Below are 56999 nucleotides of genomic sequence, written 5' to 3' on the forward strand. Positions count from 1 at the left end.
GGTGTGCCACGTCTCTGCCCTCTCCAGTGCGTCGTCCTCGCGCAGGCCCTGCGCCATGGTGTCGAGGAGGTCCGCCGATTCCCGCGCGAGCTGGTGCAGCCGGACGCGGACGCTGCGCAGATGGACCGGTGGCAGGACGAGAGCGTTGACCGTGATGCCGACGACGGCGCCGATCAGTGTCTCCAGCAGGCGGTGACCGACGGTGGAAGTGCTGGACATGCCGGAGGTGATCACGAAGAGAGCCGTGCTCGCGCCGAGGATGCCCTGGCTCCCGAACCGGCGGTAATTGCCGAGCAGCGTCATGAACGGCAGAGTGAGCAGCATGGCGGCCATGGTCCGGTCGTGCGTGATCGTCATGGCGACGGAGGCCCACACGGTGCCGAGGGCGATGACCGCGCACTGCTGGGTGCCGGTCCGCAGCGACTGGTAGACGGTGCCACTGACCAGGGCGACCGCCGTCCAGGGCGCCAGGAACGCCATGGGGGCCTGGAGCCACCATCCGGTCAGTGCCCAGGCGACGATCGCCGCCGCTGCCGCTTTGAGGGACTGGACGAGGGTGTCCCGTTCGGGCCCGGACTCTTCGAGCGCGTTGTGGAGGGACCGTCGGACCGCAGCCCACTCCCGTCCCGCCCACCGGCCGGCAGCCTGCCAACGTACGTCCCGTGCCAAACCATTCACTCCCCACCAGGGCGGCCCCGCCCACGAAGACCCTCGCCGTCCTTCCGTCTCGTTGCCCTGCGGAGTGAGGATATGCGCCATGAGCAGTGCACATGCGTGCAAAAGTGGCGCACTGCAGAGGGGCGCATCCTCGTAGGGCTGGGAGTCGAGCCATGGCCTCCCGTCTCCGGATCGGCGTCGGCTCTCCGGTGCGAGGAGCCCTGGCTCGAAGGGCGGGCGTTGCGGTGGGTCACGGGGCCGGACCGCGGGACTCCGTCTACTGCTTGGCGCTGGGGACGCCGAGCGGCTCATCCGGAGCCTTCTTCTTCGCCTTCTCCATCTGTTCGCCGAGTTCGGTGAGGCGGTTACGTCCCATGGCCTTGCGAACGTCGGGGAACCACTCCTTCTCCTCTTCCTCGACGTGGTGGCGCACGTTCTCCATGAGGACACTCATCTTGGCTTCGAACCGCTCATCGGTCGGATCGAGCCCCTTGAGCTCGGAGAGCATCCACAGCACGACGTGGTGCTCCTCCACGCTCTCCAGGACATGGTCCTTGGTGTCGGGGGCGGCCTCCCTGGCGGCCGGATAGAAGATCTTCTCCTCGATCCAGGTGTGAGTGGTGAGCTCGTCGATCACCCGGTCGGCGATCCTGCGCTTCTCGGCGTGGGCGTTGTCACCTGCCTTCTCGAACTGCCTGAACAGCTTCTCCACTGTCTTGTGGTCTTCCTTGAGCAGCACGATCCCGTCCACCAGGTCCTCCTCGGTGTCGACGTCCCGGGTGGCGCGGCCGGCCACCCGGGACGCCCCCTACCCGGTACGGGAGGGCATGCCTTCCCTCCCGGCGGGGATTGGCCCGCATCAGCGAACCTTCTGGGCTGTTCGCCGACCCCCATGCGTGCGAGGGGGGCGCGGCAGCCGCATCGGCGCTTTTGATGCCGGGGCGGGACGAGGGCGCATACACGCGGTGCGATACCCGACCGGGTGACCACCGGACAGCGGCTCCCCCGAATGCTTGCGAGAGTGAGTACGCCGGCACGGGCCGGGTACGGGGGCCCGGAGCCGCCCACCGAGATCTGGAGGACCGATGGCCGTACGACACCGACTGATCAGGAGCAGCGTAGAAGATGTCTGGGCGGTCCTCGCGGACGGCAGTCGATACGGCGACTGGGTGGTGGGAACGTCGGAGTCGCAGCCCGACGAGGGAGCGTGGCCGCAGGTGGGCTCCACCATCACGTACAAGGTCCGCCTGGGACGGTGGACCGCGACGGGGAACACCATCGTCCGCCGCTGTGAGGCCCCGCACATGCTGGAGCTGGAGGCCGACAGCGGCTGGCTCGGCACTGCCCGCATCGCCCTGGAGATCCGGCCGTGGGGCGAGGACGCCCTGGTGACCATCGATGAACATCCTCTGCGCGGACCGGCCGGGAAGCTCCACAACACAGCGGCGGACGCGCTGATCCAGCTGCGCCACCGCAGCGTGCTCGCCCGATTGGCGGACACCGTCGAGAACGCCCCGAAGAGCGTGCACCGGAAGGCCTGACCGCGGACCACGGCAGTGGCGCGGCGCGCACAGGACGACGGCGGACCGGGTGGACCCGGAACGGCGAGGACACGTGGAGGTACGGATGCCGGACGCTGTCGTGATCGGCGCGGGGCCCAACGGCCTCGTCGCAGCGAACCTTCTCGCCGCCGCGGGATGGAGCGTGGAGGTACTGGAGGCGCAGCCGGAGCCGGGTGGTGCGGTCCGCAGCGACCGCGGCGTCCATCCGGACTACGTGAGCGACCTCTTCAGCGCCTTCTACCCGCTGGCAGCCGCCTCGCCGGTTCTCGGCGGGCTGGAGCTCCAGAAGGACGGGCTCACCTGGAGTCGCGCCCCGCGGGTGCTGGCCCATCCGCTGCCCGACGGCCGGTGCGCCGTCCTGGAACGAGGGGCGCAGGAGACAGCGGCGGGGCTGGACACGTTCGCAGCGGGCGACGGGGCCGCCTGGCTTGATCTGTGCGGCACGTGGGACCGCCTGGGCCCCGACATCCTGAACGCTCTCTTCACGCCCTTTCCGCCGGTACGCTCCGCCGTCCGGCTCGCCGCCAGGCTCCGGGCGTCCGGCGGTCTTCGGCTGGCACGGACGATGGTGCTCCCTGTGCGCCGGTTGGGGGAGGAGGAGTTCCGCGGCGAGGCGGCCGGGCTCCTGCTCGCCGGCAACGCGCTGCACGCGGATCTCGGCCCGGAAGCAGCCGGCAGCGGAGGCTACGGATGGCTCATGTCCATGCTCGCGCAGACCTACGGCTTTCCGGTGCCGGTAGGGGGAGCCGGGGCGCTCACGGCGGCCCTGGTGCGCCGGCTGGAACGGCACGGCGGCGTCGTCCGCTGCGGAGAGCGCGTGCGCGAGATCGTCGTACGCGGTGGACGCGCCGTCGGCGTACGCACCGCAGGGGGTGAGGCCGTACCCGCCTCCCGTGCCGTGCTCGCCGACGTGTCGGCTCCGGCGCTCTACGGCGAACTGGTCGACGCCCAGCACCTCCCCGGCCGGCTGCTGAGCGACCTGCGGCGGTTCCAGTGGGACTTCGCGACATTCAAGGTCGACTGGGCCCTGAGCGGGCCGGTGCCCTGGACCGCCGGGGAGGCGTCCACGGCGGGGACGGTTCACCTGGCCGAGGGGGTCGACGGTCTCACCCGGTTCGCCGCGCAGATCGCGACGGGCCAGGTGCCCGACCGGCCCTTCCTCCTCTTCGGGCAGATGACCACCGCGGACGCCACGCGCTCACCGGCCGGTACGGAGTCCGCGTGGGCCTATACCCACGTCCCGCACCGCATCAAGGGGGACGCGGGCGCGGACAGTCTGACGGGACGATGGGACCGGCGCGAGCAGGAGGCCATGGCCGACCGCATGGAGAGCGAAGTCGAGCGCTGGGCGCCGGGCTTCCGCTCCCGCATCGTCTCCCGCCGTCTTCTCGCACCGCCCACCATCGAGTCCATGGACGCCAACCTGCCCGGCGGCGCGATCAACGGCGGCACCGCGGCCGCCCACCAACAACTCGTGTTCCGCCCGACCCCGGGCACCGGGCGACCCGAGACGCCGGTGAAGGGCCTCTACCTCGCCTCGGCCTCCGCGCACCCCGGCGGCGGCGTCCATGGAGCCCCGGGTGCCAACGCCGCCCGCGCCGCGCTGCGCGGCAGGAACGCGTTCCGACTGCATGCGCCCAGCCTGCCGTGGGCCGTTCGCGCGGGCCGGGACATGTGAGGCGAATCCGCCCCGAAGGTCCGGGCGTACCAGGTTCTCCGTCAGGCCGGTCGATCGGAGCGCTTCGAACCTCGACGGCGGGCCGAGCCGTGGGGCGGCCGTGTCCGGAAACGGACAGGACCACGGCGACCTCGGTGGCCCGGCCCGGAGTGGACGACAGGGCCCCGCAGACGCGTCAGGATTGCGACGGGCCCTTCGTCTCCGCGGCGCGTCCGCCGGCCCCCAGCATTCCCGTAGCTGTGAACTGTGAGCGCGTCAGCCCTCGGCGCGCCGTGCGGGCGACGAGGCCAGGCAGGCCGGCGCGCACGACCTGGGCACCCCGGAGCCACGCCGGGACGTACACGGAAGGTGCCCTTCGCTCCACGGCGGTGACCACACGCCGGGCCACGTACTCCGCGGGGCGGCTCCCACGGACGGGTGGAGGCAGCTGCGCCCGCAGCTCCCGCATCACGGGGTACCGGTCGGCGTCGCGGATCATGTCGGTGTCGATCCAGTTCAAATAGGCGATTCCCACGCTGACTCCGCGCGGGAGGAGTTCTGCGCGCAGGGACTGGGAAAAGGATTCCGCGCCCGCTTTGGAAGCGCAGTACGCGCTCATCATCGGCACGGCACCGATGGCCGCCAGCGAGGCGATCTGCAGATAGTGGCCGCGGGTCTCGAGCAGGTGTGGCAGGAATGAGCGAGCGGTGACCGCGCTGCCCACGAGGTTGACCTCGATCACGCGTCGCCATGTATCCGCGTCCGAGCCGATGAACGGCCCCGCCTCGGCCACTCCTGCGTTGGCGACGACGATCGAGACGGGCCCCAGACGGCGGCCGACCTCGTCCGCGACGCGGGACATCCCGGCCTCGTCGGTGGTGTCCACGTGCCAGTGGTGGGATGCCGTAGGGAGTTCGCCGACCGTCCGGGCGAGAGCTTCCTCCTCCAGGCCGAGCAGTGCCACTCGGACGCCCCGGGCCGCCAACTCCTGGGCGAGGGCCTTTCCGAGGCCGCGTGCGGCTCCCGTCACCACGGCCGTGCGGCCGCTCAGAACCGGCTTCCGGACAGTCACGAGGCTCCTACGGGTGCGAGTCGAAGTGGGCCCCCGGCGGGGAGGCGGCCGGAACTCGGCCGCCTCGGCCGGGGCGACGGGCGCCCAGCGTCCTGCGCTCCGGTACGAGCTCCGCGGCGTCGGCGAGGTCGCTGCGGGCCGGGGCGACGGCATCCTCGGGAACGGCTGCCCGGGGAGCGCCTTTCCCACGGGGCCATGATCTCACTGTAGGGAAAGCGTGCCTGTTGTCGACCGCAGGCGCGGTGAGGCGCCCGCGTGTTGTCGACCGCGCGCGGTGCGGTGAGGTGCCCGCGTGTCCGCGCCGTGGCCGTCGCGGAATGGTCTCGCGAGCGCGAGCGCGTCCTGTGACACGGCTGCGTCCTTGACTGCCGTATCCGATCGGCCCGGCTCGGTAGCATGCGACGCATGGCCATCAGACTTGAGAACGTCGGCATCGCCGTTCGAGATCTCGAAGCAGCGATCGCCTTCTTCACCGACCTCGGTCTCACGGTCCTCGGCCGCGACACGGTCAGTGGCGAGTGGACCGACACGGCCGTCGGACTCGACGGCAATCACGCCAGAATCGCGATGCTCCAGACCCCGGACGGGAACGGTCGCCTCGAGCTCTTCGAGTACATCCACCCCGAAGCGATCGAGTCGGAGCCCACTCGACCCAATGAGATCGGCATGCATCGCGTCGCCTTCTCGGTCGACGACATCGATGAAGCCCTCGAGGTGGCCGCTCGGCACGGATGCCGTCCGCTCCGCGGTGTGGCGACCTACGGCGACGTCTACAAGCTCACGTACGTCCGCGGTCCCAGCGGCATCCTGGTGATGCTCGCCGAGGAGCTGAAGAAGAGCTGACGGCCGATCGGGTCAGCGGGCGCCTCGCGTCCGCATGGGGCGGGCTCTCCGACTGCTGATCAAGGAGCCGGGGAGGCCGCACATGCCGTCGGCCCGGGCGGACGGGTTCGGCGATCACACGGGGCACCAAGCTCGTGTCCGTCCGTTCCGGACGACGCCGCCCGTCCCTGCTGCCCCACCGGAACCGGACGGATCACGGTCATGGACCGGGGCCCCGACGCGCCACCACCGACATGCTCGAGCTCGACGGATGACATGCCGGGCTGATTGCCGGGCAGCCGGTGCACGGAGAAGCGTGTTCCGTGAGGCGAGGAGAACCGTCATGCTGCTGGCACATCCCGTGGTGCTGTGGGGACTGGTCAGGGAGTACGAGGCGCTGCAGGTGCTGCATGGCGAGGCCGGCGGCGCGGAGGCGCGTCAGCGTATGGACGATCTGGCCTACTCGTTGTGCCTGTCCACGGGGACGCAGGACGTCGATGCGGCGCTGATCGCCGCTCGTTACCAGTTGCCGGGGGCGCGGACCGAGGACGACTCCATACTGTCCGGCTGAGCTTCCAGGTCCCGCAGGCGTGGCCCGGAGACCGACCGCACGACGCGCGACCCGGCAGGCGGCATAACGGCGCGGTCCGGGGGGAGTCGTCGGACATGACGAACGAACAGCGCAGCGAGCAGAGGTCTCCGCGCGGGACCGTTCCGACGGGTCACGTGCGAACGGAACAGGAGGAGGGCGCTCGGCCCGGGACGGCGGGGCCGGACGCCCAGGTCGAGCGCGACGCACCGGACGCGCCGACCGAGATGGGCAGGAAGTCGTGGTGGGCGGTCCTCAAACGGACAGCGAAGGAATTCAGACAGGACGAGCTGACCGACCGGGCGGCGGGGCTCACGTACTACGGCATCCTGTCGCTCTTCCCGGCACTTCTGGTGGTGGTCTCACTCCTGGGTCTCTCGGGTGAATCGACCACGCAGAAGGTGCTGGACAACGTCGAGAAGCTGACCCCGGGTGCTGCCAAGGACGTCATGACGAGCGCGATCACCCAGCTCGAGGGCAGTGGCGGCACCGGCTCGGTCCTGGCGGTCGTCGGCCTGTTGGGCGCGCTGTGGGTGGCTTCGGGCTACGTGGCGGCCTTCATGCGCACGGCGAACTCCGTCTACGATCTGCCCGAGGGCCGGCCGCTGTGGAAGGTCCTGCCCGTCCGTGTCGGGCTCACTCTGGTACTCATGATCCTGGCCTGTGCCAGCGCCCTCATGGTGGTGCTGACCGGAGGGATCGCCCGTCAGCTCGGCGCGGTGGTGGGCATCGGCGACACCGCGCTCACCGTGTGGTCGATCGCCAAGTGGCCCGCCCTCGTGATCTGTGTGGCCCTCATGCTGGCGATCCTGTACTGGGCGGCCCCGAACGCCAAGGGGCGAGGCTTCACCTTCGGCTCCCTGGGCAGCCTGCTCGCCCTGGTCATCTGGGTCGTGGCGTCGGCGGGCTTCGCGTTCTATGTCGCCAACTTCGGCTCGTACAACAAGACGTACGGTGCACTGGCCGGCGTCATCGTCTTCCTGGTCTGGCTGTGGATCACCAATCTGGCGATCCTGCTGGGCCTGGAGTTCGACGCCGAAATGGCCCGTGAACGCGCCATCCTCGGCGGACACCCCCCGTTCGAGGAGCCCTACGTCGAGCCGCGGGACACCCGTGCGTGGTCGGACGAGGACCGCCGGTCCATGGGCGAGACGGGCCCCTCCAGCGAATTGCGAGAGGACTGAGGGGCCGGGTCCACAGGGTCGGCCGGAGGCGGAGCAGCGCCTTCACGGCCGGCGTTCGGTACCGGCCAGGGCCCGGTCGAGCGCGGCGACACCCAGGCCGGCCAGAGCGATCTGGATGAGGCACTCGATCCAGTCGATGCCTCGGGTGTCGCCCACCCCGAGGACGGACGCCAGCAGCGAGCCGAGGAGAGCGGCGGCGGTGCCGACAACGAGCGTCCACAGCACGCCGATGTGCTGATGGCCGGGCAGGGAGAGGCGTCCCAGCAGCCCGACCGCCGTACCGATGATCAGAGCGCTGACGAGTCCTGAGATTTCCATGGCTGACTCCTTCGCGGTCGACGTACCCGCTTCGCGTACCCCGCGGAGCGCCCCGGACCCCCTCGACGGGCCGGGACCTCGCCTTCCTGCGTCGACGCCGTAGGGGCGGGCCCCTCAGGAAACCGTCGACGCCATCCATTCATCAGTTCGTGCATACGTCCGGATTGCAGGGGCAGGCGAGCGGAAGCCCCGAACAACGGAGGGCCGATCAGTGAGCGGACTTCCCCGGCGACAGGTGGAGGATGGGTACCGAAAGGGATACCGATAAGGAGAACGACGAAAAGCGCGTCGACGCTCCCACCGCCATGCGACAAGCCTCGGCGCAGCTGACGGAAATGCTCCGGTGCGAGCCAGGAGTTGTTTCCGCAGTAAAGGCGAACGATGAAGGCTGGTCGGCGGACGTGGAAGTGGTCGAGCTGGAACGAGTCCCGGACACCATGAGCGTGATGGCGTCCTACCGAGTCCAACTCGACGCGCAGGGACGGCTCATGTCCTACGAGCGGCTGCGCCGCTACGCGAGGGGCCAGATCGACCGTCGCTGAGATCGCACCGTCATTCGAGACGAAGATCACCGAAAGGAGTTCCCCATGACACTCGTTCAGCAGAGCAATGCGACGTCCGGTGGGAGTGGGGGCTCGGGAAATCTGTACGACGTTCTCGAGCTCATACTCGACCGAGGCCTGGTCATCGACGCATTCGTCCGCGTCTCCCTGGTGGGCATCGAAATCCTGAAAATCGATGTCCGGGTGGTGGTGGCCAGTGTCGACACCTACCTGCGGTTTGCCGAGGCGTGCAACCGTCTCGATCTGGAATCCGGCCGCAAGGCGCCGAGTCAGCTCACCGACCTGGTCGGCGACATGACGGAGAACGGCGCCAAGGGCAAGTCGAAGGGCGCCCTGACCGGGGCCGTCGAGGCTTTCAGCGAGTCGTTGACGGGCAAGCGCGACGAGCCCGAGGAGGAGCCTCGTAAGCGCCCGGCCCGCAAGTCCACGTCCAGCCGTCAGACTCAGCGAAGCGAGGGGTAACGGTGCCCACCTACATCTACGCCATCACCCGTGCCGACCACCCGTTGCCGCTGAACGCCCTGTACGGCGTCGGCGATCCTCCCTCGGCCCTGCGCACCCTGCGAACCGACCGACTGGCCGCCGTGGTCAGTGATGCGCCTCCCGGACTTCGCGCCAAACGCCGCGATGTGATGGCCCATCAGACCGTGCTCGAAGCCCTGATGGCGGGTGGAGCGACCCTGCCGATGCGCTTCGGTCTGATGGGACCGGGCGACGACGAGGTCATCGCGGCCCTGGACCGCGAGGCCGACGCGTACGAGGGACGGCTGGCGGAACTGGACGGCCGGGTGGAGTACAACCTCAAGGCCGGCCGGGACGAGGAAGATCTCCTGCGGGAGATCATGACCGAGGACGAGGGGATACGGCAGCTCAATGAGCGCACGCGTGCGCAGGGCAGCCACGACGACCGGGTAGCCCTGGGAGAGCTGGTGGCCCGCGAGGTGGACGCCCGCCACCGGAGGGAGGCCGAGGACGTGGCCGGCCGGCTGGCGCAGACCGCCACCCGGGCCTCGCACGCGGAGCCGGGCCCCCAGCAGTTCCTCAACCTGTCCTTCCTCGTACCCCGGTCGGAGACCGACGCCTTCGTGGCAGCGGTCCAGCGCGAGGCGGAGCAGCGGGGCGACGCGTACTCGTTCACCCTGACCGGTCCGCTGCCGCCGTACAGCTTCGTCTGACCGCCGGGGCCCGCCGGCTCCCGGGAGCGGAGGTGAACTGCCGCCATGGGTCTCATCAGCAGCATCCTGACCCTGCCGTTGGCTCCCGTACGGGGAACGGCCTGGGTTCTGGACCAGGTCGTCCACGCCGCCGAGGAGGAGTACTACAACCCCGAACCGGTGCGTGGTCGGCTCGCCCAGCTGGAGCAGGACCTGAACAACGGCCTCATCGATGCCGAGGAGTTCGACCGGCGCGAGGACGAGCTGCTGGACCGGCTCGACGAGATCGAGGAGTACCGGAACAGCGCTCGGCACACGACCTGACCATCAGTCACACACATATGACCCGGGGGAGATCCGAGGTGCAACCCAGATGACGAAGAACGTCAAGATAGGCGCGGCTCTGGTGGGTGGATACCTGCTGGGGCGTACGAAGAAGGCGAAACTCGCCGTGGGGTTCGGGATGTTCCTGCTCGGCAAGAGGATCGATTTCGACCCCCGGCAGATCGGCAGAATGCTCGCCGACTCCCCGGTGCTGGGCTCGCTCAACGACCAGGTGCGCAAGGAGCTGGTGGACGCCACCAGGACAGCGGCGACCAAGGCCGTCACCCAACGGGCCGGCAGCCTGGCCGACTCGCTGCAACAGCGCACCCAGGCCCTGGGGGCCGGGGGCGTCGTCGACGAAGAGCCCGACGACGAGGTCGACGACGAGGCCCCGACGGACCAGGACGAGGACCAGGAATCGGGCGAGGGCGAGAAGCGCAAGCCCGCCCCCCGCAAGTCCGCGGCGAACGACTCGAAGGCCGCCTCGAGGACCGCCTCGAAGAGCCGGTCCTCCTCGGGCACCAGCCGGTCCGGGAGCGCGGGCAAGACCTCCGCCCCTGCGCGCAAGCGCACCGGAGCCGCCCGTAAGACCGCGGCGTCCGGCGCCCGCAAGGCCCGGGGAGGCGGCAATGCCTGACTCCGCACTCGGCAGTATCAAGAACGACGTGGCCAAGAGCCCTGCGACCGACCGGCTCAAGGACGAGCTGCAGAACTACGTGCGGGCTCGCGCCGAACACGCGGTGACGCAGCTCGGCCACCGCCTGGGCGAGTCGGTGGCCAAGCTCGCCGAGCCGGGCAGCGGGGGCGGCGCCCTCAAGAGCCTCGCCAAGGGCGGACAGGCCTTCGGCGAAGGCAAGTCGCCCGGCCAGGCCGCCTTGACCGCGGGCGCCTCCCACCTCAAGGACACCGTGAAGAGCAAGGTCAAGGGATTGTTCGGCAAGGGACGCAAATCCGGCGGTGGCAAGTCGAAGAGTGTCACCGTCGTCGAGGACATCGACGTCGGCGTTCCGGTCCGCGAGGCGTACGACCAGTGGACCCAGTTCCAGGAGTTCAGCTCGTTCGCCAAGGGCGTCGTGAGTGTGGAGAAGGCGGACGACACCACCAGCAACTGGAAGGTGAAGGTCGCCAAGTCCACCCGCAGTTGGAAGGCGAACGTCACCGAGCAGGTACCCGACGAGCGCATCACCTGGACGACCGAGGGCGCCAAGGGAACCGTCAAGGGTGTGGTCACCTTCCACGCCATCACCGACGACCTCACCCGTGTCCTGCTGGTCCTCGAGTACTTCCCCAAGGGCCTGTTCGAGAAGACCGGCAACATCTGGCGCGCCCAGGGCCGCCGTGCCCGGCTCGACCTCAAGCTCTACCGCAAGTTCATCATGATGCGCGGCGAGGCCACCGACGGCTGGCGCGGTGAGATCCGCGACGGAGAGGTCGTCGTCAGCCACGAGGACGCGCTCGACGAGGAAGAGGCGCAGAACAGCGAAGGCGCCGGAACCGACGACGAGTACTCCCACGAGGGGACGAGCGAGGACGACCCGTCCGAGGGCGAGCAGGTTCACGACGACGTCGATCCCGAGTACGACGCGGAGCCGCAGGACGAGGAACTCGCCGACGAGAAGCCGGCGGACGAGGCGGACGAGCCGGTGGACGAGGACGAGGAGCCGGAGGACGAGTGGGAGGAGCCGGAGGAGGACGAGGAGGCGGAGGAGCTCGCGGACGAGGAGGACGAGCCCGCTGACGAGGACGTCGCCGACGCCGAGGAGCAGGACGAGGAGGCGGAGGAGGAGCCCCGCCCCGCCCGCCGCTCCCGACGCCGGACGGCCGGCGCCGGCCGCTGACCTGACCCGCACCAACACCCATCGAAAGGCGTGAGACACCGTGTCCGATTCACTCGCCGGCCGACTGCCGGCCCCGCCCAGGGGGGCAGCTCCGGCGTACGGGCAGCAGGGCTCGTCGGCCAACCTCGCCGACATCCTGGAACGGGTGCTGGACAAGGGCATCGTCATCGCCGGTGACATCCAGATCAATCTGCTCGACATCGAGCTGCTCACCATCAAACTGCGCCTGCTCGTCGCCTCCGTCGACAAGGCCAAGGAGATGGGCATCGACTGGTGGGAGCACGATCCCTCGCTCTCGTCGAGGGCTCGCCCCGCGCGCGAGGCCGAGGCCCGCCCGGGGGGCGACGCCCTGGCCGAGGAGAACGAGCAACTGCGTGCCGAACTGGCCCGTCTGCGGTCGGCGGCCGGGCTCACGGAGTCCGCGGACGCCGGGGGCCCGGCGGCTCGGGCCGAACGGGAGGAGGAACGATGAGCGCCCGACCGAACGCATCAGCCGGCCCGAGCGACGCGGAGATGACGTACGTCTACGCAGTCGGCCGCGACGACCCCGCCTTGCACGTGCTGGCCTCCCGGCTGCCCGGCGTGGACGGGCGGCCCCTGCGCCCGGTCAGCGGGGGAGGGCTGTGCGCGCTCGTCTCCGCCGTGCCCGCGGACACGTTCAGCGAGCAGGGCCTCACCGCGCAGATGGAGGACCTGGACCGGCTCGAGGCGGTCGCCCGCGCCCATCACGCCGTGGTGGACGCCGCGTTCGCCGAGACCTCGGTCCTGCCGATGCGGCTGGCCACGGTCTACCGGGACGACACCAGGGCGGCCGACATGCTGGTTCGGCAACGCGGCGAGTTCCAGGAGCTGTTGGCCCGGCTGGAGGGGCACGTCGAGTTGGGGGTGAAGGTCTACGCCGACCCCCGCACAGCGGCGACGCCGGCGCCGGCCACCGTGCCGTCCGCGGGGGCCGGCGCGGGTCGCGCCTATCTGCGGCAGCGGCAGGCGCAGCAGCGCAACAGCCAGGACGCCTACAGGGCGGCGTCCGATGTGGCCGCCCGTGCCGCGCAGCTGGCGGAGAGGCTGTCCGCCTCGCGGGCGGTCCACCGCCCGCAGCAGGGGCAGCTCGCCTCCCGGGCCGGGGTGAACGTGGCCAACGAGGCCTATCTCGTACCTCGGGAGCACACGGAGCAGCTGCGCCGGGAGCTCGCAGCGCTGGCCGACGTCGCCCCCGGTGTCTCGATCGAGGTGACCGGGCCGTGGGCGCCCTACTCGTTCGCCACGGCTGTGGTGGCGGAGGGCGCGGGCGGCGGTGGTGCGGGGTGAGCACGGACATCATCGGCGGCGTCCTCGGCGAGACCGAGCCCCGCGGAGGTCCGCCCGTCGCACTGATCGACCTGCTGGACCGCCTGTTGAACGGCGGCGCGGTCCTCACGGGCGACCTCGTCCTGTCCATCGCGGACGTGGATCTCGTCCACATCAATCTCCGAGCGGTGATCCGCTCGATCACCGGTGAGGAGCCGGCGCCGTGGTGAGCCCGCGGGCCGGTTCCGCACCCGGACGAAAGCACCAGGGCGAGGAGGTGGGCATGATGACCGGCGACGAGTGCGCACGGGACGTGGCGGGCCCGTCCGCCCTGAGGGTCGAGGATGTAGCGCGCTCCGCGGCGCAGGCGTTCGGTCTCGGCCTCGCGCAGCCGGACGACAGTGGCCCCTCGGCTGCGTCCCAGCGGCTGCACACCGACCCGGACACCGTGGAGCGGGATCTCATCAAGCTCGTGCTCACCATCGTCGAGCTGCTCCGTCAGCTGATGGAGCGCACCGCGATCCACCGCGTCGACCAGGGCGACCTGAGTGAGCCTCAGGAGGAGCGCATCGGGATGACGTTGATGATCCTGCACGAGCGTATGACTGAGCTGTGTGATCGCTACGACCTGACGATGGACGACCTCAATCTCGACCTGGGGCCGCTCGGCTCCCTGCTTCCGCAGAGCGGCGCCTGAGCCGTCCGGTCCCAGGTTTCATCGCATCAACCAAGGCAAGGAGGAGGCCATGACCGCAGAAAACAAGGACACCAAGAATTCCACCCCGAGCAAGGGCCGGACCACCGCCCCTCGCAAGTCCGCCGCCTCGGCCCGTAAGGCGGCAGACACCACCACGGCGGCCGCCGGCAAGCAGGCCACCGCGACTGCCGACAGGGCGCAGTCGGAGGCCGAGGGCGCGAAGAACTCGGCAACGGACAGCGTCCGGGCGGCCGGAGAATCCACCCGGCGCGTCGGGCGGGCCGCGGCCGCCGGTCTGCAGAGCGGGCAGCAGGCCGTGACGGCCAACGCCGCCAAGGCGGCGGGCGTGGCCACCGCGGCCTGGGCCGTCGTCAAGCACAGGAAGGCGATTGCCGCCGGAGCCGCGGCCGGGGTCGCCAGCGTTGCCGGAGCGGCCTTCGCCATCGGGCGCTCGACGGCCAAGCCACCGACGGGCCCGCTGACCCGGCTGGCACGCGGCAGGATTTGATTCCGGGAAGGCGAACGCGGAGGCCCGCGAGGGCCCTGGGCGTTCGGCCCGGGCGGGGCCGGAGACTCCTCTCCGGCCCCGCCCCCATGTCCGGAGCGGGGGTCCTCCCGGGAGGACGGAGCTTGGCTGGTGAGGCGGGCCGCGCCGGTGCCATCGGATCGGCCGGGTCCGTCGATGGGGCACATCGGGCCGCGCTCTCCGGCGGAGGCCAGCCGGCATGGGGAGCGCCTGCCGGCAGGGGAACGCGAGCCGGTGGTCGGGGACCTTCTGGCGGAACGACGGTCCCTCGTTAGGAGGTGGGTGATCGTTTTCGCGGTCGGCGCGTGGCATCGATGACGACATGATCATGAAGCTCATGCACCTGCACCTGCTCCCGCACGAGGCAGAGGCATACCCCCGCACGCCCTTCACCGGAGGTGGCCCCTCGTGGTCCTCGTCATCGTCGTCGCAGTCATCGCCCTGCTCGCCGGCCTCGCGGCCAACCGCTGGCTGCGGCCGAGACTGCTCAGCGAGGACGACGACACGGGTATGGCTGTCAAGGATCTCGTCGGGCCCCTGCTGACCCTGACCGTTCTTCTGCTTGCCTTCGTGCTGGTCACCGCCAACGGTTCGTACGGCAAGGCCGAGGTGGCCTCACGGGGAGAGGCCCGGGCACTGGACCAGCTCGTGGAGACCGCCGAGTACGCCCCGGAGGCGCAGCGGGCGCGGATCCAGGCCGATGCGATCTGCTACGCCCGCGCCGTACGTGCCAAGGAGTGGCCGGCCATGTCCGACGGCCACGGCTCATCGGCGCCCAGCGTCTGGTCCACGGACTTTCGCAGGACGTTCCGCGCGTTGGAGGGCGAGCCGGTCTTCGGCATGCTGATCGCCGCTGACAACAAGCGCTCCGACGAGCGCGAGGAACGCCTCACCCAGGCGAGCGCGAGCATTCCCGGCACCATCTTCTGGTTCCTGCTCGCCACTCTCGTCATCACCGTCATGGCCCTCGGTATCTGCCTGCCGCGAAGGAACAACCGGGGGCAGCTGATCACCCTGACGGTGATCACCGCACTTCTGACGACGATGCTGATCATCATCCGGGATGTCGACCGGCCGTTCGGCGGCATCATCGACGTGAAGCCGACAGCGATCTCCGAGGTGCAGCGGCAGGCCACGCGCGACTTCCTCGCCCACCACCCGGCCGGCCAGATCCCCTGCGACGACCAGGGCAGGCGCCGCGCGGTCTGACCCGCCGGGGCGGTGAAGGAGGCGGGCCGCCACTGCCGAGGGAGACCGGACGGGTCACCACTCCCCGTCGCGCCGCTCGGCCCCCTCCGTGCTCTCGCGCAGTACGAGCCGGTGTGCCACGACGCGGTCCTGCGGGGACACCGACCGGGGGCGGCCCCTGTCGTCCGGCCCGGGCTCCGGGCGCGTGGCCTCGTCGATGCGGCGCAGGAGCAGGTCCACCGCGACCCTGGCGATCGCCTCCTTGTCCGGTGCGACCGTGCTCAGGGACGGCACGCTGAACCGGCCGCCCTCCACGTCGTCGAAGCCGATGACGGCCACGTCCTCGGGCACCCGGGCGCCATAGGCGTGCAGCGCCCTCAACGCCCCCAGCGCAAGCTGGTCGTTGAGGCACAGCAGCGCATCCGGCCGGGCCCCCTCGTCCAGTACCCGGCGCACGGCGGCCGCCCCGTCGCTCATGTGGAACGCCTCGACGGGCAGCAGGGACGCCGGGTCGTAGGCGATGTCTGCCCCGGCCAGCGCGATGCGGTAGCCGCGGGTGCGGGCCTGGGCGGTGCCGACGCGCCCGTCGTCCCGCCCGCCGACGGTGAGGATGCGCCGGCGTCCCAGCGCGAGCAGGTGCTCGGTGGCCTCGCGGGCCGCGCGTTCGTTGTCGATCGCCACATGGTCGGCGCCGTCGGTCAGCAGTTCGCCCAGCAGGACGGTCGGCGGGGGTCCGGCGTGTGCGTGCAGGTCCTCCGGCGCGAGGGCCAGAGGGCTGAGGATGACGCCGTCCACGAAGTCCGAACCGAAACCGGCCAGCGCCGCCTTCTCCTTCTCACGGTCCGCGCCGGACTGGTGGATCAGCACGGTGAGGGAGCGCCTCTCGGCCTCCCGGACGACGTGGCGGGCCAGTTCCGCGAAGTACGGCACGTCCAGTTCCGGCACCACCAGGGCGATGATGCCCGTCCGTCCACTGCGCAGGTGCCGTCCGGCGAGGTTGATGCGGTAACCGAGGTGGTCGATCGCCTCCTGCACCACCCGCCGGGTCCGCTCGGACACATGGACGTAGTCGTTGAGCACGTTGGACACCGTCTTCTCCGACACCCCCGCGTGCCGTGCGACGTCCTTGATCCTCGGCCGTGCCACCCGCGACCTCCCCCTCCTCGGTACGCGCCGAGTCTATGTGGCGACTTCCGCGCGCCCTGGAGGGAGCCGGAGCAGTGGACGCGGGGGAGCAACCCGCACGGGTAACGGCGCAGCTCTTTACAGCCAATGTACATCGATGTAAAAACAGGTCACCGCCCCGGGAGATCCGGCGCGGATCACCTGATGTGCGCGGGCGGCCGACGGCTGCCGTGCCGATGGCCCATGCCGTCGGCCGGGCACGTCGTCCGGCCGACGAAAGGTCAGTGATGAACTCTGCACCCCCTGCCCGCGGGCTGCCCGGAGCCTGGGACCCGGCACGTTCGCCGGGCATCGGCCGCCGCCGTCTGCTGCGTTACGGGGCAGCCGGAGCGGCGGCGCTGCTGGCCGCGGGCCCGCTGACCGGCTGCGCCTCGCCCGCCCGCGCCGGTGAGGCCTCCGCGCTGAAGGTCTGGGACCTCTTCCAGGGCGGCGACGGCTTGCTCATGGACGAGATGATCGCGGCCGTCTCCCGGGGTGCCGACGGATTCGACGTGGACCGCACGATCCTGGACTGGGGCCCGTCGTACTACACCAAGCTCGCCATGTCGGCGGCCGGCGGCCGGGCCTCGGACGTGGCCGTGCTGCATCTGTCACGTCTGGCCGGATACGCCCCCGGCGGCCTGCTCGACCCCGTCGACCTGGAACTCCTCGCCGAATTCGGCGTATCGGAGAAGGACTTCGCCCCCGCCGTGTGGAAGCGCGCCCAGCACCAGGGAACGGTCTACGCGATCCCACTGGACGTCCACCCCTTCATCGTCTTCTACGACAAGGACGTGGCCGGCAGGGCCGGTCTGCTCGACCCCTCCGGCGACCTGGCGCCGATGGGCTCGCCGGAGGCGTTCCTGGACGCCGGAAAGAAGCTCGCCGAGGTCACCGGCAAGTCCGGCATCCTCTTCGGACACGTCACGGACACCGCCCAGAGCTGGCGTCAGTTCGCGGCGCTGTACGCCCAGACCGGCGCCTCCTTCACGCTGCCCGACGGCGGCCCGCCGAAGATCGACATCGAGGCCGCGGTGAAGGTCGTGACCTTCATGCAGCAGCTCTTCGACGGTCGCACCAACCCCGGCAACCTCGACTACAACGGCGCGATGGCCGCGTTCATGGACGGCCGCGGCGGCATGATCATGGCGGGGGAGTGGGAGCTCCCGACGTTCCGGAAGTCCGGTATCGAGCACCTGGGCGCGGCCCCCTTCCCGCAGGTCTTCGACCGGCCGGCCGTCTACGCCGACTCGCACAGCTTCGTCCTGCCGCACCAGGACGACCCCGACCCGGCCCGGCGCCGCGAGGCCCACCGGTACATCGCCGAGATCGTCAAGCAGAGCCTGACCTGGGCGAGCGCCGGGCACATCCCGGCGTACCTGCCGGTGCAGTCCCGCCCCGAGTACGCGGAGCTCGATCCCCAGTCCTCGTACGCGGCCGCGGGCGAGATCGCCGTACTCGACCCGCCGAACTGGTTCGCCGGAGCCGGTGGCAACTTCCAGAACCGCATGTGCCAGCCGCTCCAGTCGGCGCTGCTCGGCAACACCTCCGCCGAGAAGGCGGTACGGCAGATGGTCCGGGAAGCGGACACCCTGCTGCGCCAGCCCAATCCGGTCGCCTGACGACAGCCGAAGGAGCCGCATCGTGACCACCACCGCGCCCGCCGGAGCCCCGGCGCCACCGCAACTCTGCGAAACCCTGCCCGCGCCCCGGCGCAGGCGCTCCCTCACAGCAGGCGGAGGACTGTTCGTCCTTCCGTTCCTGGTGTTCTTCGGACTCTTCCTGGTCTGGCCCATCGTCCAAGGCCTCTGGATGAGCCTCACCGACACCTCCCTCACCCTCCACGACCCCGAGTTCGTGGGCTTCGCCAACTACGCCGAGGTGTTCAGGGATCCGGACGTCTGGAGCAGCCTCGGCAACACCGCCTTCTTCACCCTGATCTCCTGCGTCCCCCTCGTCCTGGTGGCCCTCGCCATGGCGCTGCTCGTGCACAGCGGGCTCGCCGGTCAATGGGCCTGGCGGCTAGCGTACTTCGCCCCGTACCTGCTGCCCGTCACGGTGGTCACCCTCATCTGGACGTGGCTCTACCAGCCCGACATCGGCCTCGGCAACCAACTGCTGACGTCCCTGGGGATGGAGCCCGTCGGCTGGCTCTCCGACGAATCGGTGGCGATGTGGTCCGTCGCGGCCCTCACCGTCTGGTGGACGGTCGGCTTCAACTTCCTGCTCTACCTCGCCGCCCTGCAGTCCCTGCCCGTCACCTACGACGAGGCCGCCGCGCTCGACGGCGCCGGTGCCTGGCGGCGGCTGTGGTCCGTCACCCTGCCGCAGCTGCGCCACACCACCGTCCTGGTCGCCATGCTCCAAGTCCTCGCCTCCCTCAAGGTGTTCGACCAGATCTACATCCTCACCAAGGGCGGGCCCAACAGCTCCACCCGCCCGATCCTGGAGTACGTCTACGACGTCGGGTTCACCGGATACCGGCTGGGCTACGCCTCGGCGGTCAGTTACGTCTTCTTCGCGATCGTCATCGTCGTCTCCGTCGTGCAGCTCCGATTCTTCCGTCAGGAGGGCTGACCGTGTCCGCGATCTCCACCCCCGCCCGCCGTCCGCGCCGGCCGCACCGCGAGGAGTCCGGTTCACCTCTGCTGCTCGGCCACGGACGGCTGCCCCGGGTGCTCGCCACCACCGCGCTGACCGTCCTCGCCGTCGTCTGGCTGCTGCCCTTCCTCTGGGCGGTCGCCACGTCGGTGCAGAGCGAGCAGGACGTGATGAAGTCGGGCCTGTCCCCCTTCAAGGGAGCCTTCACCCTCTCCGCCTACCGGCAGATCCTGGAGCGGGGCAACGTTTCGACCTGGGCCTTCAACAGCGTGCTGACAGCCGCCCTGGTCACCGTGCTCACCGTCGCCGTCTCCACCCTCGCCGCGTACGGGTTCTCCCGGGGCACCTTCCGCGGGAGGCGCGCCCTCCTCGCCGTCACCGTCGCCGCGATCATGGTCCCGCCGCAACTGCTCATCGTCCCGCTCTTCGAGCAGATGACGATGTTCCACCTGGTCGACACCTACGCGGCGGTCATCCTGCCGCAGGTCGTCGCCCCCATGATGGTCTTCATCCTCAAGCGCTTCTTCGACGGGATCCCCCGCGAACTGGAGGACGCCGCCCGTATCGACGGCGCCTCCGAACTCCGGGTCTTCCGGTCGATCGTGCTCCCGCTGTCCCGCCCGATCGTGTCCGCTGTCGCGATCTTCGTCTTCATCGGGGCATGGAACAACTTCATGTGGCCCTTCGTCGTCACCAACGACCCGGACCTCATGACGCTCCCGGTGGGCCTCGCCACCGTCAAGGACGCCTACGGCGTCCAGTACGCCCAGTCCATGGCGTCCGCCCTCCTGGCGGCGCTCCCGCTGATCGTGATGTTCCTCGTCTTCCAGCGGCGCATCGTCAACTCCGTGGCGACGACGGGCCTCGGCGGCAGCTGACCCCACCGACCCCCTGCCCGCGCGCCGGCCGCCCGGCCGGCCGCCCACACCATCCGACTGGAGCCCCTGTGCACACCCCCTCCGTCCCCCGTCCGGAGTACCCGCGACCGCAGTTCGTGCGTCGCGACTGGCTCAACCTCAACGGGACCTGGCAGTTCGAGACCGACCAGGGGGACAGCGGTCTCGAACGAGGACTCCTGGACCGTGACCTCACCGGCGAGATCCTCGTTCCCTTCGCCCCCGAGTCCGAACTGTCGGGCGTCGGCGACACCGACTTCCTGGAAGCCGTCTGGTACCGGCGGCGGTTCACCCCGCCCGTGGAGTGGGCGGGCCGCCGGGTACTGCTGCACTTCGGCGCAGTCGACCACGACACCACCGTCTGGGTCGACGGCATCGAGGTGGTACGCCACCGGGGCGGCTTCACCCCCTTCACCGCCGACCTCGGCGACCTCGCCCCGGCCGGCCGGGAGGTGGAGATCACCGTCCGCGCCCGTGACCCGAAAGCCGGCCCCCAGGCCCGGGGCAAGCAGGCGATCCAGTACGCCAATCACGACTGCAACTACACCCGCACCACAGGTATCTGGCAGACCGTCTGGGCCGAACCGGTCCCCGATGCCCACCTCCGCCGTCCCCGCATCACCCCCGACCTGGCCGGCGCCGCCTTCTCCCTGGAACTGCCCCTGTCGTCCAACCGCCCCGGCCACCGGGTGCGCGCCGTCCTCAGCGACGGCGCGGGCGAGGTCTGCCGCGCCGAGACGCGCGCGGACCTGGATCTGGCCCCCCGTCTGCACCTGGCCCTCCCACAGGACCGGCGCCGCGAATGGAGCCCCGAGGACCCCTTCCTGTACGGCCTTCGGCTCGAACTCCTCGATGGAGCAGGCGATGTGACCGACACCGTCGAAAGCTACGCAGGCCTGCGCGCCGTCTCCGTCCGGGGCAGGACCGTGCTCCTCAACGGCCGCCCCCGCTTCCAGCGCCTCGTCCTCGACCAGGGCTGGTACCCGGACGGCCTGATGACCGCTCCGTCCGACGAGGCCCTGGTCCGTGACATCGAACTCGCCATGGAGGCCGGGTTCAACGGAGCCCGACTGCACCAGAAGGTCTTCGAGGAGCGCTTCCTCCACCATGCCGACCGGCTCGGATACCTGGTCTGGGGCGAGTTCGGCGACTGGGGCTGTGAGACCGGCGGGTCCTCGGGCGACAACCAGCGGCCCGACGCCTCGTTCGTCGCCCAGTGGCTCGAAGCAGTGGAACGCGACTACTCACACCCCTCGATCGTCGGCTGGTGCCCGCTGAACGAGACCTATCAGAAACTCCACGACCGCATCACCCAGCTCGACGACGTGACCCGCGCGATGTTCCTCGCCACCAAGGCCATGGACACCTCCCGCCCGGTGATCGATGCCTCCGGCTACTCCCACCGGGTCCTGGAGACCGACGTCTACGACTCGCACACCTACGAGCAGGACCCCGCCGCGTTCCGGGAGCTCGTGTCCGGCCTCGCCAAGGGGGAGCCCTTCGTCAACGCCCACGAGAGCGGGGCCGCGTACTCGCAGCCGTACAGGGGCCAGCCCTATTTCGTCAGCGAGTTCGGCGGGATCTGGTGGGATCCGGAGGCCGCCGCGGGGGAGTCCGGCAGCGACCGTACCGTCTCCTGGGGCTACGGCGACCGGGTGCGGACCGAGGACGAGTTCCACGAGCGCTTCGCCGGCCTCACCGGCGTGCTGCTGGAGGACCCGGAGATGTTCGGCTACTGCTACACCCAGCTGACCGACGTCTTCCAGGAGCAGAACGGCGTCTACCGCTTCGACCGGAGCACGAAGCTGGACATCGCCCGCGTCCGGGAGGCGCAGTTGCGGCCGGCCGCGATCGAGGAGCCGCGGGACGGCTGACGGGGACGAAAGCGCGGTGCCCGCCCCACCGGGGCGGGCACCGCGGTACCTCAGACCCGTTCGAGCCGCCAGAGCTGCGGCTGTTGGCCGTTGCAGGTCCACTGCCGGACGTCGGCCCCGGCCGTCCGGGACCCCTGGGCGACGTCCAGGCACTGCCCGGCGGACTTCACCACCAAGCGGTAGTAGCCTCGTCCGGCGTTCTCCAGCCGCCAGTCCTGCGCCGCCTGGGCATTGCAGTACCACTGGCGTACGTTCGCGCCGGGCGTGGCGGAGCCGTTCTCCACGTCCAGGCAGTGACCGCTGTTGCGCCCGGTGAGCGTGAAGTCGCCCCCTCCGCGCGCCCGCAGGGTCCACTGCTGCGGACCCAGACCGTTGCAGGTCCACTGCTGGACGTTGCCGCCCGCGGCACGGGAGTCACCGGCCACGTCCAGGCAGTGGCCACTGTTGGCGTTCACCAGCCGGTACAGCGCCCCGTCCACGGCTCCGGCCGCGTCACCGCTGCCGGTGAGCGGGCCGGTGGCCACGTACGGGCGGCAGACGGCGCCGTCCCAGTCGGTCGCGATCTGAAGCACCGTGCGGCCGTCGGCGGAGGGCAGCAGCGGGGAGCTGTAGTTCGGGCAGTAGGTCGCGGTCGGTGCCGGGACCCGCACGGGGGCCTCGATCTCGTACCACGGGCCCGTGCCGTTCTCCGTGTTGGCGAGGAGGGTGCGCCCGCTGTCCGCAGCGGGTGTGCCGTCGCGGTTGAGGAGTTGCTGGCCGACCAGCAGGATCCGGCCGTTCGGACCGCCGCCGGGCGCGGGGGCCCAGGCGATGGTGGGAGCGGCGCGGAAGTACTTGCCGTCCACGGTCTCCGGCCGGAACCCGAGTGAGGCGGGGTCGCCCCAGTCCCATCCGTCCGGAGACGTGCGGTAGTGCACGACGCACTGATACTGCCCGCCCGGATTGCAGATCTCGTAGCTCATGAAGTACGTGCCGTTCGGCAGCGTGCGCACCACGGGCATGCCCGGCCGGTCCGGTTCCCAGCCGCCGGCCACCGTGTTGCGGCGGTCCTGCCAGTGGATCCCGTCGTAGCTGCGGGCGGCGGCCAACTTCTGACTGTGGGCCGCATCCGTCTCGTCGGCGTAATGACAGACGAGGGCGCCGTCGGCGGCCACGGAGAACTCCGGCTCCCACAGCCCGCCCGTCCCGGTCGCGGCGGCGCAGGAGGACAGGTAGGACCAGGTGCGGCCCACGTCGCCGCTTCGCCAGATGCGCAGGGCCATACGCCGGTTCGGCTCGTCCTGCCCGGCCGATGCGGCCCACAGCAGCGTACCGGGGGGCATGGCCCCCACCTGGCGGGGAAGCTCGAACAAGGTCGAGCAGCACAGCCCCTGCCCGGCCGCCGACTCCGGGTCGGCGACCCGCCCCACCTGCCGGAACGTCGCCCCGGCGTCCGTGCTCTCGTGGATGGCACCGATGCCGTTGTTGCCGTCGAAGGTCACCACGCTTGCGAGGACCCGGCCGTTGGCGGCTCCGTTGTGCTCCAGCCGGACGGCCCGGGGATAGAGGCCGGTCCCGGTGCCCAGGGGCGTGCCGGTGGCCGCGGCGAGAGCACGGGAAGACCGGGCGTCCGGGGCGGAGGACGCGACGGCGGACGACGGTGCGGCCGTGGACGCTGCGAGCGACAGGCCCAGCACGACCGCCAGGACCGGCAGCACAGCACGTGCCGCCCCGCGGATGCGGTGACCGGCGGTCGTGGGGGAGGGCCGCGATGGGCGGCCGGCGGACGAGCGCCGGTTCCCGGAGCGGGGTGGTCGGTGCGAGGAGAGCACGGGAGTTCCTTCCTTGGGGACACGGAGGCGTGGCAGGCGGCCGGGATGCGGACCTCGTCCGTCGACGCTTCGGATTTGCTCAAGGGCGGGCACTACGGGCGGGAGTGGTCCATGCGGGCCTGCGAACGTGCTGACGGCGTCACAGTAGGGCCGCATGTACATCGATGTAAACAAGGAGGTGTCCCCTGTTGTCCCATCCGATCCGGGCAGTTGTCGACCTCGCCTGCCGACCGACCGCCGTCCTCCTGCTCTCCACCAGAAAGTCGCGGGCGATGGACGGAAAAGCGGAAGAACCCGACCGGTTCGGTCGGGTTCAGCTCGCCTGAGGCCGGGCGGCCCGCCGCTGGTGCGGGCTGCCCGGCCGTACCGCGTGAACGGGGGAGGTGACTACCGGACGTCGTAGGCGCGCGTGATGGTCTGGGTGACCGCGTTGCCGTTGGCGTCGGTGAAGGTGGCCTTCGTCGTGACCTGCTTGCCGGCGGCGCCGGAGTGGTCGAGGACCGCCGTCCACCTGCCGTTTCGCTGCTGGGTCGGCGCCTGGATCCAGGTGGCGCCGCCGTCGTAGGAGTAGGACAGCGAGGCGGCCTCGACCGCGCCCGGGGCATACCCGGCATGGCCCTCGACCGCCAGGCCGACCTTGATGCCGCTCTGCGCCGGCACGGTGTTCATGCCGTCGACCGGCACGTCGTACACCGGGAAGAGGATCGGCAGACCGCGCGAGTAGACGTCGGGCTCCCGGTGGGAGCGGAAGCTCCAGGTGGTGCCGACCGCGGTGGAGCGCAGCCAGTTCCGGTCCGAGGACGGGATCTTCTCGAGGTACTGGGTGAGCTCGTACGCGGAGTCCTCGTCCGGCACCTCGAACACGTCGTACGGATAGGCGCTGGTGGCGATCTGCTGACCGTCGCGCTTCAGTACCAGTTTGCCGAGGTCGCCGAACGACGCGCCGTAGGACCAGTGGTCGCCGGATCCGTCGTTCCAGAGCGCGGTCTGGATGCCGATCAGGTCGCCCTGCCGTTCTGCGGCCAGCATCGGCTTGCCGTCGGCGTCGCGAGGAGCGGCCGGGTGCAGAGGGCCGGCGTACCACTCCTCGGCGCCCCGCTGCCCGGTCCGGTAGGTGCGCAAGTGGTCAACCAGGAACGCGGCGAACGGGAAGCTGGTCATCGCGCTGTGGGACCACGCGTCCGGACCGGTCGTGTAGTAGGCGGTGCGGGTGGCGGGTACGTGGACCTGGCCGAACGGGCTGACGGGGACATAGGAGCCGACGCTCCCGGCGGGGCGGAGGAACATGGCGTCCGTGTAGTCGCCCTCCTTGCCCAGGGCCTTCCACGTCTCGGTGACCTGGGCCAGCCTGGAGTCCTTCGGCCGGTAGACCTGGTCGGAGTGGAGCGGACCCCGGGTCGGGAAGGACAGGTTGTAGATGTACGGCGATCCGTCCTCGGAGCCGGTCGCACGCCAGGTGGGCCGGAACTCGAAGTCGCCGTTCTCGGCCCGTCCGTCGACATCTGCGTAGAACTTCTGCACGCCACTGCCGGCCATGATCGATCCGGAGATCTGCCAGGTGTCGTCCCATGAGCGGGTGTAGCTGAACGTGGTGCTGTCCACCGACGAGGGCCGGTCGGTGCTGAAGCTCAGCCGGTGGGCCTTGCGGGCGTCGAGGACGACGGTGGTGTCACGGGTGATCCGAAGCTGCGGCTGCGCCAGGTAGCTGACCGATTCGGGTGCGTTGTCCGCGTCGTACGTCCCCACGAAGCTGCTGAGGGAGTAGTCGCCCGGGCGTACGCCGTAGGTCTGGTCGGCCGCACCCGCATTGCTGCGCCGCTCGCCCTTGTCGGTGTCGAGGCTCACGAGGTCCAGGGAGGAGGGGCCCGCCGCGGGCTTGCCGTTGCGGTCGATGAGCTTGACCCGGAGCGTGACCGTCTCCGGCTGGACATAGAGCGTGACGGGCACGGAGACGTGCGCACCGCCGCCGGTGGCCATGATCCGGCCGGTGACCGCACCGTACTGGCCGTCCTTCAGGCGAGCGGTGGGGTCGACGCGCAGCGGCACCTGAGCGGTGGCCCCCGCGGGCACTCTCACCTTGTTCTGCTCCAGCTCGACGATGCCGGAGCGGACCTCGCTGCCGTCGTTGCCGTGCACGCCGTCGACCTTCAGGCTCAGGGTGAGGTCGCTGCCGCTGGTGTTGGTGAAGGGCACGTTCACCGTGGTGCGGTCCGAGGCATCCTGCGGCCAGTTGTAGCTGCCGGCCTGGACGGCAGGTGCGGCGAGAACCTTCTGGTTCACCGCGCCGAACACGTCGAGGACCCCGCCGCCGGTCTGATCGGCGCCCGCTACCTTGCCGCCGGTGCGGGCGGAGGAGACCAGAGCGGCCTTGATCTGCTGCGCGGTCCAGTCCGGGTGCGCCTGGCGGACGACGGCAGCGGCGCCCGCGACATGCGGGGTGGCCATGGAGGTGCCCGACATCGACTGGTACGCGTAGACGCCGCGGCCCCCCGCGTTGGCTGCCGAGATGTCGACGCCCGGGGCGGACAGCTCGGGCTTGAGGGTGTGGGTGACAGCCACGGGACCGCGGCTGGAGAACGACGCGGTGGTGTCGTCCCGGTCCACGGCGCCGACGGTCAGCACGCCGGGCACGCAGCCGGGCGAGGAGACGGTCTCGGAGCTCGAGCCGGCGTTGCCGGCGGCGATGACGAACAGGGTGTGCGTGTTGCGCGCGAGCTGCTCGGTCGCCTGGGCCATCGGATCGCCGCAGTCGCCGATCGTGGGGTTGCCCAGGCTCATGGACACGACGTCGGCCTTCTGGTCGACGGCCCACTGCATACCCGCGATGATCCAGGAGTCCAGGCCGTAGCCCTGGTCGTTGAGGACCTTGCCGACGAGCAGGGACGTACCGGGCGCGACGCCCTTCTTGCGGCCGTCACTGGCCGCTCCGGACCCGCCGACCGTGGAGGCGGTGTGAGTGCCGTGGCCCACCCGGTCGTCGGTGTCGTCGGAGTCCGTGAAGTTCTCGGACGCGGCGACCCGGTCCACGAGGTCCGGGTGCCCGGCGTCCACGCCCGTGTCCAGCACGGCGACCTTCGTGTCCTTGCCGTCATAGCCGGCTGCCCAGGCCTCCGGGGCGTGCACCTGGGCGGTGGACCGGTCCAGTGTGGTCTCCACCCTGCCGTCCAGCCACAGCTTCTTCAGCGCGGACGCGGAACGCGAGCGCGGGTCGGTGATGTCCTGCCAGAAGGCGGCTGCTGTCTCCTTGCCCGCCTTCAGCGCGACGCCGTCCACCGCGGGAAGACTCAGGCCCCGCTCGGAACCGCGAGGAGCCGCCGGCGCGCTCCTGGCGACGTCCACACTCTCGCGGTACGTGGCGATGAGCGGCAGCGAGTCGGTGTGCGCGTCGTCGTATCCCTGGCGGATGAGCGCCGAGACGTTGAACAACTGCTCGTCGACCTTGCCCTCGGCTATCGCCGACGAGGCGGACTCGGGGTAGACGTAGAGGTCCTTGCCCAGCTGACGGGTCTGGATCAGCGGCTGCGTGCCGTCCTCGCGGGGCAGCACCACCGCGGAGCTGCGACCCGCGGAGTCCGTGGCCACCTGCACCTTGTCGCCGGTGACGAGCGTGACCGTGACCTGCTTGCCGCCCGCCGCAGCGGCCCCGCTGCCGATGACGGGTCGCTTCCCCGGGGCACCGTCAGCCGGCGCATCCACCGCCCCGGAAGGCGTGACCCCGGTGACAGCCAGGGCGGCGGCGGTTGCCGCTCCCAAGGCTATGCGCGTTATGGAGCGCATGAATCTCCCCACTTCATAGCGTGAACATGGCGTGCTGACGCCGCAGCCTGGCAGACAAGCGGAGGGCATGGTGACGCCCCGCGTGGCGGGTTGCCCGCATGTCGGTTTTCCGTCACGCGGACCCCCCTGTGCGTTCACTGCCCGGAGAACGGCACGCCCCGCCGACGAGCGGGAGCTCACGGGACCAGGCGGTCACCCCCGCCGCTGATCACCGGCCGGCGGAGGCGGACCGCCCCCAGAACCCGGAGGAAGAAGTCAGAGCCAACCCGCACGTGCGGCGTGCCAGCCGAGCTGGAGGCGCGAATCCGCTCCGGCGAGATCCATCAGGCGGCGCGTCCGTCGCTCCACGGTGCGTATGGACACGCTGAGTTGGGAGGCCACCCGCCGGTCGGAGATCCCTGCGAGCAGCAGAGCGAGGACCTCCAGTTCCCCTTCGGTGGGCTGCTGGTCGGCGACCGGCTCCGCGTGTACGCCCGTGGTGTCGGCGTACACGTGCCGGGCCTGAGCCCACTCCTTCTCGAAGAGATGCACCAGGGCGGCAAGCAGGCCGCTCCCATGCACCACGATGGCGCTCGGCTCGCCGCCGGAGTCCGCCATGTCCAGGGGAACCATGGCACGCTCCCGGTCCGACACGAGCAGCTTCAGCGGCAGCGAGTCGACCAGACGAAGCTTGAGGCCGGCTCGGATGGCCGACCTCACCTCCCTGGCCACGTCGGGACCGTCGAGGTAGCTCTTGGCGGCCACGACGCGGAAGTCGACGCCGCGCTCCAACGCGAAACTCTCCGACACGTCCGCATCATCGCGCGGGACCGCGATGGGCTCCCCGACGAGGAAGGCGAGCAGTTCGCGCTGCGCCCCGCGCTGCAGCTGGTGGAATCGGTGGGCGACCTGCTCCGCACCGACGACCACCTCCACGACGCTGCCGGCAGGGTGCGCCGCGGTACTGCGGTACTGCTCCGTCAGCATGGAGAACGCGGTCTCGGCCCGGTGCAGTGCGCTGCGCTGCTCGACGAGGAAGGGGGCCAGGGCCACGGACGGCGGTGTGAGCCGGTAACGAGCGGGCCGGGCGCCGGTCCCGTCGCCGGCGGCGTCAGGCTTCGCGTCCCCGGCTTCCTCGGCGACTGCCACCATGCCCCGCGCCGTCAGGTCGAGCAGGACGCGGGTCGCCTCGGCCGCATCGAGCCCCGTCTGCCGGACGAGGTCCTGCGCCGAGGCTGTCGGGCGGGCCAGCAGCGCGGTGTACACGGCCTCTTCGACGGGCCCCAGCCCCAATGCCTGCAGCATCCACTTCCCCTTCAGGCGGCCACGTCCCCTTCACCGGGCGGGCCGCACGTTCATCGGCCCGGCGCAGCCGGGCCACCGCGCTGGTGAGACCGTACGGCGGGGCGTGGCGGGCTCACGGTCGGGTCTGCCTAACGTACGGAGATGCACCAGCGACCCGGGAGGCCCTGTGCTCCGTAACCGTCCGACGAGGCGCACAGACGCCCTTGACGCCATCGAGCCACCGCCCAGGGCCGACGTAGTGATCGGCGTGGTCTCGGTGACCGTCCTGGTGATGCTCCTCGGCGCCCTGTCCGATTCCCCGGTATGGCTTCTCGGGCTCCTCGTCTTCCTGCCGGGGACGGCGTCCGCACTGTGCACCGTACGCCAGACGGCCTTCGTCGCGGTCTGGACCATGCTTGTGGTGATCGTCACCGTGCTGGTACGCCCGGGTGACGGGATCTCGTGGCTCGACCGAATCCTCATGGTGCTGCTGACCTTCGCCCTGGGAGCGGCCTCCGTCTACGCCTGCCACCGGCGTACCCGCCGCGAACACGAGATGCTCCGGCTGCGCTCCACAGCCGCGGCCATGCAACGTCACATCCTGCGCCCGATGCCACTGCTCACCGACGACGTCCTGGTCGACGGCCTGTACGAGCCGGTGCAGGAGGACCGGCTCGTCGGCGGTGACATCTACGACGTCGTCGTCTCTCCGTGGGGGACCCGGGTCCTGATCGGTGACGTCCAGGGCAAGGGTCTGGCGGCGGTCGGTGCCGCGTTCGCCGTCATCGGCGCGTTCCGTGAGGCGGCCCACCGGGAGCCGACCCTGACCGCGCTGGTCGACGCCCTCGACGCGTCCGTCGTACGGCACAACTCCTACGCGGCGCAGACCGGCGACGACGAACGGTTCGTCACGGCGCTCATCCTCAACGTCGACGCGCACGCCGAGGTCCAGGCCATCAACTGCGGTCATGTCCCCCTGCAGTTGCTGCACAACGCCACGGTCGTCACCCCCGTCTTCGGCTCCGGCGTCCCCCTTGGTCTCGCCGAACTCTCCGCCGAGCCCGCGACCGTCGACTGGTTCACCTTCCCGCCCGGCGCGACGCTGCTGCTGACCACGGACGGACTCACCGAGACCCGCGCCGCCGACGGCACGTTCTACCCCGTCACCGAGCGGCTCAGTGAGCGCGTGACCCTCTCGCCCACCGAACTGCCGCAAGCCCTGTACGACGACGCACGATCGTTCGCCGGAGAGGGAAGCCATCACGACGACGTCGCGATCCTTTCCGTCCGGCGCTCCCCGTTCCGCTGACTCCCGCGGCCGGGGAGGAAGGCGGCCCCAGGACAGGCAACGGCGCGATGCCCGAGGGGCACCGCGCCGGAGCGTGTGGGTACGCGGGACGCCGGGGTCAGCCCACGCCGCAGCTGCCGACCGACGGGGCCGGGCTGCTGGGCCCGCTGACGGTGAACCCGAACGACGCCGACTGGCCCGCACCCAGGGTGCGGTTGTGGCTGACCGGGGTCACGGTCAGAACGTTTCCGCTCCTGCTGGAGGTGCCGTTCCAGAGGGAGGTGACCGTCTGGCCGGCGGCCAGCGTCACCGGCACCTTCCAGTCCGTGACACCGCCGCTGCCGGCCTTGATGGTCACCTCACCGTTGAAGCCGTTGTTCCATGCGCTGGTGGTGCGGTAGGTGGCGGTGCAGGCGCCTGTCCCCGGAGGGGGAGTGGTAGGCGGAGTGGTGGGCGTGGTCCCGCCGCCACCCAGGCTGACGCTGGAGCTGCCGGTGCTCTGGTAGCCCTCCGTGGCCATGATCATGTAGTAGTTGAACGCCCCCATCGGCATCCCGGCCGCTTGCCAGGCGTCGAAGTGCGCGCCGGTGTTGATGGTGCCGCTGCTGCGCTTGCTCTGCCGGATGCTCCAGTACTGCTGGAAGGTCTTGGTGCCTTCCACGGAGGGCTGGTTGGTCCGGGTCGACTCGTAGATGTCGTACGTACCGCCGCCGTCGGTGACGGTGCCGCGCTTCGTGCCGGCGGAGCCGGGGTTGTACGGGCCGAAGTTCTCCACGATGTAGTACTCGACCAGCGGGTTGGCGGTCCACCCGTACAGCGCCAGGTAGCCGTTGCTGCCCGGGTTGAACGAACCGGAGTAGGTGACCTCCCGGCGGCTGCCGTTGCTCCAGCCGAGACCGCCGACCCAGTTGTTGGCGTTGCTCCACTGGCTGCTGTACGAGCCGGCGGTGTCCGACAGCGTCATGCTGACGGAGCCGGGGGTGTCGGTCCAGAAGGAGTAGTAGTAGCCGTTGTGCGTACCGGTCGCGTTGCTGGTGAGGACCGTTGCGGCGCGCGCCGTGCCGGGCAGCAGCAGCCCTGTCGTCCCTGCCGCCACCAGCGCCCCGGCCCCGCCGAGAATGAGTTTCCTGCGACTGACCTGACGTGGGTCGGAGTTGTGGGCAGTGTCGCTCATGCGTTGTTTCCTCCTCGCGAATAGCGCGGTCTGTGACCAAAAGACACGCCGAGCGCACGTCGGCGTCCATCGATGAGGTGACACAGCCCGGTCGTGCGCATTGCTGCACGGCCGGGAGCGACACAACAGTCGGGCCTGGCAAGGGAGTTGTCAACGATTTCCGCAACCTTTCCGAAATTCGAGCGCCACCATGGATTGTTGCCTCGCAGGTCAATGAGGCTTTACGTGGAGAAGTGAGAACGGGAGGCTGAGAAGTTCTCGATCGAGCGCTGTCGAAACTTTCGGAGGATCGAAAACTTTCGAATTACTTTCGGTGGGATGTGAGACGGCCGGCGTGCGGACCGTCGGCCGCCGGGTGGGGCGGGGGACTTCCGGAGAATTCGCGGGAACGGTCGCGTCGGGCCATTCATGCTCGATCCGTCGTGACCGGTCCGTTCCTGCGACCTGGTCCCTCACGTGCCGGCCGGTGCGCACGTTGCCGTTCGCGCTCGGGGCCTGCCGGGTGCTCCTGGTCGAGGCGGAGACCGTCCGGGCTCCGTCGGCTGCGGGGCGAGGGTCGCCAGGACCGTGGTGGTGTCATGGGTGAGGGGGATGCGGTCTCCGAGGGGGCCGGTCAGCAGCTCCACGGCTTCCCGTGCGACGGAGGCCGCCACGTGCGTGCCGGTGGAGGTTCCGGCCCACGGTCGTTCTCCGTCCGGGGTGATGGCGGGGGTCATGGCCGGACGGGTGGCGTCCTGGGCGGCTCATCGGCGCTGAATCGCTGTAGCGACCCGCCGGACAAGGAGCTGGTCGAAGCAGGTTGGTCCGTCGACAAATACCTGGACATCGAGCGCCGTGATCGGGGACGCTTCGCGCGATGACTAGAATCGACGACACCCCACCCGCATGGGACGAGCGCACCCAGCTCACCACGTTTCTCGACTACGCACGTGACACCGCCCGCGCCAAGTGCGACGGAGTGTCCGCGGAGAACGCACGCAAGGCGCTCCTGCCGGGGTCACCGCTGATGACCATGAGCGGAGTGATCAACCACCTCCGCTGGGTCGAGTACTACTGGTTCCAGGTGGTCTTCCTCGGCGAGGAGGACCGGGCCCCCATGACGGATGAGGACCCGGACCGCGAGATGCGTATCGCCGTCGACTTCCCGCTCACGCAGTTGCTCGACGAGTACGCCGAACAGAGCGCCCGCTACCGCGAACTGGTCGCCGGGAACGACCTGGACAAGCAGGCCGAGGGGACCATCCGCAACGGCCTCCGCGTCGACCTTCGCTGGATCCTCCTCCACCTCACCGAGGAGACGGCCCGCCACAACGGCCACCTGGACATCCTGCGCGAGATGCTCGACGGCACGACCGGCGATTAGATCCGGCGGAGCTCACGGGCGAGGCCGGATCGAGGCGACGGCGCCGTGGAGGATGTAGCCGCGCCTGTCGTCCTCCAATCGCCGTGAGGTCGGACGCTCTGTGGACCGGCCACACGACGTTCAGACGATCGGCGTGGAGAGGCTGCCGATTCCGTCGATCGTCACCGTGACCACGTCCCCAGCCGTCAGATATACCTGAGGTGTGCGAGCGCGTCCCACTCCACCAGGCGTTCCGGTGAGAATCAGGTCGCCCGGGTGGAGCGGCAGGATGGTGGAAACATAGGCGACCAGGTGAGCGGGCGTGAACAGGAGGTCCGCGATCCCGTGCTCCTGGACGGGTGAGCCGTTGACCGTGGTGCGCAGGACGCGGTTGCGGGATCGAATTCATCCGGCGTGACCAGAAACGGTCCCACCGGGGTCGAGCGCGCCCAGATCTTGCCCTGCAGCCACTGCGTCGTGCGGTACTGCCAACCCCGCATCGAGATGTCGTTGGCGACCGTGAATCCTGCGATGCAGTCACCCGCTTCGTTCTCGCTCACCTTGTACGCGGTCCGTCCGACGACGACGCCCAGTTCGCCCTCCCAGTCCATCGCGGGATCCTCCGGAACGGCTGCCACGGAGTCGGTGGGGCCGGTCAGGGTATCGGCGAACTTCGCGAAGAGGGGGGGTATGCCGGAAGGCCTCTGCCCATCTCTTCGATGTGGCTCGTGTAGTTGAGGCCGGCGCACAGTACCTTCGACGGCCGGGGGACGACCGTGTCCAGCTCGGCCCCGGCCAGGTGGTGGCGGCTGCCGGTGGCATTCCTTGCGATCTCCCGCCAGTCCTCGTTCGCGAGCAGAGTGCCTACGTCGGCATGGCCCGGGATCTCGGTGAGTGTCTCACCGTCCAGGCGGGCTGCGACCGTTCCGCCTCCGCCTCGGATGCGCAGGGTTGCCAGCTTCATTTCTCTCTTCTCTCTTGATCCTTGATCACTGCGCCTGTCCCTCGGCGGAGTCAGGCGTCCGCGACGGCCGGCTCGGGGACGACCAGGTCGAAGAACCCCCAGTGCGAGCCGGCGGGCAGCGTGCCGGACAGCATGCGTCCGCACTTCTGCGTCACTATGTGCGAGGAGCCCCGGTGCTGGCTTCCGGCGTGGCTGTCACGGAAGAAGCGCTGCAGCCTGGGCGGTTGGACTTTCCCGTACGACCTGTTGGAGGTTCACCGCGAAGCCGTGCGAAATCCTTCCCCGCGCCACCCGGCTTGATTAGCTTCCCGGCTGTACGACAGAACTCGGGAGGCTCATCTTGGCCACGGACATTTCACGGCGACGGCTCTTCGCGCTCGGCGGGGGTGCGCTCGGCGCCGCGGCGGCGGGGTCGCTGCTGCCGCCTTCGCTGCAGGCCGCGATAGCCGCGCAACCGGCACATTCGGCGGGGCCCGGAGGGCGTGACGGGCTCGGAGCCATCAAGCATGTGGTGATCCTGATGCAGGAGAACCGTTCCTTCGACCACTATTTCGGGACGCTCCGAGGCGTACGCGGCTTCGGTGACCGCAACGCCGTCGAGCTGCCCTCGGGCAAGCCGGTCTTCGAGCAGCCCGCACCGCTGGGCACCGCCGTTCTGCCGTTCCCGGTGCGCGGCGCCGCCGAGACGCAGAAGAAGGACCTCCAGTACATCGGCGCGCTCGACCACTCCTGGAGTGGCGGCGGCAAGGCGTGGGCCGGCGGGTGGATGAACGGCTGGGTATCCGCGAAGACGGCCGCCACCATGGCGTACTACGACCGCCGTGACATCCCGCTGCACTACGAGCTGGCCGACACCTTCACGGTCTGCGACGCCTACCACTCCTCCATCCATTCCTCGACCAGCCCCAACCGCAACCATCTGTGGAGCGGGAAGACCGGCAACGAGCCGAACGGCAGGCGGGCCGTCGGCAACGACGCGTACGACGAGGGCACCCACCCCGGATACGACTGGGGCACCTACGCGGAGCGGCTGGAGAAGGCCGGACACAGCTGGCGCACGTACACCGAGTGGGAGAACTTCACCGACAACCAGATCGAGTTCTTCGCCACGTTCAAGGCCATCGCCCGCAAGGCGCTGGTGAAGACCGGCGGGCACACGTACATGGAGTCGTTCTACTCCGCCGTGCGGGACGCGGACACAGCCGAGCGGGAGCGGCTGTTCGGCCTGCTGGAGGAGGGCGTCGCCACCCTGGACAAGTCCGAACGCCGCCTCTTCGAGCGGGCGTTGCGCCGGGTGGAGACCGGAACGCTGGCCGACGAGTTCGCCAAGGACGTGGAGGCGGGCACGCTGCCGGAGGTCTCCTATCTGGTGCCCTCCGCCGTCGACTCGGAGCACCCGAGCGTCTCCTCGCCGATCCACAGCGCGACGATCGTCTACAAGGTCCTGGATGCGCTGGGCAGGCATCCCGACGTCTGGCGGCACACCGCCGTCATCATCAACTACGACGAGAACGACGGCTTCTTCGACCACGTGCCGCCGCCGGTGGCCTCGCCCGAGGTGGCCGAGGAGCAGTGGGAGGGCAAGCCCACCGGTCTCGGCATCCGGGTGCCGATGCTCGTCGTGTCGCCATGGACCATCGGTGGCTACGTCTGCTCCGAGGTCTTCGACCACACCTCCGTGATCCGCTTCCTGGAGCGCTGGACCGGAGTGAAGGAACCGAACATCGGGGACTGGCGGCGCACCGTCACCGGTGACCTGACCTCCGCCTTCGACTTCTCGCGAGGACATCGCCGACCCGAGGTGGAGCAGCCGGGTGCCATTCCGCCGTTCAGCGGTCGCTGGTCGCCGAGGCCGCCGCTCGTGCAGCACATGCCCGTGCAGGAGCCGGGGGCGCGCCCGGCCCGTGCGCTGCCGTACCAGCCGGACGCGCAGGCCACGGTGGGGGACGGCGCGGTGCGGGTGGCCCTCAGCAACACGGGGCGCTCGTCGGCGCACTTCGCGCTGTATCCGTATGCGGGCGAGTTCCCGGTGCCGCAGCACCGGGACGTGAAGGGCACGGCGCAGTGGACGGTGCCCGTCACCGGTGCGGCCTACCGGTTCACGGTGACGGGGCCGAACGGCTTCCGCCGCGAGTTCGCCGGGTCCGCGAAGGACGGTGCCCCGGCCGAGGTCGAGTCGCGGGTCGACGCCCGTGAGCGCGATCTGCATCTCACGCTGCGCAACACGGGGCGGACGACGCTCACCTTCAGCGTGCGGCCACGGGGTTACGTCGACGAGGCGGACCTGCGCGACTGGGCCAGGACCGTCAAGGTCAAGCCCGGACGCAGCCGCACCTTGGTGCACTCGGCGGCCGACGCGCACGGCTGGTACGACCTGGATGTCACCGTCGACGGGGACGACGCCTTCCGGCGCCGGTTGATGGGGCACATCGAGAACGGCCGGGCGAGCGTCTCGGGCTGACCCGGGCCCGGTCGGCGGGCGCCCCTCGCCACCGGCGGCCCGCCGTTCCGGCATCAGACCGACGAACCGGTCGCGGCATAGCCTCACGGGTGCCTTCGCCCCGCGAACTCGCGCGTCCGCCTGGACGAAGATCCGGTCGACCAGCCCGCGTGAACGGCTGGACCGGGAGACCGAAAACGAAGCTCCGACGTCGTCCAGGTCCCGGACACTGGCGCCGTCGCCCGGTTCGTCACCGCCGTCCTCGCCGAGCGCCACGACGCATGGATCGCCTTGCCCCTGCTCCACCGAGAGCATGGACAGCCTCTGTGGCCCCGGGGCGGGTACTCCACCGGGGCCCGAGCTGGGCGGGATCACTCAGTTCGCGAGAGGCGCCGAGACGCCGAGTGGGGGGTCAGCGTGGGAACACCTGGACCTCCGCCAGGGCGAGTTCGTCGGTACCGGCCAACTGGACGCGCAGGTAGCGCCCGGTGCGGCCCTGGAGATCGATGGCCGTCGGACGACCCGCCTGCGCGGCCTGGTGGGACGACCACACGCCGGGTTCGTCCAGGGTCCCGGCGAGGTCGCCCGAGGTGAACGGCCGGTCCGAGACGATCACGTAGTAGTCCTTCAGACGCGACTGGCAGCAGTCGGCCCGGTTGTGGATCGCGACCTGGTCCAACGGTTGCGACTGGGCGAGGTCCACCTGCCACCACGGCTGTGCTTCGGCCTTGGTGTCGGAGAAGTTCGAGACGTTCCCATCGGCCGCGTTGCCTGCCGGGTAGGTCGCCGTTCCGCTTCCGACCCAGTTGGAGGACTGCTCCGCCTGCTTGTCCCTGGCCACGTTGACGGGCGGGACGGTCGCCCCCGCACTGCCCCGCGCGGTCGTCACCGTCACCTTCGACGGCGTCGCGCCGGCGGGGGCGGTGGCGACGAGGAAGCCGGAGGAGAGGACGGTCACCCGGGACGCCGGGGTACTTCCGAAGGCGACCTCGGTCCCGGTGTCGTAACCGGACCCGGCCACCAGGACGTCGACCGGCTCGGGGCCGGGGCTCCGCGTGGGGCTGTGCAGGTAGTCGATCGTGGGCCGCACGTTTGTCGCGAGGTGCCGGTACCGCTCCGTCAGGCCGACCTCGGCCAGGATCTTCGGCGGCAGGTCGGCGGCCCCCGGCTGGTCCGGGATCTCGTGGTTCCCCTCGGCCCGGGTGTCGATGGGCTCCGGCGGCGAGCAGTGGTACTCGCCCGTGGCGTCGGACGAGTAGTTGCCGGTGAAGTCGAGATGGCCGGTCGTCTGGCAGCCACCCTGGCCGATGGAGCCGCCCCATTCGACGTTGCCGCGCCAGTCGATCCACTGGGCGCCGGCGTCGTCGTACCAGGTGAAGTTGGAGTTGCCCTGGTCGTAGGCCACGTTGCCCTCGACCCTGAGCCCGTGGGCGATGCTCGCCTCCCGGTCGACGGTGCCGTCCGCCATGGTGTGCGTCCGGCCCTGGTGGCCTTCGACGTACACCGCGCCGCCGTCCTTGAGCACCTGCATGAAGCGGTGGATGAGGTTGTGACTGATGGTGTTGTCGTTGTTGATGTTGGTGGAGTTCTCCGGGTGCGCGGCATTGTCGACGTGGCCCTGGACCACGCCGGCCGTGATCCCGGTATAGGGCAGGTCACGCAGCTCGTTGTGGGTGACGAGGGTGTTCTGCGTGAAGAAGAGCGTGATGGCCGCGGCACTCGGGTAGTCCACGCCGATGTGGTGGATCAGGTTGTTCGCGAGGGTGTTGTGCGTGGAGATCTCGCGGTCGTCGGCGCCCACGTCCTCGGGGTGCGGGTCGGTGGTGTTCCCGAGGATGACGGCGTTGCCGGCGATGTCGGTGAAGGTGTTGCCCTCCACGTTGTTGTGACTGCTGCCGTACTCCAGAACCAGTCCCGCGGCGCCGAGGTGGCTGAAGGTGTTGCCTTCGAAGGCGATGTCGCGTGCCGCGGTGAACTGCACATTGCCTGGCTCGCGGCTCCAGGAACCGAAGGGGCAGGTGCCGGGCGGTGTGCCGAACGTGCAGGTGGCCTGCGGGTGCGCCGGGTCGTCACCGGTGATGCGCAGGTTGTCCTGCACGTCCGCGAAACCCGCAGGGCTGCTGGGGTCCAGCCAGGTGGCGTACGAGAACTGCAGACCGGAGAACGTGATGTTGCGCACCGGACGGTTCAAGGTCCCGGACCCGGTCACCAGCGAGGTCAGGCGCGGCACTTCGACGTCGAGCCCGTCCATGTCCTGCCCCGCGACGGGGACGTAATACAGGACGTTCTGCTCCCGGTCCAGGTACCACTGACCCGGGTGCAGGAGCGGATACGCGTTCTCGATTCGGGTGGGGGCGCGGCCCGCGGACATGGCGGGCAGCGATCCCGACGCCTGGTTGAACTTGGGCCGGCTGGTGACGTTGCCCCAACAGGCCTGCTGCATCGCGACCTTCGCGGCATCGACCGATTCGATACGGCACCGTGATTCGGTCCAGGGACCGTTGCCTCCGGTGTAGACGAACTCCACACCCCTCATCGCGGCCGCGCCGATCCGGTTCTTCAGCTGCTCGCCCCAGTCGGCGGGCGTCGTGGCGTAGCCACCGGGTGCGGCCGTGAACGCGAGCTTCTGCTCGGCCGGGGTGGACTGCGCGATCGGCGCGCGCACCCCGTCGACGTACACCTGCCGGGTGTCGACGCCTTCCGGTACGGGGGCCGACCAGATCCCGGCGCCCGCGTCGTGCAGCTTCCAGTCGGTCATCCGGACCGCGCCGCTGAGTACCGGATGCGCTCCGGGAGCCGCGGTCCAGGTGACGCGGCTGCCGGCCGAGCCGGAGTCCTCGGAGGTGAAGTCCAGGGCCTTTCGCAGCCGGTACGTCCCGTCGGCGAGCCGCACCGTGATGTCCCTGGCCCTGTCGTCGGCCTTCCGTCCCGCCAGCAGACTCCGGACCCGCTGGTGTGCTGTCTCGATGGAGCACGGCCGGGCCACGGCGCAGGCCGGGCCGGTCCCCTCGGGCGAGGCGTAGACCATCTTCGGCGGTGGCGCTGACGTGCCCTGGGCTGAGGCGTCCGGTGAGCCCGCGATCAGTACGGCAAGGGCGCTCAGCGCCGTTCTCGTGCGGTTGAGCATCAGGATCCCTCCTCCTCGGTGGCGATGGCGAAGACGTGGATCATCGGCGCCTTGGCCTGCAGATACCGGGGTCCGGCAGGGAGGCTGACCGATGCGAGCTGTTTGTCGGCGTCGGCGTCGACGCCGACCGTGTAGAGCCGGGCGACGCGCGAACTCTGCGTCCTTCCCTGGCCGTTGACCCGCCCGCCGTCGGCTGCGACGACTGTCCCGGCCGGCGGGGTGGCCGCTCCCCAGTCGGGCACGGTGATCCTGGACGTGCTGCTCGTGCCGTCGGTGTACGTGAGGGTGATGTCGCCGGTCAATCCGCCGGCCGGGGCGTAGGTCCCGGTGACCAGCAGCCCGACGCGTGAGGTCGTGCCGGAGAGCGGCACGGTCTGGCCGTGGGCGATTGCGTTGTCCTCGGTGCCGTCGAGTCGGCCGGGCAGGGCGAAGGAGAATCCGCCCGACCGGAGCTGTCCCCCCGCCGTGACACCGGCTGCGGCAAGCCCGCCCGCCGAGTAGCTGGACAGGGCCCCGTCGATGTTCCCGGGCTGCGGATTGCCGTCATCGGTGACCGCGATGTTGTCGAACGCCTGGTGCAGCGAGCGCAGGGGCACCTCGCTGACCGCGGTGGCGCGTATGAGGCCCTGGTCGCCCCGGGGGACGGCCGTGGCGGTCAGTCGGTAGCTGCCCGGATCGACGTCCGCGGCCGGGTGGACCTGGAAGCGCACCGTACGGCTCTTTCCGGCGGGTACGGCGAGGGTCCGGGCGGACGGCATGCCCGACAGGGCCGTGTTGGCGAGCAGTTGGTGGGAGCCGAGGCGCACCTCGACCGCCGGGAGTACCCGGCCGGTGGGGTTGGTGATCACCGCGGTGACGGTGTTGTCGTGGCCGGGACGGAGCGTCGCCGGTGCCTCCACCGCGAGCCGGACCGGTCCGGGCGTGCCCAGGAACTGCACCTCGGCCGTTACGGGCTTTGCCGAGGGGGCGCCCACGAACCGCAGCCACCGATACCTTCCGGAGCCGTCGATCGGCAGCGTGAGCCAGTCACGGGTGGGGGTCCATTCCACGGTCGCCAGGGTGTGGCAGCCGCTGTCCGGGCTGTCGGTGCAGCCCTGCACCTTGCTGCCCACCAGCGAGGCCAGATCGGCCGTGGAATTGCTGCGCGGGAGTATGCGCGCCGCGACCGGCTGGACGGCACCACCGGCACCACCGGTTCCATCGGCACCGTCGGCTCCGAGGTCGAGCCCGACGCTTGCGCCCGCGGTGGTCGCGGCGTACGCGGTCGTGGGGTCGCCGTCGAAGGCGGCCTCGACTCCCGCAGGGCCGACGGGGGTCCCGGTGACGGGGCGCGCGTCGGGGTCGGCGGCCTCGGGAACGCCGGGGGCGGTGCCGATGGAGTCCGCGTAGGCCTCGTAGTCCAGGTGGTTCGCCATCCGGGGGCTTCCCCACGCGGTGGAGGCGAGCAGCTGCAACGGCCGACGCAGGTAATAGAGCATGTACGCGTCGGGCATGGTGTACGCGCGGTCACCCCACTGGGCCAGTTCCATACCGAGGACGCGGTCGGAGCGGGGCGGGGCGTAGCTGCTGTAGAGGGCGTTGCCGTCGGGGATGTACGTCCCGTTGCCGCTGCCCGGGGCGTACGAGGGAACGACGTAGAGCCGGGAGTGCTCGTCGCTGACGACGACGTCGTAGCCCTGGTCGATGAAGGTCTGTTCGTCTCCGAGCCAGGCCTGGATGCGGATGGCCTTGTCGACGGTCACCGAGCCGCTGCCACCCGCCTGGGGCCACCAGCCCCAGATCTGCATGCGCTTGCCGAGGCCGGCGAGGAGGTCGTTGAGGTGGTTCTCGTAGGCGAGGAAGACGTCCTCGGTCTTCTGGTACCCACGTGCCGCCGCGAACTCGCCCAGTTCGGGGCACTGCTGCTGCAGGGCGGTCTGCGGTGTCTCGTCACCGCCGAGATGGATGACGGGGGAGTCGAACTGCTTGACGATCTCCTTGACCAGCCCGTCCAGCCAGGCGACGTTGTCCGGCTGGGTGATGTCGACGGTGAAACCGGGGTCGATGCGGCCCGGGCTGATCATCGTGTTCATCGAGGGACACGCCCAGCGGAGGGCCGGCCGGTAGCGCGCCATCGCCGTCGCGTGCCCGGGAATGTCCAACTCGGGCAGGACGGTGACGTGGTACCGCGTCGCGTAGTCCTGGATCTCCCGCAGGTCGGCGGGCGTGTACGACTCGGCGGCCGCTAGGCCGGGATAGCCGGGCAGGTCCAGGCGGAAGAACTCCGCGTCGGTGAAGTGCCAGTGCAGGGTGTTCAGCCGCATCCAGGCCTGTTGGCGGATGAGCTGCTTGATGGACGCCATCGACCAGTACTTCCGGGCGGTGTCGATCATCAGGCCGCGTTCACGTCGGGCCGGCGCGTTCTCGCTCGTACCCACCGGGACGGACGCGTGGTCCGAAGCGGTCTTGAGGATCTGCTCGACCGCCTGCTCCGCGTAGAACGTACCGACCGGCCCGGCGCCATGGAGCGTGACCGCGTTCTTGGTGACGTCGAGCCGAAACCCTTCACCCGCGCCATCAACCGCGCCGGCACTGCCCGTCGTCACGAAGATGTCGCCTGGGTGCGGAGCGTCCCCCCGGACCACCGGCAGCTTGGCGCCGCCGAGTTCGGCCACGTCGGCGGCGAAGGTGCGGGCGTCGGCCAGGAGCGCGGTGGACCGGTCCCGGTCGACGACTATCCGGGACGAGTTCTTGAGGGTGAAGTGCCCGTCGCCGGCCACCCACTTCTGCAGGGGAGGCAGGACCGCAGGTGAGCCCTGCGCCTCCATGGTTCTCGCGGGAGCCGCGGAAGCGGGTACCCCGAGGGTCCCTGCCGCGGCTGCCGCGGCAGCCAGTGCTGCCAGCCAGTACCTGAAGATTCGAACCACCTGCCACCTCTGTGTGTCGATGGTGTAGACCACTTGGTGGCGCCGGACGCTACTCCTGGGGGAGGGGCCGCGCCAGGCTTCGAGCAAGGTCGATCTCGATATCAACCCGATGATTTTTGCCTTCAAGAGTGGGATAGCGGGGCGTTATCGAGTAAATCGCCCTGGCCATGACTAGTAGAGGTGGGATCTAAGTGGGGCCGTCGGCAGGTGCTTGCCGTGCGGTGTCCGGCTCGGCTCACGCTCGTCGTCATCGTGAGAGGCCCACCCCCGCACCCGATCCTGGTCACGATCCGCGCCTCGGGCTGAGCACCCGCACGGCCCTGCCGCTCGCCTCCGCCTCACTGCGGCCGGGCGAGGCGGACGCCTGCCTCGTCGAGAGCAGCCGCTCACTCGCCTCGGTGGCTGAGGACGAATCGAGGGAAGACGGAACCGTAAAGGGCGGCTGCCGACTTCATCCATCGCGGCGCGGACGTCACGCAGCCGGTTGGTGCCACATCTGCAACGGTGCTCAGAGCGTGTTGACGACGTCCGGGAATGGGCAGGTGGAGCCGGGACGGGTGGCCTCGTGAACCATGCGCCGAGGGCGTTTCAGGCTGGCGACGGCTCGATAGGTCCGGTAGGTGACGGCCGCCGGCAGCACCGCACCCGGTCCGCCGGCGGCGGGCAGCCCGCACCGCGGGCCTCTGCAGCACGCTCTATCCGCGTCCGCATCCGGTGATTGCGTAGGTGGCCCAGGAGAGTTCGGTGATCAGTTCCGATACACCTGAATCACGCTGTGGCGGACTCTGCCGCGATCAGGCCGGCCATCCCGAGCAGCGCGACGCCGGTGGCACGGTCCAGTCGACGATGGGCCTGGCGGCTCATTTGCGCTGCCCTGATCACAGTGCCCGCAGCGGCGAAAACTCCGGCTGCGACTGCTTCCGCGACGAGATACAAGGCGCCGAGGACGGCGAGTTGGGCAGTGAGGGAGCCGTGTCCGGCAACGACGAACTGTGGCACGAATGCGGTGAACACCAGCACGGCCTTCGGGTTGCTGATCGCGACGAGGAACTCCTTGCGAGCCAGCGCGGTCAGGGTCGGCCTCACCTGCTCCGAGGCCTTCGCGATGGCGTCGTCCGGGTCGCCGCCCCGCCGGAAGCTGGCCCACAGGACGGTGATGCCCAAGTAGGCGAGGTAGACGACGCCGGCCCACTTGATCAGCGTCAGCGCCCACACCGACGCCGACAGCAGCGGCCCCAGGCCGGCCACGACCGCGACGACGAGGATGGCGAACGCGATGAGCCGTCCGCAGACTCCGACCATCGAAGCGCCGAAGCCTCGCACCATGGCGTGCCGCAGGGCCAACAGGTTGTTCGCTCCGGGAGTCAGCGCCACCAGCAGTGCCACCGCGAGAAACCCCATGATCCACACTGTTGTCGTCCTTCCTGTGGTGAAGTGCCGCTGGAGCCCCTCGGGAAGTTGTCATCCGGCCGAATCAGCCTCATGGCACCCATGGCTTCGATTCTGCAATCGGGCTCACGGGTAACCGGGTGGCCGCCGTCATCAGCTGATCAGCTGAAGCCGCACCGCTCGGCAACTCGCCTGCCCATGCTGTGATTTCACCGGGGCAGTCTAGTTCCTCGACATCTTCCGCATCCACCAGGACGACACCGGCGTCTGCGCAGAAGTAACCAGCGAACAACTGGGGCATTGACGCTCATCGTGCCCCTCGGCTCACCCATCTCTGGATCGTCAATACCCGGTCTGCTCTGTGCGGCACCTGCTGCCCGGCCCGGGCCCTCTCAGCCCTGACCTTGCCCGGTTCGAAGGTGACTACCTCACTGTCGAGCACCCGAAAATCTCTGTCGGCCGGAGTAGACATTGGGGGGTGGGCGTGACTATGGTTTCTCTCGTAGCCGAGATCGAGAAGGGCCCGGCAGAGATGAACTGCCGGGCAGGAGTACACGCAAGTGCACTTCGCAGGGCGGTGCGGTGGTGGAGTTTCGAAGCCAGAGCGGTTGCAGGACGGCGACGGGACTGACGACCGGACCGGGTGGCCCGCAGTGATCAGGGGCCGCCACGAGCAGTATCAGCAGCGCGGTTGAAGCAGTTCCTCGGCAAAGGCGTCTGACTGCGGGCGCGCGTGCCGGGAGGTTCGGCAGCGGGGTTCTAAGCCAGAGCAGATGCAGGACGGGCGACGGGGCTGGCTGCCGGAGCGTGGCGTTATCAGAGGCCACCAGCAGTACACAGTTTGGCAAGCAGTTCATCAGAGGGAAGAACGGAGGAGCCGAGCGCCATCGGGATCGCCCGGGCGGAAGTCTTGAGCCCGGGTACCGCAGGACATCGATAGTGAGGTGGTCTCCGGTCAAGCAACCGCGATCCCCGTATCCCCGACGCCCTTCAGGTCGGGTTAGCGGAAACAGAAGTCCGGCGCAGCACGAGGGCCGGCAGATGGTGTAGCAGTTCCTTCGGGGCCCTGGTGCCATTGGCGCCAGGGCCCCTCCACGCGTTCACAGAGAAGCGCAATGACAGCAGACGACTCGTTCGGCCGTCTCGATGGCGACGGCTACCCCGCTTACACCAGGGGCCGAGCCGCCGCCATGCTCCACACCCAGAGTTTCCTTCGCGCCATCGGCGAAGCCCGCCTCATTACACCGCTGCGCACCACAGGCGGCCATGGCCGCTACTCCCGCTACCAGCTGCGCATCGCCGCCCGCGCTCGGGAACTCGTCGACCAGGGCACCCCCACCGAGGCTGCCTGCCGCATCGTTATCCTCGAAGACCAGCTCGATGAAGCCCAGCGCACCTACGCCGAACACCACTGTGCCGCAGGATCGTTCAGTCTGCCCATGGCCTGAAGCAGTGCGCCCGCCGGGCACCGGCGTGCCCCCGCCCGCATGTGTCGGGGCGCGATCGTCTGGATCGTTTCCGTGGTGGCCGAGTGTCCGGGCGGCGGCCGCGCAGTGCGTTGTGGTTCGAAGTCCCCCTGCGTCCCCGGCGGGGCCCTCTGCTGTGCCGCATGACCCCACGCGATCACCTCCGCCTTCGGCGCGTTGCAGGAGCAACATCGACTCGAAAGTACGAGACGTGGTTACTCGGCTGCATCGCCACCGAGTGTTCACCCCAACAGTGGGCGCTGGCCTTCAGCCGGCTGTGGCCGGATCTTGGGCGGGATGTGAGCAAGGCCGCGCAGCAACAGTGTCTGGCTCTGATGTGTGTCGAGCGGCGTGTTGGCTGCTGGTGGCGCCGACCGGGCAAGAGGGGGCCACCGAGAAATTGCTCTCTTCCAGCCGCTTACAGCTACCGCTCCTCACGAAACCGTGCGTTCGGGGTGGGGCAATATTTATGACCGTGAGGTCAGAGTTTAACGTGCCACACGGGGAGTGTTTGTACCGCAACTAACGGAGCGAAGCTATTAAATGTGTCCGGGCAGTTACGGCATGCTACTGTCGATCCCAGTTGCAGTTGTGGTTCCCGAAACTTCAAGCGCCTTCGCCGAAATTGCCGGCCGCTGGGAGCGCTTTTACTGCCGGTCATTTTCCGGTGGGGGCATCATCGCGGCGACCCGGGTACCTGGCATCGGGCACCCCGGCGTACTGCCCCCAAAGGAGACATGACGTGGCATCAGGAACTGTGAAGTGGTTCAACGCGGCCAAGGGTTTCGGCTTCATCGAGCAGGATGGTGGCGGCGCAGACGTTTTCGCCCACTTCTCGAACATCTCTGCGCAGGGCTTCCGTGAGCTGCTCGAAGGCCAGAGGGTCATCTTCGACATTGCGCCGGGCCAGAAGGGCCCGACGGCCGAGAACATCGTCCCGGCCTGACGCAGTCGCGTACTTCCTGGCCGGGGCCCGCATCCCTCGGGGTGCGGGCCCCGGCTACACGCGTTTCCCGCAGTGCTCTCCCTGAGTATCCCTGTATTCCTTCTCCAGGGGGCGGGCGGAAACCGGTCGACGTCCGGGATTTCACATCCCGTTTGACTCGCTTAATTCATCGCTTTTGTGCCGCACCTATTTTACTGCGCACCAGATTCTTTTCGCATTCCATTCGGTCCGTTTCTCGTGATTCCCTGCACTGCTTTTCCGTTGCGGGAATTCCTTGGTGCGTGCCGTGTATCAAGGAAGGTTCTCGATGAACCCCACACGTACGAACAGCCGTTCCTCCAGCCGCAGCCGGACCGACTCTCCCGCTTTCGCCTCCGACGCCGGTTCGCGGCGGGGCGCACGCCTCAGCTCGTCCGCCCCGAGCCGTTCAGGGGGCCCGAGCCGGTCGAGCGGACATGGTCGGCGGCCCGCGGCGGTGCAGGGGGAGTTCGCCCTGCCGAAGACGGTCACTCCTGCGCTGCCCGCGGTCGAGGCGTTCGCCGACCTCGACTTGCCGGGGCCCCTGCTGGCGGCACTGACCGCGCAGGGCGTGAGCGTTCCGTTCCCGATTCAGGGTGCGACCCTGCCCAATACCCTGGCGGGCCGTGATGCCCTGGGGCGCGGGCGCACCGGCTCCGGCAAGACGCTCGCGTTCGGCTTGGCGCTGTTGGCCCGCACCGCCGGTCAGCGCGCCGAGCCCCGCCAGCCGCTGGCCCTGATCCTCGTGCCGACGCGTGAGCTGGCACAGCAGGTGAGCGACGCGCTCACCCCCTATGCCCGCTCGGTGAGGCTGCGTCTGACCACCGTTGTCGGCGGGATGTCGATCGGGAGGCAGGCCAACGCGCTGCGTGGTGGCGCCGAGGTGGTCGTCGCGACTCCGGGCCGGCTCAAGGACCTCATCGACCGCGATGACTGCCGGCTGAACCAGGTCGCGATCACTGTCCTGGACGAGGCCGACCAGATGGCCGACATGGGCTTCATGCCCCAGGTCACAGCGCTTTTGGATCAGGTCCGCCCCGAGGGCCAGCGCATGCTGTTCTCCGCCACCTTGGACCGTAACGTCGACCGTCTGGTCCGCCGTTACCTCACGGACCCGGTCGTCCACTCCGTCGACCCGTCCGCAGGCGCGGTCACGACGATGGAACATCATGTGCTGCACGTCCACGGCACCGACAAGCACCGTACGACGACGCAGATCGCGGCACGCGAAGGCCGGGTGATCATGTTCCTGGACACCAAGCGGGCCGTGGACAAGCTCACCGACCACCTGCTGGCCAGCGGGGTGCGGGCCGCCGCCCTGCACGGCGGGAAGGCGCAGTCGCAGCGCACCCGGACTCTGACTCAGTTCAAGACCGGGCATGTCACCGTGCTCGTGGCCACCAACGTCGCGGCCCGCGGCATCCACGTCGACAACCTCGACCTGGTCGTCAACGTCGATCCGCCGACCGACCACAAGGATTACCTCCACCGTGGCGGCCGTACCGCGCGGGCAGGGGAGTCGGGCAGCGTCGTCACCCTGGTCACGCCCAACCAGCGCCGCGACATGACCCGCCTCATGGCCGCCGCCGGCATTGCGCCCCGGACCACCCAGGTCCGCTCCGGCGAGGAGGCACTCGGCCGGATCACCGGCGCCCAGACCCCCTCCGGCATCCCCGTGACGATCACCGCGCCAGTGACCGAGCGGCGTCGGCGCAGCGCGTCCTCACGCGGCCGGCGCAGCCCCGCCTCGGCCGCCCGGCGCGGGAACGTGCGGCAGTCCTCCTTCGACGCGGCGGCATGAGAAATTCGTGATCCGGAAGCTGACCAACTTATGCAGGAGGCACCTTTTGACGCTGGTTCAGGTGAAGCCCCACTCGGCGAATGCCGCGGTCGTACACAGTACGGTGGCCGACGTCATGGACACCGCCGGACCGCAGGTCTGTGACCACATGACCGTCGAGGTCGCCCTGTCCGTCATGGCCAGTGCCCGTACCGGGCATCTGCTTGTCTGCGACGACAGTGGCCTGTGCGTCGGACTGGTCGCCCGGGCTCAGCTCACGACAGCCCGTGACGGCTCCGCGTACTCGGACAGGGTCCAACTGCGTGACATCCTCGGCGACCGCGGGCCGTTCGCCTCGCCCGTGACCACGATGGCCGAAGCCGGGCGGCTGATGCGCTACAGCCAGGTTGATGCCCTGCCTGTAGTTGATGAACACGGCAGTGCCTTGGGCGTCCTCGCCCTTGCCCGCTGAGCCGTCACCACTACGGCAGAACCACTCCCTCTTCGCTCCTCTCCCTGTGAGGCATCATGCGCTGTGTCATCGCCCGCTTCCCGTTCGACCTCACCAGGAGCGGCGTCCTGGAATCGATGAAGGGCATCAAGCCCGAGCAGGCTTCCGGCGAGTCAGTGATCATCGGCCGACGCACCTACCCCGTCAAACAGGTCGGCCAAGTCGTCACACGCCAGGACCGGCGTGACTTCAGTGCCGGCGAGGTCCTGCGGGCGATGACGCAGCTCGGCTTCACCTGCCGCGACCTTCCCCAGGCCGCCGCGCGCACGAAGGTTCGCACCCCGATGCAGCAGGCTTCCGCGATGCTCGGCGCCCCTGCGGCAGCCTGACCGACGGGCAGGCGCGAGCCGCCGGCAGAGCAGCGGTGAGGGTCCGACCGGGGTGCGCCGGTCGGACCCTCACCGCGTATCGAGGTGCCTCGGCGCGGCAGGGTGGCAGTGCTCGGAGTAGCTGCAGCCACCCATCGTCCAGGCGTGGGCGTCTTCGATCGCGGCCCCCCCGGATCGCCGGGAGACCCGGTACATCCTGCCGGTCTCCGGGATCCCCACGGTGCCCTGGAGAATCCGAGCCACATGGAAATGCAGATACGTGGGCGGTCCGTCCTCGCGTGCCGCAGAGGTGAACATGACGGAGAAGTCGCTCAGGTGGGCCGAGTCCGCCAGGACCCGTGATGACAGCACCACCGGCGACCACGGTCAGAGGCATCTGATTGCTGTGCCCGGACTCGACCAAGCCGGCAACGTCAGCAAGCAGCGCGTCAGGCTTCGACATGGGGCCGCCTCTGTTCGCCGACCGGCGGCGGCTGCTCATTGCGGTGCCGGTTCAGGGCAGGACGGCGCTGAGGTCTTGTCGCTGAAGGCGCGGGGTTGCCTGAGGGCAGCATGCAAGATGTCCCTACATACGACCATGTGGATTTTTGACCCTCAGGTCCCTCTCTGACATGCAAGTCCGGCAGCAGGCCCGAGGGGGCGCAAGTCGGAACACATCCGTGTCGAGTCGGTCCCTAGGCTAGGAGAGGACTCTTGTCCTGGCTTGAGGTTGGCTGGGCAACCTCAACTCCGGGGGTCTGCGGGCCCTGGGGGTGCGGCGTGCTGTCCGGCTGTGGGGGAGGCTTCGGCGAGGTCGGCGCCGTGGTCGGCGTCGCGGCGGGTGGAATCGGTGCCGTACCAGTCCAGGCACATCACAGTGGCGTCGTCCTGCAGAAGCCCGTCATGGGCACGGACCACGTGCTCGATCAGGACACGGGCTGCCTCGCGGGGATGCAGGTCTTGGGTGTTCTCGATGAGGCCAGGCAGGTCGAGGTCCGCGGCTCTGCGCTCCTGCATCCCGTCGGTGAGCATGATCAGCCGGTCCCCTGGCCGCAGGTCCAGGTGCTGGACGGTATAGGTGTGCGGGGCCAGGAAGCCGAAGGGCATGTCGATGGTCGGCGTGATCTCCTCGACTTTGCCGCCGCGCAGGCGCAGGGGCCAGGGGTGGCCGGCGTTGATGAACTCGGTTCGTCCGTCGTGCAGGCTGATACGCAGCAGTTGTCCGGTGGCGTAGCGGCCGCCGCTGTGCTTGGCCACGGCCTGGTCCGCGGTCCGTGCTTGTTCCCGGAGGTCGGCTCCCTGCCTGCGGGCGCGGCGCAGTGCGCCGACGAGGAGGGTGGCCAAGAGGGCGGCGTCCACGTCATGCCCCATGGCGTCGGTGACAGACAGCTGGACGTGGTCGCGGTCTATGACGTAGTCGAAGGTGTCGCCGCCGACGAACTCGGCCGGCTCCAAGGCGCCGGCAACTGCGAACTGGGCGGCCTCGCAGGCCAGCGACGTGGGCAGCAGCCGGTGCTGGATCTCGGCGGCCAGGCTCAGCGGGCTGGTGCGACGGCCCCACTGGTACAGGTCGGTGAAGGGCCGGTTCGCGATGATGATGTAGGACAAGGCGTGCGCGCTCCGGCTGATCTTCTGCAGCGTGGCCGGGCCAGGGTGGTGGGGCAGCTGGAGCTCCAGCAGCCCCAGTGCATCCCCGCGATTGGTGACCGGTGCGATCACCCGCGTCAAGCCACCGCCCCCCACGGCCTCCACATGCGGCCGTTGCGTCCGTATCACTTCGTCGTAGACGGTGCCGGAGACGGTGATCGGATCTGCGGGACGCTCCACGTCGAGGTCGTCCGCCGCAGTGCCCAGGCGGACGACGGAGGCACCGGTGAAGTCGGTGATCAGGAATGACACGGACCGGGCCCCAAGCTGCCTTCGCAATGTTGCGGCTATGACGTCGACGGACTCCACCGGCGGTGCGGCCTCAGCTGCCGCCAGGGCCTCGCCCAGCCCGTCCGTTCCGATGTCTAGCACCGTTTCGATGTCTCGCATGGGGGAGCCCTTCCCGCTCTCGTGCTCGCCCCAGTACGTACCCGGTGACACGACTTCTCTGGCGAGCACGAGAAGGCAAGCTACCCCACTGTGGGAAGGTACGTAATGAGGCACCCGGCTCGTCACAAATGCCTATGCGGCAGCCTTTCTGTCACCAGTAGCGGAGATCGAAAGCGCATGACCGGCTGAGGCGGATTCCGGAAGCCGTAGCGGGAAAGCGCGCGACCGGCTCGGCCGGATATACGCCCTGGTCAAGAACAGCGGCATCGGTTCGTCGGGCGCCGCCACCGGGGAGAGCGCCATGGCGCAGCACCAGCGCGTCCTCGACATCAATGTCCTCGGCGTGGTCCGCGTGACGAAGGGCGTCCTGCCCCTCATGCGGCCCAGGGCCGTGGCCGGATCATCGACAGGTAGCCGTTCTGCGGGTTCGCACTCCAGCCGTTCATGTCCGCCTGCCTTGCGTCCAAGCACGCCGTCGAGGGGTATTCCGAGTCCGTCGACCGCGAGGTCCGCAAGCACGGTCTCGCCGCGCGGCGACTCAGGAGCCGTACGCCCTGTGAGGCTGTTGCGGTGCAGGTGGAGGAGCGGACCTTCAGATGCTCGTCCAGACTTCGAGGAAGGCGCTCCGGCCAGTGGGATCGTCCGCCCTGCAGTCGGCGTGCAGGACGTGCCAGGCGGTGAGTTCGAGATCTCGAAGCCACAGTTCCCCGATGACCTGCGTCTCGAGAGGGGGGAAATGGTCGGATTCGGCGAGGGCTTGGCCGATGCCCCCGGCTGCCACGCGCTGTGGCGGGGTCATCTCATCGACAGCGGAGAGGATTTGCCGTGCCAGAGCGGTCCCCCGCCTGCCAGGGCCTGCAGTACGTCGGTCTTGATAGGGGCGGGTAGCAGGTAAGCGGTACCGGACGACCTCCACAAGTCCGACCAGAAGCGTTCGCCGGTCTCGCGGCCAGCGCCCGAGGAGGTGCCCGGTCGCCGCGTAGCCGCCAGAGTGCGCAGCCGCGACGACTGCGATGCCGACGACGCGCTCCACATCGAGATGGCTGGCTCCGAGGTCTGGAGCCAGGCCCAATCGGTGTTCCAACTGGACCCTGAGGGAGGCGGATACGTGAGGGCCGACCTCAGAAAGCATCGGCGGTCCTTGCGGGTAGGCGAGCGGGGGTGCCGGTTCGAAAGCCCTTATCGTTCCTCGTAACCAGCTGTTCCATTCGGCTGTGAGCGTTCAACCGGTGGCGGGAGCACGGGGCCGCACATCGGGAGACTCCACACCCGGCGACATGGGATGGGCTCTACAACCGGCCTCTCGACAGATTCTCCTGCGAGCTCTCCTAGCATGGACGCATGATCACCAGTGACCCCCAAGAGTCCGGGGGAGGACGGGGAGCCGTGCCCCTTGACGCCGCTGAGGCCAAACATGTCCACGTCGACTCGGAGCGTGGGGAGCACCGCGAATTCGGGATGCGCCGGCAATCACCAGGTAACGCAAAGAATGGTCACCCGGTTGCCGCTCTGGTGAAGCACACGGCCGACTTGGTGAAACCGGTCAAACCGAGGCTGCGCGGCTGGCTCCACGCCGGAATGGTCCCCGCCGCACTGATCGCCGGTCTCGTTCTCATCTGCTTGGCTCGCACCCCGCAGGCAACCACGGCCTGCGCCGTGTACTCGGTGACCGCCTTGCTGCTCTTCGCGACAAGCGCCATTTACCACCGCGGCACCTGGGGGCCGCTCGGTGAGGCTCTTCTGCGACGCCTCGACCACGCCAATATCTTCCTGATCATCGCCGGCACCTGCACCCCCTTGGCCGTGCTCCTCCTGCCGCCGGACCAGAGGTCTGTGCTCCTGTGGATCGTGTGGTCGGGCGCGTTGGCCGGAATCGCGTTCCGGCTCCTGTGGGTCGGGGCCCCGCGCTGGCTGTACACACCGTGCTACCTGGCCCTGGGGTGGGCACCGGTGCGCTACCTGCCCGACTTCTTGCACACCGGCGGAGCAGCCGTGCTCGCCCTGATCGTGGCCGGCGGGCTGCTGTACAGCGCGGGCGCGGTGGTCTACGCCCTCCAGCGCCCCGATCCCTCACCCCGCTGGTTCGGCTTCCACGAGGTGTTCCACGCGCTGACCGTGGCAGCCTTCACCGCGCATTACATCGCCATCGCCCTGGCCACCTACTGACAGCAGATCAGAGGGAGCGGGCCGTCAGCCGGGACGCTCGCTTGATGCCCCAGCCGCCCCCACGCGGGACGGTAGGCCGAAAGGCTGGTCCCGTACTGGTGTCCGCCTCTTGCTCAGGGCAACTTCTTCCGATGACCCAGCATGTCGAGTGCGCCGGTCCCGCACCCGTATCGCGAGACTTCCGCTCGGGAACGCCGCCCTCGCCACCGCCACGGTTTGTTCCGGAATCTCCGGCAGCCCCACCGGCCGCATCGACATCCGCACCGCCTCCATGGCCGCACGGCAAAGAAGCGACCTCAGGAACGATCATCGCGGACTCGATGCCCTCGTCCCCATGCATGTCGGGGCGAGGGCCACCTCATCGTCACCGCAGCGAACGCCGCCGGCGTACGCACCGCGTACCTGGGCGGCCAGTCAGTCCCTCGCCGCCCAGGCCCGCGGCCACAATGTCAGCCGGCGCCATCCGAATCGCCGAGAATCGCGTCAGCATCCTCACAACGGCTATGGCCAGGTCGCGATGGTTCGCAGCGCCGACCACGGACCACGGATGGGTCGACCCCGGGGGTCGTCTCTGTGGAGTGGCACGGGACCGTCGGAACACGCACGGCGCGGGACGCCCCCGTCCTGTGTCGCGCCCGGGGACGACCCCCGAGCCATCCCACCCTCAGCGCACGGTGAGGACCAGCTTGCCTGTGGTGCGGCCCGTATCGCCCAGGGCGTGGGCCCGGGCGCCTTCGGCGAGGGGGAAGGTGCCGGAGACGTGGGCGCGGAGCCTGCCCCGCTCGACGAGATCGGCGATCGCCTGCATCCCGGCCCGGTCGTGCTCGACGAGCAGGGTGACCGCGCGGGCCTGTGCCTTCTCCGCCGCGGCCTGGGTGTCCTCGGCGACCGGCAGCAGGGAGACGACGACGCCACCGGGGCGGAGTACGTTCGCGGAACGGGTGGCGGTCTCTCCGCCGAGGGAGTCGAGGACGACGTCGTAGCGCTCGTCGGTGGCGGTGAAGTCTTCGGAGCGGTAGTCCACGCAGGCGTCCGCGCCGATCTCGCGCAGAAAGTCGTGCTTCGGGGCGCTCGCCGTCCCCGTGACATGCGCGCCGAGCTCCTTGGCGAGCTGTACGGCGAGGTGGCCGACGCCGCCGGCGGCGGCGTGGATCAGCACCCGCTGCCCGGCCCGGAGACCCGCCGTGTCGACGAGCGCCTGCCAGGCGGTGAGCGCGGCCAGCGGCAGAGCGGCCGCCTCGACGTGCCCGATCCCCGCCGGCTTGGCGGCGAAAGCGCGAGTGGGGCCGGTCACGTACTCGGCGTGGGAGCCAGCCCCGTACGGATAGGGCAGCATCCCGAACACCTCGTCGCCGGGTTTGAAGAGAGTGACGCCGTAGCCGGCCTCCACCACGGTGCCGGAGACGTCCCAGCCGAGGGTCAGCGGCGGGGGCGGCAGGAAGATACCCAAGGCGCGATGCTTGAAGTCCGTGGGGTTGAGCCCGGCGGCGTGCACGGCGATCAGAATCTGGCCGGGGCCGGGCACGGGTCGCGGAAGCTCGGTCAGCCGCAGGACCTCGGGGCCTCCGAGGGCCGTCTGGTGCAGGGCGAGCATCGAAGGGGCGCCGCCCGGGGCGGTGGCGTCCGTGGTGGCCGCCGGGTGAGTGGAGCCGGGGTTCTCGGGGGTGTTCGTTGTAGTCATGCTTCCATCCTGGCCGCACGGTCCCCCTCAAAAGGATGGCAAGAAGGTCATCCTCCGATACATTTGCGCCATGCCCCTCTCCTCTCCCGCGCACGGCGCTCACGCCGACCGACCCACACCCGCCGGGCCCTCCCTGGCCCGTGACCGCGCCGACCGCACAGCCGAACTGGACCGCCGACTGCGCCCGGACCCGCGGCCCGACGCCCACAAGGTCGTCGTCCTCGCCCTGGACGGCGTCTACCCCTTCGAGCTCGGCATCCCGCACCGGGTCCTGGGCTCGGCCGACGGCCGCTACGAGGTGCTGTCCGCGAGCGTGGACGGGCAGCCCGTGAGGACCGACTCGGACCTGACCGTCACCCCCGCGCACGGCCCCGAGGTGCTGGCCGAGGCGGATACCGTGGTCATCCCCCCGTACGCGATCACCCGGGCCTCGGCCCTCGTGCCCGACCCGGAGGCGCTCGCCGCGCTCTCCTGGATCCGCCCCGGCACCCGCCTGGTGTCCATCTGCACCGGCGCCTTCCTGCTGGCCGCCGCCGGCCTCCTGGACGGGCGGCGGGCCACCACCCACTGGGCGCTCACCGAGCACTTCCAGGAGCTGTTCCCCCAGGTCGAGCTCGACGCCGGGGTGCTCTTCGTCGACCAGGGCGACGTGCTGACCTCCGCGGGGGCGGCCAGCGGTGTCGACATCTGCCTGCACCTGGTGCGCCAGGACCACGGCAGCGAAGTGGCCAACCAGGTCGCCCGCCAATGCGTCGTGCCGCCGTACCGGGACGGCGGTCAGGCACAGTACATCGAGCGGCCACTGCCGCAGACGAGCGGAACGGGCACCGGCCCGACCCGCGACTGGGCGCTGCGACGGCTGGAACAACCCCTGTCGCTCGACGAGTTGTCCGCGCACGCGGCGATGAGCACCCGCACCTTCGCCCGACGCTTCCAGGAGGAGACCGGCATGAGCCCCGGCCGCTGGCTGACCCAGCAGCGGCTGCGGCGGGCGCGGCACCTGCTGGAGTCCAGCGACCTGCCGGTGGAACGGGTCGCCCACGAGGTCGGCTTCGCCACCGCCACCTCGCTGCGACGGCACCTGGCGGCGGAGTCGGGCGTCGCCCCGGCGGCCTACCGGCGCACCTTCCGTGCCTCGGGCCCGGCCGCGAGCGATATCCGGAAAGCATCGACAACGCGATCCGCTCGGTGACGCCTTCTGGCGAGCCCTGCCGCAGGGCTCGCTCAAGTTCCGTTGAGGTCGGCTTCGGGGGGGGTGATGCCCAGGATGGGGAGTGCTCGTTGGGGTCGGTCACGGATGGCGCGGGCGGTCTTGGCGATGTTGGTCGCTCCGGCGACCGCGTCGACCTGCCCGAGACGCTCCGTGACGACGGCGGACTTCGCTGCCCTACACACCTCCGCCCGGATCGCCGTGGGGTGCGGTCCCAGTGGCAGCCCAGGCCACTTCCGATCACACTGCGCCTCAAGATCGAGAGAGCAACGGCCCTCAGGTTGCGACGAGCTCCTGGTCGCGGTCCGGAGCTTTGACCTTGGGCTTCTTGTTCGGCAGCGAGAGCCGGAAGACCTTGTGCCACGCGGAGACCACCTGCTTGGGCAGCGGCCCGGTGACGTACTCCAACTCGTACTTGTCGAACAGCGCGCGTACCTTCACCGCGACCTCGGCGTACCGGTTGCTGGGAAGGTCCGGGAACAGGTGGTGCTCGATCTGGTGTGACAGGTTGCCGGTCATGAAGTGCATGGCCTTGCTGCCGCTGATGTTCGCCGAGCCCATCATCTGGCGCAGGTACCACTGGCCGCGCGTCTCTCCCTCGATCGACTGGCGCTCGAAGACCTGCACGCCCTCGGGGAAGTGCCCGCACATGATCACCGAGTGGGACCAGATGTTGCGGACCAGATTGGCGGTGAACGTGGCGCCGAGTGTGGTGAGGAATGACGGGCCCGACAGCAGCGGGTGGATCACGTAGTCCTTGAGTACCTGCTTGCGGATCTTCCGGCCCACGGCCTTGGCCCGTGCGCGGAACTCCGGGCTCTTGCGGCTGTGCTTGCCGAGGTTGTTGCCGAGCTCCAGGTCGTACGCTGCGATGCCGTACTCGAAGAAGCAGGCGTTGAGGAAGTTCCACAGTGGCTGGCCGAGGTGGAAGGGGTGCCACTTCTGGTCCTCGTCGACGCGCATGATGCCGTAGCCGAGGTCGTTGTCCTTGCCGATCACGTTGGTGTACGTGTGGTGCAGCTCGTTGTGCGAGTGCTTCCACTGCTCGGAAGGTGAGACGTGATCCCACTCCCAGGTGGTGGAGTGGATCTTCGGGTCCCGCATCCAGTCCCACTGGCCGTGCAGGATGTTGTGGCCGATCTCCATGTTGTCCATGATCTTCGCCACGGACAGACCGGCGGTGCCGAGCAGCCACGCGGGCGGGAAGATCGAGAACAGCAGTATGCCCCTGCTGACCAGCTCGAGCTTGCGCTGCGCCGAGATGACCTTGCGGATGTAGGCGGCGTCCTTCTCGCCGCGGCCGGCGATTACCTCGTCGCGGATCGCGTCCAGCTCGCGGCCCAGCTCCTCGATCTGTTCCGCGGTCAGGTGGGCGGTGGGGTCGATGGCGGTCAAGGTGCTCCTATCGTGCGAGGTCGCAGT

51 protein-coding genes and 1 pseudogene (2 of these 52 cut by a window edge) are annotated in these 56999 nt (G+C 69.7%); 32 read left to right on the forward strand and 20 right to left on the reverse strand.

What is annotated here, in order from left to right; genetic code table 11:
• Both ABZ434_RS08575 and ABZ434_RS08580 read right to left on the reverse strand, forming a co-directional pair.
• Positions 1-669 carry the 5' portion of an FUSC family protein gene (locus tag ABZ434_RS08575; RefSeq protein WP_359133125.1) on the reverse strand. The gene continues 471 nt to the left of window position 1, outside the view, so 669 of the gene's 1140 nt are visible here — the first part of the coding sequence; it begins with the start codon at positions 667-669; the stop codon falls past the left edge of the window.
• 265 nt (positions 670-934) lie between these two features.
• The gene (locus ABZ434_RS08580; RefSeq protein ID WP_359133272.1) at positions 935-1408 is read right to left on the reverse strand and encodes a hemerythrin domain-containing protein; all 474 of its coding nucleotides are present in this window, start codon (positions 1406-1408) and stop codon (positions 935-937) included.
• Positions 1409-1742: 334 nt separating this feature from the next.
• On the opposite strand from ABZ434_RS08580, the gene ABZ434_RS08585 reads away from it, so the two are divergent.
• Both ABZ434_RS08585 and ABZ434_RS08590 read left to right on the forward strand, forming a co-directional pair.
• Positions 1743-2198 carry an SRPBCC family protein gene (locus ABZ434_RS08585; protein WP_359133126.1) on the forward strand — a complete coding sequence of 152 codons (456 nt, stop codon included), beginning with the start codon at positions 1743-1745 and terminating at the stop codon, positions 2196-2198.
• 85 nt (positions 2199-2283) lie between these two features.
• Positions 2284-3897, forward strand: coding sequence for an NAD(P)/FAD-dependent oxidoreductase (locus tag ABZ434_RS08590; protein WP_359133127.1), 1614 nt, complete (start codon positions 2284-2286; stop codon positions 3895-3897).
• A 175-nt stretch (positions 3898-4072) separates the two neighbouring features.
• Here ABZ434_RS08590 and ABZ434_RS08595 read toward each other — a convergent pair whose 3' ends face one another.
• On the reverse strand, positions 4073-4948 hold the full coding sequence (locus ABZ434_RS08595) for an SDR family oxidoreductase (protein WP_359133128.1): 876 nt from the start codon (positions 4946-4948) through the stop codon (positions 4073-4075).
• A gap of 405 nt (positions 4949-5353) precedes the next feature.
• Here ABZ434_RS08595 and ABZ434_RS08600 point away from each other — a divergent pair, with 405 nt between their 5' ends.
• The 3 genes from ABZ434_RS08600 to ABZ434_RS08610 all read left to right on the forward strand — a co-directional run bounded on the left by ABZ434_RS08600 (position 5354) and on the right by ABZ434_RS08610 (position 7543).
• Positions 5354-5791, forward strand: a complete 438-nt coding sequence (locus tag ABZ434_RS08600) for a VOC family protein (RefSeq protein ID WP_359133130.1) — start codon at positions 5354-5356, stop codon at positions 5789-5791.
• 322 nt (positions 5792-6113) lie between these two features.
• The gene (locus ABZ434_RS08605) at positions 6114-6341 is read left to right on the forward strand and encodes a DUF5133 domain-containing protein (RefSeq protein ID WP_359133132.1); all 228 of its coding nucleotides are present in this window, start codon (positions 6114-6116) and stop codon (positions 6339-6341) included.
• A 95-nt stretch (positions 6342-6436) separates the two neighbouring features.
• The gene (locus ABZ434_RS08610; protein ID WP_359133134.1) at positions 6437-7543 is read left to right on the forward strand and encodes a YihY/virulence factor BrkB family protein; all 1107 of its coding nucleotides are present in this window, start codon (positions 6437-6439) and stop codon (positions 7541-7543) included.
• Positions 7544-7585: 42 nt separating this feature from the next.
• On the opposite strand, the gene ABZ434_RS08615 is transcribed toward ABZ434_RS08610, so the two are convergent.
• Complete coding sequence (locus tag ABZ434_RS08615) at positions 7586-7861, reverse strand: GlsB/YeaQ/YmgE family stress response membrane protein (RefSeq protein WP_359133136.1); 276 nt, start codon at positions 7859-7861, stop codon at positions 7586-7588.
• Positions 7862-8103: 242 nt separating this feature from the next.
• Here ABZ434_RS08615 and ABZ434_RS08620 point away from each other — a divergent pair, with 242 nt between their 5' ends.
• The 12 genes from ABZ434_RS08620 (at position 8104) to ABZ434_RS08675 (ending at position 15459) form a co-directional block, all read left to right on the forward strand.
• Positions 8104-8403 (forward strand): gas vesicle protein, encoded by a 300-nt coding sequence (locus ABZ434_RS08620; RefSeq protein ID WP_359133138.1) that lies wholly within the window; start codon positions 8104-8106, stop codon positions 8401-8403.
• Positions 8404-8448: 45 nt separating this feature from the next.
• Positions 8449-8886, forward strand: coding sequence for a gas vesicle structural protein GvpA (locus ABZ434_RS08625; RefSeq protein WP_359133140.1), 438 nt, complete (start codon positions 8449-8451; stop codon positions 8884-8886).
• Positions 8887-8888: 2 nt separating this feature from the next.
• Positions 8889-9599 (forward strand): GvpL/GvpF family gas vesicle protein, encoded by a 711-nt coding sequence (locus ABZ434_RS08630; protein WP_359133142.1) that lies wholly within the window; start codon positions 8889-8891, stop codon positions 9597-9599.
• Positions 9600-9644: 45 nt separating this feature from the next.
• The gene (locus ABZ434_RS08635; RefSeq protein WP_359133144.1) at positions 9645-9902 is read left to right on the forward strand and encodes a gas vesicle protein GvpG; all 258 of its coding nucleotides are present in this window, start codon (positions 9645-9647) and stop codon (positions 9900-9902) included.
• Positions 9903-9951: 49 nt separating this feature from the next.
• Positions 9952-10539, forward strand: a complete 588-nt coding sequence (locus ABZ434_RS08640; RefSeq protein WP_359133146.1) for a hypothetical protein — start codon at positions 9952-9954, stop codon at positions 10537-10539.
• Positions 10532-11740: an SRPBCC family protein gene (locus ABZ434_RS08645; RefSeq protein ID WP_359133148.1), complete on the forward strand. Its 1209-nt coding sequence runs from the start codon at positions 10532-10534 to the stop codon at positions 11738-11740. Before ABZ434_RS08640 ends, ABZ434_RS08645 begins: the two co-directional genes overlap by 8 nt.
• 40 nt (positions 11741-11780) lie before the next feature.
• Complete coding sequence (locus ABZ434_RS08650; protein ID WP_359133150.1) at positions 11781-12212, forward strand: gas vesicle protein; 432 nt, start codon at positions 11781-11783, stop codon at positions 12210-12212.
• Positions 12209-13048, forward strand: coding sequence for a GvpL/GvpF family gas vesicle protein (locus ABZ434_RS08655; RefSeq protein WP_359133152.1), 840 nt, complete (start codon positions 12209-12211; stop codon positions 13046-13048). Before ABZ434_RS08650 ends, ABZ434_RS08655 begins: the two co-directional genes overlap by 4 nt.
• On the forward strand, positions 13045-13257 hold the full coding sequence (locus ABZ434_RS08660) for a gas vesicle protein (RefSeq protein ID WP_359133154.1): 213 nt from the start codon (positions 13045-13047) through the stop codon (positions 13255-13257). The genes ABZ434_RS08655 and ABZ434_RS08660 overlap by 4 nt, the downstream gene beginning before the upstream one ends.
• Positions 13258-13310: 53 nt before the next feature.
• Entirely contained in the window at positions 13311-13724 is a 414-nt protein-coding gene (locus ABZ434_RS08665) for a gas vesicle protein K (protein ID WP_359133156.1), read from the forward strand.
• 49 nt (positions 13725-13773) lie between these two features.
• On the forward strand, positions 13774-14232 hold the full coding sequence (locus ABZ434_RS08670; protein WP_359133158.1) for a hypothetical protein: 459 nt from the start codon (positions 13774-13776) through the stop codon (positions 14230-14232).
• Positions 14233-14658: 426 nt separating this feature from the next.
• The gene (locus ABZ434_RS08675; RefSeq protein ID WP_359133160.1) at positions 14659-15459 is read left to right on the forward strand and encodes a hypothetical protein; all 801 of its coding nucleotides are present in this window, start codon (positions 14659-14661) and stop codon (positions 15457-15459) included.
• A gap of 54 nt (positions 15460-15513) precedes the next feature.
• Here ABZ434_RS08675 and ABZ434_RS08680 read toward each other — a convergent pair whose 3' ends face one another.
• The gene (locus ABZ434_RS08680; protein WP_359133162.1) at positions 15514-16584 is read right to left on the reverse strand and encodes a LacI family DNA-binding transcriptional regulator; all 1071 of its coding nucleotides are present in this window, start codon (positions 16582-16584) and stop codon (positions 15514-15516) included.
• A gap of 266 nt (positions 16585-16850) precedes the next feature.
• On the opposite strand from ABZ434_RS08680, the gene ABZ434_RS08685 reads away from it, so the two are divergent.
• The 4 genes from ABZ434_RS08685 to ABZ434_RS08700 all read left to right on the forward strand — a co-directional run bounded on the left by ABZ434_RS08685 (position 16851) and on the right by ABZ434_RS08700 (position 21973).
• A complete protein-coding gene (locus tag ABZ434_RS08685) occupies positions 16851-18224 on the forward strand; it encodes an extracellular solute-binding protein (protein WP_359133164.1) in 1374 nt (457 codons plus the stop codon).
• A gap of 76 nt (positions 18225-18300) precedes the next feature.
• A complete protein-coding gene (locus ABZ434_RS08690) occupies positions 18301-19179 on the forward strand; it encodes a sugar ABC transporter permease (protein WP_359133273.1) in 879 nt (292 codons plus the stop codon).
• Positions 19180-19181: 2 nt separating this feature from the next.
• Complete coding sequence (locus ABZ434_RS08695; RefSeq protein WP_359133166.1) at positions 19182-20081, forward strand: carbohydrate ABC transporter permease; 900 nt, start codon at positions 19182-19184, stop codon at positions 20079-20081.
• A 68-nt stretch (positions 20082-20149) separates the two neighbouring features.
• Positions 20150-21973, forward strand: coding sequence for a sugar-binding domain-containing protein (locus ABZ434_RS08700; protein WP_359133168.1), 1824 nt, complete (start codon positions 20150-20152; stop codon positions 21971-21973).
• A 50-nt stretch (positions 21974-22023) separates the two neighbouring features.
• Here ABZ434_RS08700 and ABZ434_RS08705 read toward each other — a convergent pair whose 3' ends face one another.
• From ABZ434_RS08705 to ABZ434_RS08715, 3 genes are all read right to left on the reverse strand, one after another.
• Entirely contained in the window at positions 22024-23670 is a 1647-nt protein-coding gene (locus tag ABZ434_RS08705) for an RICIN domain-containing protein (protein ID WP_359133170.1), read from the reverse strand.
• Positions 23671-24171: 501 nt separating this feature from the next.
• On the reverse strand, positions 24172-27561 hold the full coding sequence (locus ABZ434_RS08710) for a S8 family serine peptidase (RefSeq protein ID WP_359133172.1): 3390 nt from the start codon (positions 27559-27561) through the stop codon (positions 24172-24174).
• A gap of 255 nt (positions 27562-27816) precedes the next feature.
• Positions 27817-28845, reverse strand: coding sequence for a helix-turn-helix domain-containing protein (locus ABZ434_RS08715; protein ID WP_359133174.1), 1029 nt, complete (start codon positions 28843-28845; stop codon positions 27817-27819).
• A 166-nt stretch (positions 28846-29011) separates the two neighbouring features.
• Here ABZ434_RS08715 and ABZ434_RS08720 point away from each other — a divergent pair, with 166 nt between their 5' ends.
• Positions 29012-30133 carry a PP2C family protein-serine/threonine phosphatase gene (locus tag ABZ434_RS08720; RefSeq protein WP_359133176.1) on the forward strand — a complete coding sequence of 374 codons (1122 nt, stop codon included), beginning with the start codon at positions 29012-29014 and terminating at the stop codon, positions 30131-30133.
• 97 nt (positions 30134-30230) lie between these two features.
• Here the strand turns inward: ABZ434_RS08720 and ABZ434_RS08725 are convergent, their stop codons facing one another.
• A complete protein-coding gene (locus ABZ434_RS08725) occupies positions 30231-31286 on the reverse strand; it encodes a glycoside hydrolase family 11 protein (protein ID WP_359133178.1) in 1056 nt (351 codons plus the stop codon).
• An 856-nt stretch (positions 31287-32142) separates the two neighbouring features.
• On the opposite strand from ABZ434_RS08725, the gene ABZ434_RS08730 reads away from it, so the two are divergent.
• Positions 32143-32649 carry a DinB family protein gene (locus ABZ434_RS08730; RefSeq protein WP_359133180.1) on the forward strand — a complete coding sequence of 169 codons (507 nt, stop codon included), beginning with the start codon at positions 32143-32145 and terminating at the stop codon, positions 32647-32649.
• A gap of 120 nt (positions 32650-32769) precedes the next feature.
• On the opposite strand, the gene ABZ434_RS08735 is transcribed toward ABZ434_RS08730, so the two are convergent.
• From ABZ434_RS08735 to ABZ434_RS08745, 3 genes are read right to left on the reverse strand one after another with little or no spacing between them, the layout of a single operon-like run.
• Complete coding sequence (locus ABZ434_RS08735; RefSeq protein ID WP_359133275.1) at positions 32770-32970, reverse strand: fumarylacetoacetate hydrolase family protein; 201 nt, start codon at positions 32968-32970, stop codon at positions 32770-32772.
• Positions 32892-33377 (reverse strand): fumarylacetoacetate hydrolase family protein, encoded by a 486-nt coding sequence (locus tag ABZ434_RS08740; RefSeq protein ID WP_359133182.1) that lies wholly within the window; start codon positions 33375-33377, stop codon positions 32892-32894. Before ABZ434_RS08740 ends, ABZ434_RS08735 begins: the two co-directional genes overlap by 79 nt.
• Complete coding sequence (locus tag ABZ434_RS08745; protein WP_359133286.1) at positions 33284-33592, reverse strand: hypothetical protein; 309 nt, start codon at positions 33590-33592, stop codon at positions 33284-33286. The genes ABZ434_RS08740 and ABZ434_RS08745 overlap by 94 nt, the downstream gene beginning before the upstream one ends.
• A gap of 340 nt (positions 33593-33932) precedes the next feature.
• Between ABZ434_RS08745 and ABZ434_RS08750 the strand changes: the two genes are divergently transcribed.
• Positions 33933-36053, forward strand: coding sequence for a phosphocholine-specific phospholipase C (locus ABZ434_RS08750; RefSeq protein ID WP_359133184.1), 2121 nt, complete (start codon positions 33933-33935; stop codon positions 36051-36053).
• Positions 36054-36444: 391 nt separating this feature from the next.
• On the opposite strand, the gene ABZ434_RS08755 is transcribed toward ABZ434_RS08750, so the two are convergent.
• The 3 genes from ABZ434_RS08755 to ABZ434_RS08765 all read right to left on the reverse strand — a co-directional run bounded on the left by ABZ434_RS08755 (position 36445) and on the right by ABZ434_RS08765 (position 43466).
• Complete coding sequence (locus ABZ434_RS08755) at positions 36445-39159, reverse strand: discoidin domain-containing protein (protein ID WP_359133186.1); 2715 nt, start codon at positions 39157-39159, stop codon at positions 36445-36447.
• Positions 39159-42065, reverse strand: coding sequence for a family 20 glycosylhydrolase (locus ABZ434_RS08760; RefSeq protein WP_359133188.1), 2907 nt, complete (start codon positions 42063-42065; stop codon positions 39159-39161). The genes ABZ434_RS08755 and ABZ434_RS08760 overlap by 1 nt, the downstream gene beginning before the upstream one ends.
• A 768-nt stretch (positions 42066-42833) precedes the next feature.
• Positions 42834-43466, reverse strand: coding sequence for a LysE family translocator (locus ABZ434_RS08765; protein ID WP_359133190.1), 633 nt, complete (start codon positions 43464-43466; stop codon positions 42834-42836).
• A gap of 1103 nt (positions 43467-44569) precedes the next feature.
• Between ABZ434_RS08765 and ABZ434_RS08770 the strand changes: the two genes are divergently transcribed.
• From ABZ434_RS08770 to ABZ434_RS08790, 5 genes are all read left to right on the forward strand, one after another.
• Entirely contained in the window at positions 44570-44902 is a 333-nt protein-coding gene (locus ABZ434_RS08770) for a MerR family transcriptional regulator (protein WP_359133192.1), read from the forward strand.
• A gap of 760 nt (positions 44903-45662) precedes the next feature.
• Positions 45663-45866: a cold-shock protein gene (locus tag ABZ434_RS08775; RefSeq protein ID WP_359133194.1), complete on the forward strand. Its 204-nt coding sequence runs from the start codon at positions 45663-45665 to the stop codon at positions 45864-45866.
• A 307-nt stretch (positions 45867-46173) separates the two neighbouring features.
• The gene (locus tag ABZ434_RS08780) at positions 46174-47685 is read left to right on the forward strand and encodes a DEAD/DEAH box helicase (protein WP_359133196.1); all 1512 of its coding nucleotides are present in this window, start codon (positions 46174-46176) and stop codon (positions 47683-47685) included.
• A gap of 46 nt (positions 47686-47731) precedes the next feature.
• Positions 47732-48136 carry a CBS domain-containing protein gene (locus ABZ434_RS08785; RefSeq protein ID WP_359133198.1) on the forward strand — a complete coding sequence of 135 codons (405 nt, stop codon included), beginning with the start codon at positions 47732-47734 and terminating at the stop codon, positions 48134-48136.
• Positions 48137-48192: 56 nt separating this feature from the next.
• Positions 48193-48504 carry an SCO5918 family protein gene (locus ABZ434_RS08790; RefSeq protein WP_359133200.1) on the forward strand — a complete coding sequence of 104 codons (312 nt, stop codon included), beginning with the start codon at positions 48193-48195 and terminating at the stop codon, positions 48502-48504.
• A gap of 69 nt (positions 48505-48573) precedes the next feature.
• Here ABZ434_RS08790 and ABZ434_RS08795 read toward each other — a convergent pair.
• Positions 48574-48946 (reverse strand): annotated as a pseudogene (locus tag ABZ434_RS08795) (hypothetical protein).
• Between the two features lie 281 nt (positions 48947-49227).
• Positions 49228-50520 carry a PP2C family protein-serine/threonine phosphatase gene (locus ABZ434_RS08800; RefSeq protein ID WP_359133277.1) on the reverse strand — a complete coding sequence of 431 codons (1293 nt, stop codon included), beginning with the start codon at positions 50518-50520 and terminating at the stop codon, positions 49228-49230.
• Positions 50521-50785: 265 nt separating this feature from the next.
• On the opposite strand from ABZ434_RS08800, the gene ABZ434_RS08805 reads away from it, so the two are divergent.
• Together ABZ434_RS08805 and ABZ434_RS08810 are read left to right on the forward strand one after the other, a co-directional pair.
• Entirely contained in the window at positions 50786-51415 is a 630-nt protein-coding gene (locus ABZ434_RS08805; protein ID WP_359133279.1) for a hypothetical protein, read from the forward strand.
• Positions 51416-51978: 563 nt separating this feature from the next.
• Complete coding sequence (locus ABZ434_RS08810) at positions 51979-52686, forward strand: hemolysin III family protein (RefSeq protein ID WP_359133281.1); 708 nt, start codon at positions 51979-51981, stop codon at positions 52684-52686.
• Between the two features lie 664 nt (positions 52687-53350).
• Here the strand turns inward: ABZ434_RS08810 and ABZ434_RS08815 are convergent.
• A complete protein-coding gene (locus tag ABZ434_RS08815; protein WP_359133202.1) occupies positions 53351-54367 on the reverse strand; it encodes an NADP-dependent oxidoreductase in 1017 nt (338 codons plus the stop codon).
• A 70-nt stretch (positions 54368-54437) separates the two neighbouring features.
• On the opposite strand from ABZ434_RS08815, the gene ABZ434_RS08820 reads away from it, so the two are divergent.
• Entirely contained in the window at positions 54438-55559 is a 1122-nt protein-coding gene (locus tag ABZ434_RS08820; protein WP_359133203.1) for a helix-turn-helix domain-containing protein, read from the forward strand.
• A gap of 294 nt (positions 55560-55853) precedes the next feature.
• Here ABZ434_RS08820 and ABZ434_RS08825 read toward each other — a convergent pair whose 3' ends face one another.
• Positions 55854-56972 (reverse strand): acyl-CoA desaturase, encoded by a 1119-nt coding sequence (locus tag ABZ434_RS08825; RefSeq protein WP_359133205.1) that lies wholly within the window; start codon positions 56970-56972, stop codon positions 55854-55856.
• A gap of 7 nt (positions 56973-56979) precedes the next feature.
• Positions 56980-56999: the 3' portion of a ferredoxin reductase gene (locus ABZ434_RS08830; RefSeq protein WP_359133207.1), read on the reverse strand. 1036 nt of this gene lie beyond the right edge of the window; only the last 20 of its 1056 coding nucleotides appear in the window; the start codon falls outside the window, past its right edge — the gene reads right to left on this strand; its stop codon occupies positions 56980-56982.

Source organism: Streptomyces sp. NPDC005761 (assembly GCF_040630635.1).
Lineage (GTDB): Bacteria > Actinomycetota > Actinomycetes > Streptomycetales > Streptomycetaceae > Streptomyces.

Bases quoted from the DNA above. Each gene is read 5' to 3' on its own strand.
- ABZ434_RS08585 (WP_359133126.1), top strand. From the start codon at position 1,743: ATGGCCGTACGACACCGACTGATCAGGAGCAGCGTAGAAGATGTCTGG.
- ABZ434_RS08590 (WP_359133127.1), top strand. From the start codon at position 2,284: ATGCCGGACGCTGTCGTGATCGGCGCGGGGCCCAACGGCCTCGTCGCA.
- ABZ434_RS08600 (WP_359133130.1), top strand. From the start codon at position 5,354: ATGGCCATCAGACTTGAGAACGTCGGCATCGCCGTTCGAGATCTCGAA.
- ABZ434_RS08605 (WP_359133132.1), top strand. From the start codon at position 6,114: ATGCTGCTGGCACATCCCGTGGTGCTGTGGGGACTGGTCAGGGAGTAC.
- ABZ434_RS08610 (WP_359133134.1), top strand. From the start codon at position 6,437: ATGACGAACGAACAGCGCAGCGAGCAGAGGTCTCCGCGCGGGACCGTT.
- ABZ434_RS08615 (WP_359133136.1), bottom strand. From the start codon at position 7,861: ATGGAAATCTCAGGACTCGTCAGCGCTCTGATCATCGGTACGGCGGTC.
- ABZ434_RS08620 (WP_359133138.1), top strand. From the start codon at position 8,104: ATGGGTACCGAAAGGGATACCGATAAGGAGAACGACGAAAAGCGCGTC.
- ABZ434_RS08625 (WP_359133140.1), top strand. From the start codon at position 8,449: ATGACACTCGTTCAGCAGAGCAATGCGACGTCCGGTGGGAGTGGGGGC.
- ABZ434_RS08635 (WP_359133144.1), top strand. From the start codon at position 9,645: ATGGGTCTCATCAGCAGCATCCTGACCCTGCCGTTGGCTCCCGTACGG.
- ABZ434_RS08640 (WP_359133146.1), top strand. From the start codon at position 9,952: ATGACGAAGAACGTCAAGATAGGCGCGGCTCTGGTGGGTGGATACCTG.
- ABZ434_RS08645 (WP_359133148.1), top strand. From the start codon at position 10,532: ATGCCTGACTCCGCACTCGGCAGTATCAAGAACGACGTGGCCAAGAGC.
- ABZ434_RS08655 (WP_359133152.1), top strand. From the start codon at position 12,209: ATGAGCGCCCGACCGAACGCATCAGCCGGCCCGAGCGACGCGGAGATG.
- ABZ434_RS08665 (WP_359133156.1), top strand. From the start codon at position 13,311: ATGATGACCGGCGACGAGTGCGCACGGGACGTGGCGGGCCCGTCCGCC.
- ABZ434_RS08670 (WP_359133158.1), top strand. From the start codon at position 13,774: ATGACCGCAGAAAACAAGGACACCAAGAATTCCACCCCGAGCAAGGGC.
- ABZ434_RS08685 (WP_359133164.1), top strand. From the start codon at position 16,851: ATGAACTCTGCACCCCCTGCCCGCGGGCTGCCCGGAGCCTGGGACCCG.
- ABZ434_RS08710 (WP_359133172.1), bottom strand. From the start codon at position 27,561: ATGCGCTCCATAACGCGCATAGCCTTGGGAGCGGCAACCGCCGCCGCC.
- ABZ434_RS08715 (WP_359133174.1), bottom strand. From the start codon at position 28,845: ATGCTGCAGGCATTGGGGCTGGGGCCCGTCGAAGAGGCCGTGTACACC.
- ABZ434_RS08725 (WP_359133178.1), bottom strand. From the start codon at position 31,286: ATGAGCGACACTGCCCACAACTCCGACCCACGTCAGGTCAGTCGCAGG.
- ABZ434_RS08730 (WP_359133180.1), top strand. From the start codon at position 32,143: ATGACTAGAATCGACGACACCCCACCCGCATGGGACGAGCGCACCCAG.
- ABZ434_RS08745 (WP_359133286.1), bottom strand. From the start codon at position 33,592: ATGAAGCTGGCAACCCTGCGCATCCGAGGCGGAGGCGGAACGGTCGCA.
- ABZ434_RS08755 (WP_359133186.1), bottom strand. From the start codon at position 39,159: ATGCTCAACCGCACGAGAACGGCGCTGAGCGCCCTTGCCGTACTGATC.
- ABZ434_RS08765 (WP_359133190.1), bottom strand. From the start codon at position 43,466: ATGGGGTTTCTCGCGGTGGCACTGCTGGTGGCGCTGACTCCCGGAGCG.
- ABZ434_RS08770 (WP_359133192.1), top strand. From the start codon at position 44,570: ATGACAGCAGACGACTCGTTCGGCCGTCTCGATGGCGACGGCTACCCC.
- ABZ434_RS08780 (WP_359133196.1), top strand. From the start codon at position 46,174: ATGAACCCCACACGTACGAACAGCCGTTCCTCCAGCCGCAGCCGGACC.
- ABZ434_RS08790 (WP_359133200.1), top strand. From the start codon at position 48,193: ATGCGCTGTGTCATCGCCCGCTTCCCGTTCGACCTCACCAGGAGCGGC.
- ABZ434_RS08800 (WP_359133277.1), bottom strand. From the start codon at position 50,520: ATGCGAGACATCGAAACGGTGCTAGACATCGGAACGGACGGGCTGGGC.
- ABZ434_RS08810 (WP_359133281.1), top strand. From the start codon at position 51,979: ATGCGCCGGCAATCACCAGGTAACGCAAAGAATGGTCACCCGGTTGCC.
- ABZ434_RS08815 (WP_359133202.1), bottom strand. From the start codon at position 54,367: ATGACTACAACGAACACCCCCGAGAACCCCGGCTCCACTCACCCGGCG.
- ABZ434_RS08820 (WP_359133203.1), top strand. From the start codon at position 54,438: ATGCCCCTCTCCTCTCCCGCGCACGGCGCTCACGCCGACCGACCCACA.